General features: G+C 63.0%; 54 protein-coding genes, 1 tRNA gene, 2 rRNA genes and 1 pseudogene (2 of these 58 cut by a window edge). 25 read left to right on the forward strand and 33 right to left on the reverse strand.

What is annotated here, in order from left to right; translation table 11 throughout:
* The 3 genes from NKJ20_RS20240 to NKJ20_RS20250 all read left to right on the forward strand — a co-directional run.
* Window positions 1-679: ribosomal RNA gene (locus tag NKJ20_RS20240) — 23S ribosomal RNA — on the forward strand (it extends 2,120 nt beyond the left edge of the window).
* A gap of 96 nt (window positions 680-775) precedes the next feature.
* A 5S ribosomal RNA gene (gene rrf, locus NKJ20_RS20245) occupies window positions 776-890 on the forward strand.
* A gap of 130 nt (window positions 891-1,020) precedes the next feature.
* A tRNA-Met gene (locus NKJ20_RS20250) sits at window positions 1,021-1,097 on the forward strand.
* 274 nt (window positions 1,098-1,371) lie between these two features.
* On the opposite strand, the gene NKJ20_RS20255 is transcribed toward NKJ20_RS20250, so the two are convergent.
* From NKJ20_RS20255 to NKJ20_RS20280, 6 genes and pseudogenes are all read right to left on the reverse strand, one after another.
* Window positions 1,372-1,878 carry an L-2-amino-thiazoline-4-carboxylic acid hydrolase gene (locus NKJ20_RS20255; protein WP_352577383.1) on the reverse strand — a complete coding sequence of 169 codons (507 nt, stop codon included), beginning with the start codon at window positions 1,876-1,878 and terminating at the stop codon, window positions 1,372-1,374.
* The gene (locus tag NKJ20_RS20260) at window positions 1,875-2,666 is read right to left on the reverse strand and encodes an ATP-binding cassette domain-containing protein (RefSeq protein ID WP_352743062.1); all 792 of its coding nucleotides are present in this window, start codon (window positions 2,664-2,666) and stop codon (window positions 1,875-1,877) included. The genes NKJ20_RS20255 and NKJ20_RS20260 overlap by 4 nt, the downstream gene beginning before the upstream one ends.
* A pseudogene (locus tag NKJ20_RS20265) lies at window positions 2,663-3,663 on the reverse strand (ABC transporter ATP-binding protein). The gene NKJ20_RS20260 and the pseudogene NKJ20_RS20265 overlap by 4 nt, the downstream one beginning before the upstream one ends.
* Entirely contained in the window at window positions 3,660-4,490 is an 831-nt protein-coding gene (locus NKJ20_RS20270; protein WP_352746342.1) for an ABC transporter permease, read from the reverse strand. The pseudogene NKJ20_RS20265 and the gene NKJ20_RS20270 overlap by 4 nt, the downstream one beginning before the upstream one ends.
* Window positions 4,487-5,473, reverse strand: coding sequence for an ABC transporter permease (locus tag NKJ20_RS20275; RefSeq protein WP_352746345.1), 987 nt, complete (start codon window positions 5,471-5,473; stop codon window positions 4,487-4,489). The genes NKJ20_RS20270 and NKJ20_RS20275 overlap by 4 nt, the downstream gene beginning before the upstream one ends.
* Before the next feature lie 287 nt (window positions 5,474-5,760).
* Window positions 5,761-7,371, reverse strand: a complete 1,611-nt coding sequence (locus NKJ20_RS20280; protein WP_352746347.1) for an ABC transporter substrate-binding protein — start codon at window positions 7,369-7,371, stop codon at window positions 5,761-5,763.
* Window positions 7,372-7,737: 366 nt separating this feature from the next.
* Between NKJ20_RS20280 and NKJ20_RS20285 the strand changes: the two genes are divergently transcribed.
* Entirely contained in the window at window positions 7,738-8,943 is a 1,206-nt protein-coding gene (locus NKJ20_RS20285) for a M24 family metallopeptidase (protein ID WP_352746350.1), read from the forward strand.
* Window positions 8,944-9,316: 373 nt separating this feature from the next.
* On the opposite strand, the gene NKJ20_RS20290 is transcribed toward NKJ20_RS20285, so the two are convergent.
* Genes NKJ20_RS20290 through NKJ20_RS20300 form a run of 3 tightly spaced genes read right to left on the reverse strand, consistent with a single transcriptional unit; the run spans window position 9,317 to window position 11,807 of the window.
* Entirely contained in the window at window positions 9,317-9,733 is a 417-nt protein-coding gene (locus NKJ20_RS20290; RefSeq protein WP_352746352.1) for a cupin domain-containing protein, read from the reverse strand.
* Window positions 9,734-9,759: 26 nt separating this feature from the next.
* Window positions 9,760-10,599, reverse strand: coding sequence for a phosphoenolpyruvate hydrolase family protein (locus NKJ20_RS20295; RefSeq protein WP_352746355.1), 840 nt, complete (start codon window positions 10,597-10,599; stop codon window positions 9,760-9,762).
* Between the two features lie 11 nt (window positions 10,600-10,610).
* Window positions 10,611-11,807: a Tm-1-like ATP-binding domain-containing protein gene (locus NKJ20_RS20300; RefSeq protein ID WP_352685844.1), complete on the reverse strand. Its 1,197-nt coding sequence runs from the start codon at window positions 11,805-11,807 to the stop codon at window positions 10,611-10,613.
* A gap of 109 nt (window positions 11,808-11,916) precedes the next feature.
* On the opposite strand from NKJ20_RS20300, the gene NKJ20_RS20305 reads away from it, so the two are divergent.
* The 8 genes from NKJ20_RS20305 (at window position 11,917) to NKJ20_RS20340 (ending at window position 19,194) form a co-directional block, all read left to right on the forward strand.
* Window positions 11,917-12,612 (forward strand): TetR/AcrR family transcriptional regulator, encoded by a 696-nt coding sequence (locus tag NKJ20_RS20305; RefSeq protein WP_502894974.1) that lies wholly within the window; start codon window positions 11,917-11,919, stop codon window positions 12,610-12,612.
* 357 nt (window positions 12,613-12,969) lie between these two features.
* On the forward strand, window positions 12,970-14,286 hold the full coding sequence (locus tag NKJ20_RS20310) for an ABC transporter substrate-binding protein (RefSeq protein WP_352448404.1): 1,317 nt from the start codon (window positions 12,970-12,972) through the stop codon (window positions 14,284-14,286).
* Window positions 14,287-14,378: 92 nt separating this feature from the next.
* On the forward strand, window positions 14,379-15,284 hold the full coding sequence (locus NKJ20_RS20315; protein WP_254816733.1) for a carbohydrate ABC transporter permease: 906 nt from the start codon (window positions 14,379-14,381) through the stop codon (window positions 15,282-15,284).
* Window position 15,285: 1 nt separating this feature from the next.
* Window positions 15,286-16,245, forward strand: a complete 960-nt coding sequence (locus NKJ20_RS20320; protein ID WP_292661213.1) for a carbohydrate ABC transporter permease — start codon at window positions 15,286-15,288, stop codon at window positions 16,243-16,245.
* The gene (locus NKJ20_RS20325) at window positions 16,242-16,463 is read left to right on the forward strand and encodes a hypothetical protein (protein WP_023675179.1); all 222 of its coding nucleotides are present in this window, start codon (window positions 16,242-16,244) and stop codon (window positions 16,461-16,463) included. Before NKJ20_RS20320 ends, NKJ20_RS20325 begins: the two co-directional genes overlap by 4 nt.
* A complete protein-coding gene (locus NKJ20_RS20330) occupies window positions 16,460-17,563 on the forward strand; it encodes an ABC transporter ATP-binding protein (protein WP_352456825.1) in 1,104 nt (367 codons plus the stop codon). Before NKJ20_RS20325 ends, NKJ20_RS20330 begins: the two co-directional genes overlap by 4 nt.
* Window positions 17,563-18,666: an ABC transporter ATP-binding protein gene (locus NKJ20_RS20335; protein WP_352746356.1), complete on the forward strand. Its 1,104-nt coding sequence runs from the start codon at window positions 17,563-17,565 to the stop codon at window positions 18,664-18,666. The genes NKJ20_RS20330 and NKJ20_RS20335 overlap by 1 nt, the downstream gene beginning before the upstream one ends.
* Window positions 18,667-18,912: 246 nt before the next feature.
* Window positions 18,913-19,194 carry a hypothetical protein gene (locus NKJ20_RS20340; RefSeq protein ID WP_352448400.1) on the forward strand — a complete coding sequence of 94 codons (282 nt, stop codon included), beginning with the start codon at window positions 18,913-18,915 and terminating at the stop codon, window positions 19,192-19,194.
* A gap of 12 nt (window positions 19,195-19,206) precedes the next feature.
* Here the strand turns inward: NKJ20_RS20340 and NKJ20_RS20345 are convergent, their stop codons facing one another.
* Window positions 19,207-20,187 carry an AraC family transcriptional regulator gene (locus NKJ20_RS20345; protein ID WP_352448399.1) on the reverse strand — a complete coding sequence of 327 codons (981 nt, stop codon included), beginning with the start codon at window positions 20,185-20,187 and terminating at the stop codon, window positions 19,207-19,209.
* A gap of 91 nt (window positions 20,188-20,278) precedes the next feature.
* Here NKJ20_RS20345 and NKJ20_RS20350 point away from each other — a divergent pair, with 91 nt between their 5' ends.
* A complete protein-coding gene (locus NKJ20_RS20350) occupies window positions 20,279-21,502 on the forward strand; it encodes an MFS transporter (protein ID WP_352448398.1) in 1,224 nt (407 codons plus the stop codon).
* Here NKJ20_RS20350 and NKJ20_RS20355 read toward each other — a convergent pair.
* Window positions 21,499-21,846 (reverse strand): GFA family protein, encoded by a 348-nt coding sequence (locus NKJ20_RS20355; protein WP_023675184.1) that lies wholly within the window; start codon window positions 21,844-21,846, stop codon window positions 21,499-21,501. The genes NKJ20_RS20350 and NKJ20_RS20355 overlap by 4 nt on opposite strands.
* 120 nt (window positions 21,847-21,966) lie before the next feature.
* Between NKJ20_RS20355 and NKJ20_RS20360 the strand changes: the two genes are divergently transcribed.
* Window positions 21,967-23,262, forward strand: a complete 1,296-nt coding sequence (locus tag NKJ20_RS20360) for an amidase (RefSeq protein ID WP_352448397.1) — start codon at window positions 21,967-21,969, stop codon at window positions 23,260-23,262.
* 14 nt (window positions 23,263-23,276) lie between these two features.
* On the opposite strand, the gene NKJ20_RS20365 is transcribed toward NKJ20_RS20360, so the two are convergent.
* Genes NKJ20_RS20365 through NKJ20_RS20385 form a run of 5 tightly spaced genes read right to left on the reverse strand, consistent with a single transcriptional unit; the run spans window position 23,277 to window position 27,513 of the window.
* Window positions 23,277-23,660 (reverse strand): DUF6748 domain-containing protein, encoded by a 384-nt coding sequence (locus tag NKJ20_RS20365; protein ID WP_023675186.1) that lies wholly within the window; start codon window positions 23,658-23,660, stop codon window positions 23,277-23,279.
* Between the two features lie 42 nt (window positions 23,661-23,702).
* Window positions 23,703-24,683 (reverse strand): hydroxyacid dehydrogenase, encoded by a 981-nt coding sequence (locus NKJ20_RS20370; protein WP_352746358.1) that lies wholly within the window; start codon window positions 24,681-24,683, stop codon window positions 23,703-23,705.
* A gap of 1 nt (window position 24,684) precedes the next feature.
* Window positions 24,685-25,401, reverse strand: a complete 717-nt coding sequence (locus NKJ20_RS20375) for a FadR/GntR family transcriptional regulator (protein ID WP_352448394.1) — start codon at window positions 25,399-25,401, stop codon at window positions 24,685-24,687.
* A 1-nt stretch (window position 25,402) separates the two neighbouring features.
* Window positions 25,403-26,572: a mandelate racemase/muconate lactonizing enzyme family protein gene (locus NKJ20_RS20380; protein WP_023675189.1), complete on the reverse strand. Its 1,170-nt coding sequence runs from the start codon at window positions 26,570-26,572 to the stop codon at window positions 25,403-25,405.
* 53 nt (window positions 26,573-26,625) lie between these two features.
* Window positions 26,626-27,513 carry a sugar phosphate isomerase/epimerase family protein gene (locus tag NKJ20_RS20385; RefSeq protein ID WP_352448392.1) on the reverse strand — a complete coding sequence of 296 codons (888 nt, stop codon included), beginning with the start codon at window positions 27,511-27,513 and terminating at the stop codon, window positions 26,626-26,628.
* Window positions 27,514-27,907: 394 nt separating this feature from the next.
* On the opposite strand from NKJ20_RS20385, the gene NKJ20_RS20390 reads away from it, so the two are divergent.
* The 4 genes from NKJ20_RS20390 to NKJ20_RS20405 all read left to right on the forward strand — a co-directional run bounded on the left by NKJ20_RS20390 (window position 27,908) and on the right by NKJ20_RS20405 (window position 31,743).
* Window positions 27,908-28,963, forward strand: a complete 1,056-nt coding sequence (locus NKJ20_RS20390) for a sugar phosphate isomerase/epimerase family protein (RefSeq protein ID WP_292661180.1) — start codon at window positions 27,908-27,910, stop codon at window positions 28,961-28,963.
* A gap of 149 nt (window positions 28,964-29,112) precedes the next feature.
* Entirely contained in the window at window positions 29,113-30,300 is a 1,188-nt protein-coding gene (locus NKJ20_RS20395) for a Gfo/Idh/MocA family protein (protein ID WP_352746362.1), read from the forward strand.
* A 27-nt stretch (window positions 30,301-30,327) separates the two neighbouring features.
* Complete coding sequence (locus tag NKJ20_RS20400) at window positions 30,328-30,801, forward strand: DUF4279 domain-containing protein (RefSeq protein ID WP_352746364.1); 474 nt, start codon at window positions 30,328-30,330, stop codon at window positions 30,799-30,801.
* A 90-nt stretch (window positions 30,802-30,891) separates the two neighbouring features.
* Window positions 30,892-31,743, forward strand: a complete 852-nt coding sequence (locus NKJ20_RS20405) for a sugar phosphate isomerase/epimerase family protein (RefSeq protein WP_352746366.1) — start codon at window positions 30,892-30,894, stop codon at window positions 31,741-31,743.
* 24 nt (window positions 31,744-31,767) lie between these two features.
* Here the strand turns inward: NKJ20_RS20405 and phnE (NKJ20_RS20410) are convergent, their stop codons facing one another.
* From phnE (NKJ20_RS20410) to phnG, 12 genes are all read right to left on the reverse strand, one after another.
* Complete coding sequence (gene phnE / locus NKJ20_RS20410) at window positions 31,768-33,135, reverse strand: phosphonate ABC transporter, permease protein PhnE (protein WP_352746368.1); 1,368 nt, start codon at window positions 33,133-33,135, stop codon at window positions 31,768-31,770.
* A 67-nt stretch (window positions 33,136-33,202) separates the two neighbouring features.
* Complete coding sequence (gene phnE, locus NKJ20_RS20415) at window positions 33,203-34,159, reverse strand: phosphonate ABC transporter, permease protein PhnE (RefSeq protein ID WP_352746371.1); 957 nt, start codon at window positions 34,157-34,159, stop codon at window positions 33,203-33,205.
* A 159-nt stretch (window positions 34,160-34,318) separates the two neighbouring features.
* Window positions 34,319-35,227, reverse strand: a complete 909-nt coding sequence (gene phnD / locus NKJ20_RS20420) for a phosphonate ABC transporter substrate-binding protein (RefSeq protein WP_352746373.1) — start codon at window positions 35,225-35,227, stop codon at window positions 34,319-34,321.
* Window positions 35,228-35,317: 90 nt separating this feature from the next.
* Window positions 35,318-36,184, reverse strand: coding sequence for a phosphonate ABC transporter ATP-binding protein (phnC, locus tag NKJ20_RS20425; protein ID WP_352746376.1), 867 nt, complete (start codon window positions 36,182-36,184; stop codon window positions 35,318-35,320).
* 166 nt (window positions 36,185-36,350) lie between these two features.
* Complete coding sequence (locus tag NKJ20_RS20430) at window positions 36,351-37,061, reverse strand: DUF1868 domain-containing protein (protein ID WP_352539452.1); 711 nt, start codon at window positions 37,059-37,061, stop codon at window positions 36,351-36,353.
* A gap of 551 nt (window positions 37,062-37,612) precedes the next feature.
* Window positions 37,613-38,230: a DapH/DapD/GlmU-related protein gene (locus tag NKJ20_RS20435; protein WP_352746378.1), complete on the reverse strand. Its 618-nt coding sequence runs from the start codon at window positions 38,228-38,230 to the stop codon at window positions 37,613-37,615.
* The gene (phnL, locus tag NKJ20_RS20440; RefSeq protein WP_352746381.1) at window positions 38,227-38,934 is read right to left on the reverse strand and encodes a phosphonate C-P lyase system protein PhnL; all 708 of its coding nucleotides are present in this window, start codon (window positions 38,932-38,934) and stop codon (window positions 38,227-38,229) included. The genes NKJ20_RS20435 and phnL overlap by 4 nt, the downstream gene beginning before the upstream one ends.
* A 2-nt stretch (window positions 38,935-38,936) precedes the next feature.
* Complete coding sequence (gene phnK / locus NKJ20_RS20445) at window positions 38,937-39,713, reverse strand: phosphonate C-P lyase system protein PhnK (RefSeq protein WP_352746383.1); 777 nt, start codon at window positions 39,711-39,713, stop codon at window positions 38,937-38,939.
* Window positions 39,710-40,621, reverse strand: coding sequence for an alpha-D-ribose 1-methylphosphonate 5-phosphate C-P-lyase PhnJ (locus NKJ20_RS20450; protein ID WP_352746386.1), 912 nt, complete (start codon window positions 40,619-40,621; stop codon window positions 39,710-39,712). Before NKJ20_RS20450 ends, phnK begins: the two co-directional genes overlap by 4 nt.
* A complete protein-coding gene (locus tag NKJ20_RS20455) occupies window positions 40,618-41,730 on the reverse strand; it encodes a carbon-phosphorus lyase complex subunit (protein WP_352746388.1) in 1,113 nt (370 codons plus the stop codon). Before NKJ20_RS20455 ends, NKJ20_RS20450 begins: the two co-directional genes overlap by 4 nt.
* Before the next feature lies 1 nt (window position 41,731).
* Entirely contained in the window at window positions 41,732-42,343 is a 612-nt protein-coding gene (gene phnH, locus NKJ20_RS20460) for a phosphonate C-P lyase system protein PhnH (protein ID WP_352746390.1), read from the reverse strand.
* Window positions 42,343-42,804 carry a phosphonate C-P lyase system protein PhnG gene (gene phnG, locus NKJ20_RS20465; protein ID WP_352746392.1) on the reverse strand — a complete coding sequence of 154 codons (462 nt, stop codon included), beginning with the start codon at window positions 42,802-42,804 and terminating at the stop codon, window positions 42,343-42,345. The genes phnH and phnG overlap by 1 nt, the downstream gene beginning before the upstream one ends.
* 134 nt (window positions 42,805-42,938) lie before the next feature.
* Between phnG and phnF the strand changes: the two genes are divergently transcribed.
* Window positions 42,939-43,682 carry a phosphonate metabolism transcriptional regulator PhnF gene (gene phnF, locus NKJ20_RS20470; RefSeq protein ID WP_352448378.1) on the forward strand — a complete coding sequence of 248 codons (744 nt, stop codon included), beginning with the start codon at window positions 42,939-42,941 and terminating at the stop codon, window positions 43,680-43,682.
* A gap of 18 nt (window positions 43,683-43,700) precedes the next feature.
* Here the strand turns inward: phnF and NKJ20_RS20475 are convergent, their stop codons facing one another.
* The 5 genes from NKJ20_RS20475 to NKJ20_RS20495 all read right to left on the reverse strand — a co-directional run bounded on the left by NKJ20_RS20475 (window position 43,701) and on the right by NKJ20_RS20495 (window position 50,238).
* On the reverse strand, window positions 43,701-44,717 hold the full coding sequence (locus NKJ20_RS20475) for a zinc-binding alcohol dehydrogenase family protein (protein ID WP_352746395.1): 1,017 nt from the start codon (window positions 44,715-44,717) through the stop codon (window positions 43,701-43,703).
* 70 nt (window positions 44,718-44,787) lie between these two features.
* Complete coding sequence (locus NKJ20_RS20480; protein ID WP_352448376.1) at window positions 44,788-45,753, reverse strand: ABC transporter permease; 966 nt, start codon at window positions 45,751-45,753, stop codon at window positions 44,788-44,790.
* Window positions 45,750-47,303, reverse strand: a complete 1,554-nt coding sequence (locus NKJ20_RS20485) for a sugar ABC transporter ATP-binding protein (protein WP_352746398.1) — start codon at window positions 47,301-47,303, stop codon at window positions 45,750-45,752. The genes NKJ20_RS20480 and NKJ20_RS20485 overlap by 4 nt, the downstream gene beginning before the upstream one ends.
* A gap of 104 nt (window positions 47,304-47,407) precedes the next feature.
* Complete coding sequence (locus NKJ20_RS20490) at window positions 47,408-48,403, reverse strand: ABC transporter substrate-binding protein (protein ID WP_352746401.1); 996 nt, start codon at window positions 48,401-48,403, stop codon at window positions 47,408-47,410.
* Between the two features lie 329 nt (window positions 48,404-48,732).
* Window positions 48,733-50,238 carry a UxaA family hydrolase gene (locus tag NKJ20_RS20495; RefSeq protein ID WP_352577423.1) on the reverse strand — a complete coding sequence of 502 codons (1,506 nt, stop codon included), beginning with the start codon at window positions 50,236-50,238 and terminating at the stop codon, window positions 48,733-48,735.
* A 255-nt stretch (window positions 50,239-50,493) separates the two neighbouring features.
* On the opposite strand from NKJ20_RS20495, the gene NKJ20_RS20500 reads away from it, so the two are divergent.
* From NKJ20_RS20500 to gnd, 6 genes are all read left to right on the forward strand, one after another.
* Window positions 50,494-51,396, forward strand: a complete 903-nt coding sequence (locus tag NKJ20_RS20500; protein ID WP_352746403.1) for a GntR family transcriptional regulator — start codon at window positions 50,494-50,496, stop codon at window positions 51,394-51,396.
* Between the two features lie 119 nt (window positions 51,397-51,515).
* Window positions 51,516-51,872 carry a DUF2946 family protein gene (locus NKJ20_RS20505; RefSeq protein WP_352746405.1) on the forward strand — a complete coding sequence of 119 codons (357 nt, stop codon included), beginning with the start codon at window positions 51,516-51,518 and terminating at the stop codon, window positions 51,870-51,872.
* A 101-nt stretch (window positions 51,873-51,973) separates the two neighbouring features.
* Window positions 51,974-52,510, forward strand: a complete 537-nt coding sequence (locus tag NKJ20_RS20510; protein WP_352746407.1) for a copper chaperone PCu(A)C — start codon at window positions 51,974-51,976, stop codon at window positions 52,508-52,510.
* Between the two features lie 25 nt (window positions 52,511-52,535).
* Window positions 52,536-53,054, forward strand: a complete 519-nt coding sequence (locus NKJ20_RS20515) for a YcnI family copper-binding membrane protein (protein ID WP_352746410.1) — start codon at window positions 52,536-52,538, stop codon at window positions 53,052-53,054.
* Window positions 53,055-53,110: 56 nt separating this feature from the next.
* A complete protein-coding gene (locus NKJ20_RS20520) occupies window positions 53,111-54,736 on the forward strand; it encodes a copper resistance CopC/CopD family protein (RefSeq protein ID WP_352746412.1) in 1,626 nt (541 codons plus the stop codon).
* Between the two features lie 140 nt (window positions 54,737-54,876).
* On the forward strand, window positions 54,877-55,203 hold the 5' end (the start) of the coding sequence (gene gnd, locus NKJ20_RS20525; RefSeq protein WP_352746415.1) for an NADP-dependent phosphogluconate dehydrogenase. 1,098 nt of this gene lie beyond the right edge of the window; only the first 327 of its 1,425 coding nucleotides appear in the window; it begins with the start codon at window positions 54,877-54,879; its stop codon lies off the right edge, out of view.

Consider the following 55,203-nt stretch of genomic DNA (forward strand, 5'->3'; position numbering starts at 1 on the left):
CGTTATCCGGGTCCGGGACAATGTATGGTGGGTAGTTTGACTGGGGCGGTCGCCTCCTAAAGAGTAACGGAGGCGCGCGATGGTGGGCTCAGAACGGTCGGAAATCGTTCGCTGAGTGCAATGGCATAAGCCTGCCTGACTGCGAGACTGACAAGTCGAGCAGAGACGAAAGTCGGTCATAGTGATCCGGTGGTCCCGCGTGGAAGGGCCATCGCTCAACGGATAAAAGGTACGCCGGGGATAACAGGCTGATGACCCCCAAGAGTCCATATCGACGGGGTTGTTTGGCACCTCGATGTCGACTCATCGCATCCTGGGGCTGGAGCAGGTCCCAAGGGTATGGCTGTTCGCCATTTAAAGCGGTACGTGAGTTGGGTTCAGAACGTCGTGAGACAGTTCGGTCCCTATCTGCCGTGGGTGTAGGAATATTGAAAGGATCTGTCCCTAGTACGAGAGGACCGGGATGGACGGATCTCTGGTGGACCTGTTGTGGCGCCAGCCGCATAGCAGGGTAGCTATATCCGGACGGGATAACCGCTGAAGGCATCTAAGCGGGAAACCCACCTTAAAACGAGTATTCCCTGAGAACCGTGGAAGACGACCACGTTGATAGGCCGGGTGTGGAAGAGCGGCAACGCTTGAAGCTTACCGGTACTAATAGTTCGATCGGCTTGATCGTTCTCATTCCTAATGCCCATTTCTGGTGACAATCCTTGGATTGCGCCGAGATGGATGGCACAGAAAACAGCTTCTCGAGCAACGTGCGTTTTGCCGACCTGGTGGTTATGGCGGAGCGGCTGCACCCGATCCCATTCCGAACTCGGCCGTGAAACGCTCCAGCGCTGATGGTACTTCGTCTCAAGACGCGGGAGAGTAGGTCGCTGCCAGGTCTGCCAAGCGCACGTTGTTTAATCTTCTCCTTACGAAAAGGCCCGCCAACGGGATATCGGGCCGCGCAAGCGGCCCTTTCATTTGGCGGAAGCTTGAATCCGGTGAGCCAAGGCTTACCTTTTGGGTTGACGCGGGGTGGAGCAGCCCGGTAGCTCGTCAGGCTCATAACCTGAAGGTCACAGGTTCAAATCCTGTCCCCGCAACCAAATTCGAAAACGGCCCGCCTTGTGCGGGCCGTTTTCGTTTTGCTGGCCGATTGGTTCGATCCCCGTCAGGCCTCGCACGAAGCAGGCACAGCGAGACACCAAGGAAGGTCCAGCCCCCGCAACCAAATTCCTTGCATGCGAGCATCAAAAACCCCGGTAGCCTTACGGCGCCGGGTTTCTTTGTTTTGGGGCGTGCTGCCAAACACCGAAGCTCGCGCGCCGCGACGGAGTTCCACGTCCTGCCGGCACCTAACTGTGCTGCATGGATGCAGCTCTAACCGGCATCCCGGTTGGTCAAGGCGATGTGGCAGCAGCCGGAACCGTGGCCCGGCGTCCAGGTGACGTTGTCGAAGCGCACTCCGGTGGCCTCGAACAGGCCGCGGTCGAAGGCGCCGGCGATACGGCAGAGTGTGGCGAGCTTCTCGTCGCCGACGCCGGCCTCGACCCAGGCGTCCTTCAGCGGACAGCGCCTGACCTTGAAGGCGATGCGGTCCGGACCGCGTTCGACGTCGGTCGGATACATGCGACCGCCATCCGGGCTGACGGCGAGGAACGCCTCGCCGATCGCCGGTGCGTCGTTTGGGCCGAAATCGGCAAAGGCCGCCGCCGCAACCTCCTTGCCGCGTTGTTCGATGATACGGATCATGATCGCCTCGGCTTTTTCCGCGCCCAACTCCGCGGTTAGCTCGTCGAGGAATAGACGATAGAGATCGGCGCGGTTGCGGAAGGCGGAATCGAGTTCGCGCGACAGTTTTTCGGCTCGGGCTTCGGCGTCGGTCATGATGCGTCCCGTTCGATCCTTGACAGTCTTGGCGCTGCCGCCACCAGCGCCTTGCCGATCGCGGATTGCGGCGCGTCGATGACGCTGCGCGCATCGCCGCTCTCGGCAATGCGCCCGGCTTCCAGAATAGTGACCCGGTGGGCGATGGCACGGACGACGCCGAGATCGTGCGAAATGAACAGATAGGCGATGCGTTCCTCGCGTTGAAGGTCAAGCAGCAGCTGCAGGATCTGCGCGCGCACCGAAACATCGAGCGCCGACACGGCCTCGTCGAGCACGACCAGCGACGGTTTCGTGGCGATGGCGCGGGCGATTGCAACGCGCTGGCGTTGGCCGCCGGAAATTTCGTGAATGGCGCGGCCGGCGAGACCGGGGCTGAGGCCGACGCGTTCCAGCAGAGCTGCAATATGGCGCGCGCGCTCGGGGCCAGAGGCAATGTGATGGATGCGCAAGGGGTCGTCAAGCACACGCGCGACTGTGGCGCGTGGGTTCAAGGCGGCGAGCGGATCCTGAAACACCATCTGAAGACGGGCGCGCCGGCCGCGCAAGGCAGCGCCGTTCAGCGACAGGAAATCGCTGCCTTCAAATTCAATACGGCCGGTATCGACTTCGATGAGCCGGAGCACTAGACGAGCTATCGTCGACTTGCCGCTGCCGGAAGGTCCGGCCAGCGCCAGCGTCTCGCCGGGGTCGATGTGGAAGGAAACGTTGTCGACCGCGGCGATGATCTTGCCGCCGCGACTGTATCGTTTGGTCAGGCCGGAAACGGCGAGCAGCGGGTCGGTCATGTTCGCCGCAACAGCGGCTCGGCGTCGAGGCCGAGATGAGCGTCAAGCAGCACACGAGTGTATGCGTGACGCGGCGCATTGACGATTTGGGCTGTCGAACCGAGCTCGAGCAGCTCGCCATGCCGGAACACCGCGATGCGCTCCGCCAGCTCAGCGGCCAGCGCAATGTCGTGGCTGATGAACAGCAGCGTCATACCGTCCTCGGCCACCAGTCGCCGGATCAGCCCGACGATCTCGGCCTGCACGATCGTATCCAGCGCGCTGGTCGCCTCGTCGGCGATCAGCAATCTCGGACCGGCAGCAATCGCCGCGGCGATCGCCACACGCTGCTTCTGGCCGCCGGAGAGCTGGTGCGGGAAGGCGCAGAGGGCAGCGTCCGGATCGGGCAGGCGGACGCGCTCGAGCAGGGTTTTTGCCTTGGCATAGGCGTCTCGCCAACTGAGGCCGAGATGAGTGCACGCGACTTCCGCGATCTGCTTGCCGATTGGCATCACCGGGTCGAGACTGGCGGATGGGTCCTGGAAAACGAGCCGATATCGCGGCCGCCGATGGGGGTGTGGCTTGTCGCAATGACGAATGGTCGGCGTCCCGTCGCACCCCCCTCTGTCCTGCCGGACATCTCCCCCTCAAGGCGGGAGATTGCACTTTCATCTGTGCCTTCGCCAATCACCGAAGCTGGCGGAAAGGAACCGGCTGCGAAACTACCGATCTCCCCCCTTGAGGGGGAGATGTCCGGCAGGACAGAGGGGGGTGCCTTGGCACCAAACATTGGCGGCGGACGCAAGAGCCAATCGATGCGGCCTTCGATCCTGGCGGTGGCCGGCAGCAGCCCGGCAATGGCCAGCGCCAGCGTGCTCTTGCCCGAACCGCTTTCACCGATGATGGCAAAGCGCTCGCCGGCGGTGATGTCGAAGCCGACATTCTTCAGCGCCGCTACCTCGGCGCCGTCGCGGCGATAGGTCACCGTCAGATTGCGGATCGAAGCAAGCGCCGTCACGACAGGCTCCTCCTCATCGCCGTGGTCTCGACGACGCCTTCGCCGGCGAGATAGACGCCGAGCACGGTGAGCACGAGCGCTACGCCCGGAATAATCGACAGGAAGGGCGCGGTGCGCAGCACGGCGCGGCCTTCGGCGATCATGCCGCCCCAGGTAACCCGGTTGGGATCGCCGAGGCCGAGAAAGGACAATGCCGCTTCGGTGAGAATCGCCGCGGCGACGATCACCGACGACAAAGCCATTACCGGCGGCAGCGCATTGGGGAGCACCTCGCGAAAGGCGATCTCCAACGGATGCATGCCGATGACGCGGGCGCCGGCAACAAAATCGCGCTCGCGGATCGACAGCACTTCGGCCCGCGCGACGCGTGCCGGTCCGGTCCAGGCGCCAAGCGCGATCGCCGCGACGACGACGCCGAGCGACGGCCCGACGATGCTGACGAAAGCCAAAGCCAGCAGAAAGGCTGGCACGGTCTGGAACGCGTCGGCGATGCGCATCAGCATCTCGTCGACAACGCCGCCAGCAAAACCGGCCAACGTGCCGATCACGGCGCCGACGGCAAGGGCGACGGCTGCTGCTGCCAGCCCGACCGCCAGCGAGGTGCGGGCGCCGTGGAGAAGCTCGGCTAGCACGTCGCGGCCGAGGCGGTCGGTGCCGAGTGGCAACGACCAGTCCTGGAACGGCGGTAGCAACGCCGGCCCGGCAATGGCCTGCGGATCGCCGGGAAAGAACAAAGGTGCGGCAAGCGCCACGGCAAACAGCGCCGCCAGGATGACCGCGCCGGCGATCGCTTCCGGGGTCCGGAGAAAGCGGCGAAGCGGGCTCACGCGCCGGCCTCACTGGCGCCGACGCGCGGATCGAGGAAGGCGTAGGCGATGTCGACGAGAAGGTTGATGATGACGACCAGGACAGCGCTGGTGAGAATAATGCCGAGCAGTAGTGGGGTATCCCGCGCGGCCACCGCTTCCTGCGCCAGTCGGCCAAGGCCGGGCACGGAAAAGACGCTCTCGATCACGACGCTGCCGCCCAGCATTTGCGCCGACTGCAGGCCGAGCATGGTGACCAGCGGCAACAGTGCGTTGCGTGCGACATGGGCGAGCACGATGCGACGGCGGGAAAGTCCCCTGGCACGGGCGGCCAGCACAAAGTCCTGTCGCCACACCTCGGCCATGCCGGCGCGCATCATGCGCAGATAGAGCGCGAGATAAATGAAGCCGAGCGCCGAAACCGGCAGGACGAGATGGCGGGCGATATCGGCGGCGCGATCGAGGCCGGTCCTGGCCGAGACGATACTCTCGATGCCGCTGATCGGAAACCAGTGCAGGTCGACGGCGAAGACAATGATCAGCACAAGCCCGAGCCAGAAGCCCGGCACGGCATAGAGCGCCAGCGAACCGATGGAGAGGAAGCGATCGCGGAAGCTGCCGGGTCTGGCGCCGGCATAGATGCCGAGCGCCGAGCCGAGGCCGAAGGAGAGCGCGGTGGCGCTGCCCATCAACAGCAGCGTGTTGGGCAGGCGCCCGAGGATGACATCGCGGATCGGCCGCGAAAAGCTGACCGATTGGCCGAGATCGAGATGCAGCAGCGCCCAAAGATAATTGGCGAGCCGTGTCAGTTCCGACTGGTCGAGCCCCCAGCGGTGACGCAACAACTCGATCATGCCGGCGTCGCCGCCGGTCGAGACGATGTAGGCATCGACCGCGTCGCCGGGAGCGGCTTCGAGCAACAGGAACGTGCCGATGACGACAATCAGCAGCACGAAGATGCTGCCGACGAGACGGCGGCGAAGGAGGATGACGGCGCGGGTCATGGCGCAACGCCAATAGGAGAGCCAAGTCTTCGGTGCCGCCCTCTACGGCGCCCCCCTCTGTCCTGCCGGACATCTCCCCCATAAGCAGGGAGATTGGCAGTTTCGGCGTTGCCGGCCGTCTTGCAACGCCGGAGATTGGCGAAAGCGACAATGACAGCCGATCTCCCCCCTCGTGGGGGAGATGCCAAGTGGTGGCAAAGAGGGCAGGACAGAGGGGGGCGCGAAAAAGCTCTCATCGCTGAAGCTGAGCACCCACACAAGCGGCGCGCAAGTCTGGAGAGACTTCCTTACCCCTCCAGCCAAGTGTCCGCCCAGTTCGATACCGCCCAGCGCGGGTTGTTGGCGATGTTGTTGACCGTATCGCGGGCGACGCTGATGAAACCCCATTCGGCGACGTTGATCAGCGGCAGGTCGGCGGCAACTTTTCTCTGGAACTCCTTGTAGAGTTCAGTGCGGGCGGCGGTGTCGAGCGTCTCCGATGCCTTGGCGATCAGGGCGTCGAGATCGGCATTCTTGTAGCCACCCTGGTTGGAGAAGGGCACGCCGTCGGGAATGCCGCTCTGCACCAGGATGGTGGTCGAGATCGCCGGATCGCCACGGAACACCGGCGGCCCGACCGCAAGGTCGAAGGCGTGGTCGGTGTAAACCGCCTTGATGTGCGCGGCAGAGTCGTTGTTGACCAGCTGGGCGTCGATGCCGATGGCGGCGAGCGCCTGGCGCAGATAGTCGCCGAACTGCTTGGTTTCGTTGAAGTAGGGCGCCGGCAGCAACCTCAGTGAAAAGCGCTTGCCGTCATCACCTCGGCTGTAGCCGGCCTCGTCAAGCAAGGCGTTGGCCTTGGCGACGTCGAAGGCGTAGGTCGGCACGTCGGCGGTGTAGAATTGCGGGTCGTTTTTCGGCACCGGGCCAGTGGCGGTGGCGGCATAGCCAAGGAATACCGTCTTGACGACGAAATCCTTGTCGATGGCGTGAGCGATCGCCTGGCGTACTTTCAGGTCGGCCAGCTCCTTGCGGCGATGATTGATCTCGACGACGAGCTGGTAGGTCAGCCCTTCATAACCCTTGGTGATCACCTTGAGACCGGGCACTTTGGAGATGCGGTCGAGATCGGCCAGGGGCACGGCGGAGAAGGCGGCGAGCTGGATCTCTTCGGCTTCCAGGGCGCTGGCCGCCGACGTGCGGTCCGGCAGCACCTGATAGATGATCTCGTCGAGATAGGGCTCGTCCTTGCCCCAATAGTCGGTGTTCTTCTCCAGCCGGTAATATTCGCCGGGCTTGTGTTCGGCAAATTTGAACGGTCCGGTGCCGACCGGGGCGTTGTTGGCCGGGTTGTCCTCGATCTTTCCGGTCTCGTAGATGTGCTTGGGCACCACGCTGCTCAGCGCCGGCAAGGCGTTGCGGATCAGCTGGAACGGTGTCGGCTTGGCGAATTTGAACACGGCGGTGGTTTCGTCCGGCGTGTCGACCGCCTTCAGATCCTTGAACACGGTGCGGCCGAGGTTCTGCAGCGGCTTCCAGACCTGCAGCGCCGAGAAGGCGACATCGGCTGAGGTGAATGGCTTCCCATCATGCCATTTGACGCCCTCGCGCAGTTTGAACGTCACCGCCATGCCGTCGGCGGCACCTTCCCAGCTGAGCGCCAGGCGCGGATCGAGCCCGTCCTTGCCGCCGAAGGAGGCCTCGGCCAAGGTTTCCACGATCTTGCTCGAAATGAAGAAGACGCCGTTCGAGGCGACAATCGCCGGATTGAGATTGCGCGGCTCGGAATCGGCGGCGACAACCAGTCGTCCGCCCTTTCTCGGCGTCTGCGCCGAGCCGATCGTCGGCATGGCGGTGGAGGCCAACAGCAATGCCGAACCGGCCAGCATTGTACGTCTGGAAATGGTGAACTCTGGCATGATCGAACTCCGTCCTCTCCTCGGACCCGGCCGGGTCCGCCGTACCCCTCGGACGCTCGTAAGCATCCTGCAAAGCTGATTATGGGCCTTGTGCGGGGTTTCGCCAAAGACGGAATTGGCGCATCTCTATGTGGCTTTGAAATTTCCGTCCGCTGGACCACTTGTACAGAAAACGGTTCGACGCGCGGCTCTAGCAGGACCAGACTGGAGTAAAGTGCAGCAGGTGGAGCAGCTTTTGGGGCTGGTTCGCCCGTTCTGGCTGGACCAGATCGGGCAAAATGATGCAGATTTAAGCATAGCCGAGGTTCAGAGCCGGAAAAGCCGGTGCCGGCGAGCGGCCGGCTAAGGGATTTCAGGGAGAGAGACATGAACATTGCCCGAGGCAAGAATGCCGTCGGCAGCGTGCCGTTCGACCAGGCCAGGGTGGACGGGCTGATGGAGGAGGCCGGCATCGACGTGCTGCTCGCCACCTCCAAGCACAACACGCAATATCTGCTTGGCGGCTACAAGTTCATCTTCTTCGCCGCCATGGATGCAATCGGCCACAGCCGTTATCTGCCTGTCGTCGTCTATGAGAAAGGTGGGCCGGAGCATGCCGCCTACATCGGCAACCGCATGGAAGGCGGCGAGCACCAGAATCATCCATTCTGGACGCCGACACTGCATGCCGCCTGCTGGGGTACGCTCGATGCCGCCAATCTGGCAGTCGAGCATTTGCGAAAGATCGGCAAGGGCAATGCCCGCATCGGCATCGAGCCCGCCTTCCTGCCGTCCGACGCCTATATGCTGATCCGCAACGCGCTGCCGGATGCCAAGCTGATCGATGCGACTGATATGCTGGAGCGCATGCGGACAATCAAAACCGAGGCGGAGCTGGAAAAGCTGCGCATCGCCTCCGAACTGATCACCGATTCTATGCTGGCGACCATCGGCTGGGCACGCGAAGGCACGACCAAGAGCGAGATCATCGAACAGCTCAGGCGCGAGGAGACCAATCGCGGCGCGCATTTCGAATATTGCCTGTTGACGCTAGGCTCCAGCCACAACCGCGCCGCCTCGCAGCAGGCGTGGAGGAAGGGCGAGGTGATGTCGATCGATTCCGGCGGCAACTACCACGGCTATATCGGCGATCTTTGCCGCATGGGCGTGCTGGGCGACCCTGACGCCGAACTCGAGGATCTGCTGGCCGAGATCGAGACAGTGCAGCAGGCGGCCTTCTCCAAGGTCAAGGCGGGCACGCTGGGCGGTGACATGATTTCTCATGCCGAAGGCGTTCTGAAGAAATCCAAGGTTGCGGCCTATACTGATTTTTTCGCGCATGGCATGGGGCTGATCACGCATGAAGCGCCGTTCCTGATGACCAACCATCCGGTGACATATGAAGGCACCTATGCCGCAAAGCCGCTGGAGAAGAACATGGTGCTTTCGGTCGAGACGACCATGCTCCACCCGACGCGCGGCTTCATCAAGCTGGAGGACACGGTGGCGGTGACCGATGCCGGCTACGTCATGTTCGGCGATCGGGGCCGGGGCTGGAACAGGGGCGGGGGCGGCTTAGGCGCTGGTACCTAGCCCGTTCTTGAGATTACCTCGTCCGAGCAAACAATTGGTCACACCAGCGAGCATTTGCCGATATGGAACGCGAACTGCCCAAGCAGGTCTTTATCGACGGGTGCGAGCAGATCTCCATGGAGTTCGAACCGATTGGGTTCCGCTTTGCGAAAAGCGGTCCTCATGCGAGTCGTCGGGCCGGCGACTGAGCATTCAAAATCTCCTTTCAATCAAACTATCTGAACGTCGGCGGCGAGTACGTCGAACTCGTCGTGCATGCTTTCCGATCAGAGCGCGATGTCCCCACTTTGCCGGATAGGCTCGCTCTGGGAAGCGATACTAACAACCTAGCAAGGGTCGCTCGTGCGATGAAGATTGGCCTCAGCCTGTGACATTATCTGCCCGGCGGGATCAACCTGAAATCCGGCAACTCCCGCAACGCCAGTTCCGGCCCGGCCGGCGAATAGACGACGAAAAGCTGCATCGGCCCGTCGCCGGTATTGAGCGTCGAGTGGAAGCGGCTTTCCGGCACATAGATGGTGCAGCCGGGGCCGACTTTCTCGACGACCGGGTTGCCTTTCTCGTCCTCGACCATCTGCTCGCCATCGCCTGAGATGACAAAGATGATCTCCTCCGCACCCGGATGGTTATGACGCGTATGGCCTTTGCCTGACGGTAGGTCGACGACACCACCGGAAAATCGCTTTGCGCCGTTCACTTCGGGAGCGACCGTCAGCGACAGCCTGCCCCAGTCGAAGCCGAAGGCGCTGACGTCTTTTCGATATACGAATACCTTGCTGTTGTCGGTCATCGTCCCACCCTTCTTTTTGCTGGTCTCTACGCAGCGCCGAACGTGACGGCCTTGAAATCCGCCGTCTGCCTGGCGATCGAGGCTTCCGCCGGCAGCCGCTCCATCGAACTGGCGCCATAGAACCCGTGCAGGCCCTTGCAGCGCTCGAGAATATATCTGGCGTCGTCCGGCATCGAGATCGGCCCGCCATGGCAAAGCAGGATCATATCGTCGCGCACTGAGCGTGCCGCTTTGGCGATGGCGTCGATCTCGCTCACACAGTCGTCCAGCGATTTAGCCGATGTCGCGCCAATCGAGCCGCCGGTGGTCACCCCCATATGGGCGACGACGATGTCAGCGCCAGCTGTCGTCATGGCGCGCGCCTCGTCTGGGTTGAAGACATAGGGCGTGGTCAACAGGTCGAGTTTGTGAGCCTCGGCGATCATGTCGACCTCGAGCCCGAAGCCCATGCCGGTTTCTTCAAAACTCTGCCGCATCTGGCCGTCGAACAGGCCGATGGTCGGAAAGTTCTGCACACCGGAAAAGCCCATCGTCTTCAACTCGGCCAAAAGCAGCGGCATGATGACGAAGGGATCGGTGCCGTTGACGCCGGCCAGCACCGGCGTCTTCTTCACTACCGGCAGCACTTCGTAGGCCATTTCCCTGACGATCTCGTTGGCGTTGCCATAGGCGAGCAGGCCGGCGGCCGAGCCGCGCCCGGCCATGCGGTAGCGGCCGGAATTGTAGATGATGATCAGGTCGATGCCGCCGGCTTCCTCTGCCTTGGCCGACAGGCCGGTGCCGGCACCGCCGCCGACGATCGGCACGCCGTCCGCGATCATCTTGCGGAATTTCTCCAGGATTTTCTTGCGCGGTATGGCGGCCATGTCTTGGTGTCTCACTGTCTGGCGATGTCGAGGAAGGCCGTTGTGGCAGCCCAGGCGAATTCGGGGTCGTTGATATGAAGCGGCAGGCGCAGCACGCGCCGCGTTTTGGCGGGTTTGATGGTACGCTCGATCGCCTCGAACAAAGCGGCATCGGCTTCAGGGTCGAAGAAGGCGCCGCCTTCAATGTCGAGCGCCGACACGCCTTTCTCCGGAATGAGGAAACGAACCGGACCCTGGCAGAGGCTCAGCCTTGTACCGATCCATTCGCCGATCGTTCTGCTTTCGTCGGCAGTGGTGCGCATCAGTGTGACGTTTGGATTGTGCTCATAGAACAGCCGGCCGCGATAGCGTTCCGGAATTGTCGGCGGCGCCCAGAAATTGACCATGTCGAGCGCGCCGACCGAGCCGACATAAGGCAGCCCGGTGCGGGCGATGGCGCCAAAGCGATCTTCGGTCGCCGGCAGCACGCCGCCAAGCAGCAAGTCGCAGACTTCGGTCGTTGTGATGTCGATGACGCCTGACAACAGGCCGCTGTCAGCCAATTTTTCCATGGTGCGGCCGCCGGTGCCGGTGGCATGAAAGACCATGCAGTCATAAGTCGAACGAAGCTCATCGGCGATCGCGGTCACGCATGGCGTGGTGACGCCGAACATGGTGAGGCCGAGCGACGGTTTGCCCTCGGGCGGCGGCGCCGGCTTTGTCGCCATGCCTGATATCGCCTGGGCGGCATTGTGCAGCACGACACGCGAAAGCCGGTTGAGGCCGGCCATGTCCGTCACCGACGGCATCATGACGATGTCGGAGACGTCGACGTAAGGCGCGGTGTCACCCGAGGCCAACGTCGAAACCATGATCTTGGGCAGACCGAGCGGCAGCGTGCGCATGCCTGCGGTGATGATCGAGGTGCCGCCACCGCCGCCAATGCCGATAATCCCGGCAATATCGCTGCGCGACTGGACAAACCGGGCAAAGGCGGCAGCCATCGCCGCCACCGCGGTGCCGCGATCGTCGACGCCGAGCACGGCATTGCGACCCTCGGAATGGTGGCTGGCGACCTCGTCTGCCGAAACATCAACCGGCACGGTCGCGCCGCGTGTTCCGATGTCGACACGGGCAATCGAAGCGCCGGTAGCCGCGACCGCATCGGCCAGAAATGCGAGTTCCTCGCCCTTGGTGTCGGCGGTGCCCACCACATAGATGCGCTTCATCGCGTTTCCCCGGTCTTGGGCGTGCTCGGCGCTGCCGCCCCTTTTTGCCCGGCCGTTCGACGGCGCGAAGGGCCATTGCAATTTTTTGAGACACGCGTATCGTATTGACATGAATGTCTCACGTCAACAAGCGGCAATGGACGACGATGCCAGCCAAGGGCCGAACCCCCAAGTAGAGCGCGGGGCCCGCGTGCGCACCAGGCGTCTCATGCTGGAGACGGCGACAAAGCTGATGCAGGCAGGCGCCACGCCCTCCGTCAGCGAGGTGGCGGAGGCAGCGGAGGTCTCGCGCGCCACCGCCTATCGGTATTTTCCGAGCCAGGCGGCGTTGGTGCAGGCGGTGGTCGATGAGGGGCTTGGGCCGATCCTTACGTGGAAATCGAGCTCTGCCGATCCCGAGCGCCGGGTCGCCGAGCTGTTCGAGACCGCCATGCCGCGCATCGAGGTCTTCGAAGCGACGTTCAAGGCGGCGCTGAAACTGTCGCTCGACCAGTGGGCGCAGCGACAGGCAGGCACGCTTGACGGCGAACCTGCCTTCACGCGCGGCCATCGCGTCGATCTTTTGAAAGATGCGATCGCGCCACTCAAAGGCCGGTTGCCGCCGCGCGAATTCAAGCGGCTCGCGCAGGCGCTGTCATTGATCTTCGGTGTTGAGATGCTGATCGTATTGAAGGATATATGGGGATTGGATAGCCGCAGTATGATGTCGGTTGCGCAATGGGCGGCCGGCGCTCTTGTGCGCGCGGCTATGACCGAATCGATGATTGAAGGAGATGGGATCGCGCCGACGACCGCCGTGAGATGACGCCAATCTGGTTCGACCAGATTTTCAACCTGGCTATTCATGCTACTAGCGATGCAGCGACCCAAGTACGGCATTCATGTATCAAGGAGTAGGAAAATTCAGGGAAAACAGGCAGATATCGCAGAAGCCAACTTGTCTGCGTGTCCGCCATCGTCCAAGAAAGGGCTTGACGTTCCTCTTAAATTGGTAATACCAGATCAGGACAAATAAAGCGGATCAAAGGTGAAGGCTGAGATCCGTTACGGTCGAGCGAGGAGGCTCACAGACCGAAGCGGTGCCGTCACGGGAGGACTACCAGGGCCGGCCTCGATGCCGGTTCTCATGAGCGGTAGAATGCGCACAAGGGAGGAAATCATTATGCGCAAGACAATGACCAGCTTGCTTGCTGGTATCGGCCTAGTGCTCGCCTGCGGAACGTCCGTCTACGCGCAGGAAAAGGAACTTACAATCTTCTGGGCGGAATGGGATCCGGCCAATTACCTGCAGGAACTCGGCAACGAGTACGAGAAGGAAACCGGCGTCAAGATCACGGTGGAAACCACACCGTGGCCCGACTTTCAGACCAAGGCCTTCACCGAGTTCAACGCCCATGGCGACGCCTACGATATGGTCGTCGGCGACTCGCAATGGCTCGGTGCCGGCTCGACCGGTGGCCACTATGTCGACCTGACCGACTTCTTCAACAAGCACAAGGTCGGTGAAGTGATGGCACCGGCCACGGTGAAATACTATGCCGAATATCCGGGCGGCAGCAGCAAGTACTGGGCCATTCCGCTCGAAGGCGACGCCGTCGGCTGGTCCTATCGCAAGGACTGGTTCGAAGACCCCAAGGAAAAGGAAGCCTTCAAGGCCAAGTATGGCTACGATCTCGACGTGCCGAAGGATTTCAAGGCGCTACGCGACATCGCCGAATTCTTCTACCGGCCGGACCAGAAAAAATACGGCATCGCCATCTACACCGACAATTCCTATGACGCGATGGCGATGGGCTTCGAAAACGCGCTGTTTTCCTTCGGCGGCGAGCTGGGTGACTATAAGACCTACAAGGTCGATGGCTTCATCAACTCCGACAAGGCGATCGCGGCGCTCGACGCCTACAAGGAACTCTACAAGTTCACGCCTCCGGGCTGGGCCAAGTCGTTCTTCGTCGAGGACAACCAGGCGATCACTGAAAACCTGGCCGCGATGAGCATGAACTACTTCGCGTTCTTCCCCTCGTTGATCAACGAGGCGTCGAACCCGAACGCCAAGAACACCGGCTTCTTCGCCAATCCAGCCGGACCTGGCGGCGACCAGTTCGCCGCACTCGGCGGTCAGGGCATCTCCATCGTTTCCTACTCGCAGAAGCAGGAAGAGGCGACGAAGTTCCTGGAATGGTTCATCAAGGACGAGACCCAGAAGAAATGGGCAGCGCTTGGCGGCTACACCTGCAGTGCCGCCGTGCTCAAGTCGCCCGAATTCCAGAACGCCACGCCCTACAACAAGGCGTTCTACGAGACCATGTTCAAGGTCAAGGACTTCTGGGCGGTTCCGGAATACGCGGAACTGCTGCAGCAGCTTAACCAGCGCATCTATCCTTACATGATCGGCGGCGAAGGCACCGCCAAGGAGACGCTGGACGCACTGGCAGCCGACTGGAACGCGACCTTCAAGAAATACGGCCGCGGCCAATAAGTATGAAGTTTCACGGAGGGGGCGTTCGTGCCTCCTCCGTTTCTTTTTCTGATTTTTGAAATCTTTCTGATTTCTGAACTGGGAGCAGGGTCTTGGCGACCACAATGATCACCACGCTGGACAGGTCCTCGCGGGCCGCCGCTCGCGGTCTAAGCGACATTTCGATCCGCAATCTCTTCATCATCCCGACGATCCTGTTTCTAATCGTCTTCAACATCTTCCCGCTGATCTATTCGCTGGGCTATTCGTTCACCGATTTCCGCGCCTCGACCAGCGCGGCGGCGAATTTCGTCGGGCTGCAAAACTACCGCGACCTGCTCAGCGATCCCTATGTCTGGTCCAACTTCGCCATCACCGCAAAATACGTCATCATCTCGGTCGCCGGCCAGCTGCTCGTCGGCTTCGGCGTGGCCATGCTGCTCAACCGCGACATTCCGCTCAAGGGCCTGCTGACGACGCTCCTGTTGTTGCCGATGATGCTGTCGATGGCCGTCGTCGGCCTGTTCTGGAAGCTGCTCTACGATCCGTCCTTCGGCATCATCAATTATGCGCTGGGCCTCGGCACCTTCGAATGGCTGTCGAATCCGAAAATGGCGCTCTATGCGGTCGCGCTGACCGACATCTGGATGTGGTCGCCCTTCGTCATGCTGTTGTCGCTGGCCGGCCTGTCGGCCGTGCCCAAGCATCTCTACGAGGCAGCCGCGATCGACAGGGCCGGGCCATTCTACACCTTCTTCCGCATAACGCTGCCGCTGGTTGCGCCGATCCTGATGATCGCGGTCATCTTCCGCACCATGGAGGCGTTCAAGACCTTCGACCTCGCCTACATCCTGACCAGCCAGCCGACGGCCGAGCTGATCTCGATCCGGCTCTACAAGATGGCGTTCCAGGAATGGCAGACCGGGCGTTCCTGCGCGCTCGCCTACATCGTGCTGATCATGGTGCTGGCGATCACCAACATCTATGTCAAATACCTCAACAAGGTGAAGGAGCGCTGAGATGGCCGCAGTCCGCACTTCTTCCGAAATCACCTTCAACCGGGTCGCCATCGTCGCAGTCCTGCTGGTGACGATCATCTTCCTGGCGCCGATCTACTGGATCGCCTCGACGGCGTTCAAGCCGCGCAACCTCGCCACCACCATTCCGCCGACGGTGGTTTTCCAGCCGGAGATATCGCCCTTCGTCAAGTTGTTCACCAAGCGTTCGCAGCTGCGCAGCCCGCCGTCGCCGGAGGAGTACGCGGCTGCGCCGTGGTGGGAGCGCGTCGTCTTCAATGGGGGCGAAAAGATCGTGCGCGACGGCAAGGGCCAGGTGCAGTGGTCGGGCTATCCGAGCCGTTTCATGAACTCACTGATCGTTGCCATAACCTCGACCGTCCTGGCCGTCGGCATGGGCACCTTCACCGCCTATGGGTTCTCGCGCTTCAAGGTAAAAGGCGAGGCGGACCTACTGTTCTTCATCCTGTCGACACGCATGCTGCCGCCGGTGGTCGTCGCCATTCCGATGTTCCTGATGTACCGGGCGGTCGGCCTCAACGATTCCCATATCGGCCTGATCATCCTTTACACCGCCTTCAACCTGTCCTTCTCGGTGTGGCTGATGAAAGGCTTCATGGACGAGATCCCCAAGGAGTATGAGGAGGCGGCCCTCGTCGACGGCTATACGCGCATGGAGGCCTTCTTCAAGATCGTGCTGCCCGAGGCCGCCACCGGCATCGCCGCCACCGCCGTGTTCTGCTTTATCACGGCGTGGAACGAATATGCCTTCGCACTGATCATGACCAGCCGCCGTGCCCAGACAGCACCGCCCTTCATCCCCAGCCAAGTCGGTTCCGGCCTGCCGGACTGGACGGTGATTGCCGCCGGAACCTTCCTGTTCCTGCTGCCGGTCGCGATCTTCACCTTCCTGCTCCGCAACCACCTGTTGCGCGGCATGTCGTTTGGAGCGATCCGCAAATGAGCTTTCGCGACATCAACCAGAAATATCTCGAACCGGGCAGCCAGGTGCTGATGGTGCTCGGTATCATCGCGCTCTGCCAGCCGTGGAACATGCTGCTGCACAGCTATGGCGTGACCATCATCCTGATCGGCCTGATCGGCTTCAACATCACCTCCAAGATCGCGCCGGAGGAGAAGGCCGGCACCGGGCAAGGGGCAAATCCGGGGGCACAGCATTGACCCAGATCGAGCTTCGAGGCGTCCAGAAATATTTCGGCGCCGTCCAGGTCATCAAGGACCTCAACCTGAAGATCGACGACAACGAGTTCATCGTGCTGCTCGGCCAGTCGGGCTGCGGGAAGACGACGACGCTCAGGGCGATTGCAGGGCTGGAGACGATCGACGGCGGCGACATCCTCATCGACGGCAAACCGGTCCAGCACCTCAAGGCCGCCGATCGCGATATCGCCATGGTCTTCCAGTCGTTCTCGCTCTATCCGCATATGAGCGTCTATGAGAACATCGCCTTTCCGCTCAGGGCGACGCGCAAGAGCAAGGCCGAGATCGACAGCGAGGTGCGCTCGGTCGCCAAGACGCTGCAGATCAGCGATCTCCTCGCCAAGAAACCGTCGGCGCTGTCGGGCGGCGACATGCAGCGCGTGGCGATCGGCCGAGCCTTGGTGCGGCGGCCGAAGGCGATGCTGATGGACGAGCCGATCGGGGCGCTCGATGCCAAGCTGCGCGAGGAGATGCGGGCCGAGATCAAGCGGCTGCACATCAAGCAGGGCTCGACCAGCATCTACGTCACCCACGACCAGATCGAGGCGATGAGCCTCGCCGACCGCATCGTCATCATGCATGAAGGTGTGCTGCAGCAGGTCGGCTCGCCGGACGAGGTCTATTCGCATCCGGCGAATCTTTTCGTCGCGCAATTTGTAGGCAGCCCGGTGATGAACGTCGCCGACACTTCGGTGACCGAGAAAGCCTCATCGGCCTCGGTCACGGTCGGCGATGCGGCCGCCGGTTTCGAATTCCCGCGCGCCTTGCTGTCGAAGCTCAACGGCCATGCCGGCAGCCAACTCGCGCTCGGCATCCGGCCGGAAGGCGTCCTCGTCCGCCGCGAAGCCGCCGAGGGATTCTTGCCGGTGGAGACGCAGATCGTCGAGCCGCTCGGGTCCTTCGACATCGTCGACCTCAAGGTCGGCTCCAAGATGCTGCGTGCGCGCACCAAGAGCGGCTTCATCGGCGGCCCCGGCGAAAGAGTCTTCGTCAGAATCGATCCCAGCCAGGCGCATTTCTTCGACACGGCGAGCGGCAAATCGCTGGGAGTGAGACTCTGATGGCCCACATCCAGCTCAAGAACATCTCGAAGAAATTCGGCAACCACACCGCCTTGACCGGGCTCGATCTCGACATCGCCGATGGCGAGTTCTTCGTCCTGCTTGGCGAGACCGGCGCCGGCAAGACGACGACGCTGCGCATGATTGCCGGCCTGGAAAAACCGAGCGAAGGCCAGGTCTTCATCGACGGCGTCGATGTCGCCGACTGGGGCGCGGCCGAGCGTGACGTGGCGCTGGTGCTGCAGCAATATTCGCTGTACCCGCGCTATACGGTGCGCCTGAACCTCGAATTTCCGCTGAAGCCGAAGATCCGCCGGCTGCCCGATGCCGAGATCAAGGATCGTGTCGACCGCGCGGCCAGGACGCTGAGGATCGAGCATCTGCTCGACCGCAAGACCGACAGGCTTTCAGGCGGCGAGATGCAGCGTGTCTCGATCGGTCGCGCCATCGTGCGCAAGCCGCGGGTGTTCCTGATGGACGAGCCGTTGTCGGCGCTCGACGCCAAATTGCGCGAGGCGCTGCGCACCGAATTGAAGAACCTGCAGATGCAGCTTGGCGCCACCTTCCTGTTCGTGACGCATGATCAGATCGAGGCGATGTCGATGGGTGACAAGGTCGGCGTGCTCAACCATGGCCGCATCGTCCAGACCGGCACGCCGTACGAGATCTATAACAATCCGCGCGACACCTACGTGGCAAGCTTCGTCGGCTCGCCGCCGATGAATCTCATCGACGGCAAGCTCGTCAACGGACGTGCGGTGATGGCGCCGCTCAATTTCGAATTGCCGTTTGCGGGGGGTGCCAAGACTTCGTGGGGGCTAAAGACGGGCGCGGCGACCGACGGTCGCCCGCTCGTCTTCGGTATTCGTCCCGAGGACGTCTATCTCGAGACCGGCGCGCCGGTCGAGGCGCGGGTCCATGACGTCGAGAACCATGGCGTCGAGAAGATCCTGACGCTGCGGGTCGGCGACGCCATGCTGCGCGCCACCGTGCCTGCGAGGACCGACGTCCAGATAGAGCAGCCGGTGCGCTTTGCCTGGAACCCGGACAAGGTGGTGCTGTTCGACAAGGGCAGCGGAATAAGCCTGCGTCACGCCGGCTAAGTACAAGCGTCTTTACTGCGCTAGAGCGGGATACGTTCAAAGTGAACCGTGCATGCCGCTCTATCCATGTGTTTTAGCCGCATTTGTGCGACGCCACGTGATTCCGCTTGGCTGCGAAATGCTCGAGTCTTCCCGTCATCCCCCGTACGGGGGATGCGGATGCTCCGATTTGTCGAATAGGCTGATCCTTTGGTCCCAAACGGGCTTTGCAAGCCCAATTTGGAGGCCCAAAATGGAGGGTTGGCTATGGGAAATCTGTTCCGCAGTTTTGCGACGATCCTGCTCGTCGCCGGTATGGGATTGTCGGCGGCGCATCTGGGCGAGGCGCAGGCAGCCAAGAAAGTTGTCGCCGGCGCGAAGGTCGACGCCAAGAAGATCAAGGACCTCAACGGCACGGTCAATCTGTCCACCAGCGACTGCAAGCTGTTGTTGAGCGGCACCGTCGTGGAAGTCTCGGATGGCAGGTGCGGGGCCTCCGGCAAATATTGCAAGAGCAGCGCCGGCTCGGCCTGCATCACCGAGCAATAAGCCGGCCAACGTTTAGCCGGCCTGGCGGATCTCCGCCTGTTCCTCGGCCCGGAAATGGCTGGGCGGCGATCCGATGACCCGTTTGAAGGCGCGGCTGAAGGAGGCGTCGGATTCGTAGCCGAGGCGCGCCGCGACGACGGAAATCTTGAGCCGGTCGCGGACCAGCCATTGCCTCGCCTGGTGCATCCGCACCTGCGTGACGTACTTTGCCGGTGTTTCGCCGACAATGGTTGCGAAGCGCTCGGCGAAACCTGATCGCGAGGCACCCATCATCTTCGCCAGAGCCTCCACCGTCCAGTCGCGGTTCGGTTCCAGATGGATCGCGGCCAGCACCCGGCCGATCTCGCGGTCCCTGACCGCCGCAATCCAACCGGAAGAGTCGCCGCAGCCGCGCTCGACCCATGAGCGGATGACGGTCGCGGCGAGCACATCGGCCAGCCGCGCCAGGATGCCGCCAGAGCCGACGCGCTCCATCGTCACCTCGCGGGCCATCGCTTCCAGCAAATGCGGGATACCTGGCTCATAGGCCTCCAACTCATGTGCGCGCATCACGTCCGGCATCATGCCGAGCAAGGGGTGCAAGCCATCGAGATTGAAATACATGCTGCCGAAAAACAGCAAGGTCCCCGGACGGCAGCCGGGCATGCCGTCATTCGACATGCAATAGACACCCTTGCAGATTTCCTCGACATCATAGCCGTGGATCGGCGCCGCCTCGATACCCGGCTCGCTCGCCAGCGTGTGGGCTGAGCCGCGCGGCAACAAGGCAGCGTCGCCCGCCTTGAGCTCGACCCATTCACCGGACGGCTGCAGCAACCAGCAGCCTTGGCGGCCGATGAAATGAAACCGTGCCGCCGCCTGGGCCGGAAAATGGATGCCCCAGGGTTCCTTCATCTCGCAACGGCCGTAATCGACGCCTTCGAGGCGCAATCCGCGCAATATGTCTGTCAGCGGATCACCGGTGATTGGAATTTTGGACGAACGGTCAAGCATAATGGTGTTTCTAGCATGGAAACTCCAGACAGTCACTCCCTATGTTGCATTGCAGCCAAATGCTGCGCTGCAACCAGATCGGAGATCCCTCATGACCGAACCCGCGACAGGCGTCATGGACGCCGTTCTCGACCCATCGGAAACCGGCGAACGATCCGAGCCCGCATGGGGGGCGGTGGTCTCCCTGGCGCTCGGAGTCTTTGGCCTGGTGACCGCGGAATTTCTGCCTGCCAGCCTGCTGACGCCGCTTGCACAGGATCTCGGCATCACCGAAGGCGCCGCCGGGCAGGCGGTAACGGCCACCGCCGTCATTGGCGCGATTGCGGCGCCGACCATGGCTATTGTCACCAAGCGGCTGGACCGCAGGCTGGTCATGTGGGCGCTGACGGTGCTGCTTGTGCTGTCAAACCTGGTGGCCGCGTTTGCGTCCTCGCTTCCCGTTCTTCTGATTGCCCGCATCATGCTCGGGATCAGTCTTGGCGGCTTCTGGTCGATGTCGGCAGCCATGGCGATGCGGCTCGTTCCGATGCGGCTGATGCCGCGTGCCATGTCGATCATTCTCACCGGCGTTTCGGTGGCGACGGTCTGCGCGGCTCCGGTCGGCGCCTATGTCGGCGACATCTGGGGCTGGCGGACGGCGTTCATGATCGCCGCCGTGGTTGGTGCGCTGGCGCTGCTGGTGCAGGTGGCTACCATCCCGAAGCTGCCGCCTGCAGGTACGGCAGGTTTTCGTACGCTGCTGGAGGTGATGAAGCGGCCGATGATCAGGGTGGCGCTGCTGGTGGTGCTGCTGGTCGCCTCGGGACATTTTGCCGGCTTCACCTATGTCCGCCCGTTTCTCGAGAAGGTGCCCGCGCTGGACATCGAGACGATCTCGCTTGTGCTGCTCGCCTACGGCATTGGTGGCTTCTTCGGCAATTTTGCCGGCGGCTTCATTGCCGAACGCAGCCTCAAGGCAGCCGTCAGCCTGGCGCCCCTGCTGATCGCGTTTTCGGCGCTCCTGCTGCTGGTGGTCGGAGGTTCACCCGTCGTGGCTGCAATAGCAGTGGCCAGCTGGGGCTTTGCCTTCGGCGCCGTCCCAGTCGGGCTGCAGACCTGGCTGGTGCGGGCCGCCCCCGATCAGGCGGAAAGCGCCGGTGGGCTCATGGTTATGACGTTCCAGGTCGCCATCGCGTTGGGCGCCGTCTTCGGCGGCCTGCTGGTCGACAATACCGGCGTTGCCACCGCCTTCGCCTATTGCGCGGCGGCGACGTTGCTTGCGGCACTGGCGGCGTTCTTCCTTGGCCCCAAGCCGATCGACGACCCCAAGGCCTAAACGGAACGGCCGTCGAAGTCGAAGACCGGCACGGCGGCGACGTCCAACGCCTCGATGCAATTGATATTGATATAGGCACTTCGCCCGCTCCCTTCGCCGACATCCTCGGCGAAGGGGTGAATGCCGCAGCTGCGGCAGAAGCGGTGGGCGATGACATGGTTGCCGAAGCTGTAGCGGCCGAGATCATCGCCCCAGGCAAGCACCCGCATGCTCTCATGCGGAACTGCCCATAGCAGTGCACCCTTGCGCGAGCAGATCGAGCAATTGCACCGAACGGCTCCGGTCAGCTCGCCTTCGACCTCGAACGCGACCTTGCCGCAGTGGCAGCTGCCTTGGTAGAGCATCGGGCCTTCCTCCTTCGGTTCGACAGGTGCAAATCCGACCGTGCCGGGCTATGTCTCCTGCGGCCAGTTTCTGGCTACTACCTTAAGACGTTGCAAGCGCGCGGAGTCCGACACCGAAAAATGCAATCAGCCCGCGATCACCTCGAAGCAATTCTTTCGCCTCTTGCCGCTCGCGTCGACGATGAGAGGGTTTTCGTAAAGCTCTACCCGGAAGCCGCACGGGCGGCGGCGGACGCCACCGATGCGCGGCGAAAAGCCGGCGTCACGCTCGGGCCGCTCGATGGGGCGATCGTCTCGATCAAGGATCTGTTCGATGTCGCCGGCGAGCCGACCACGGCGGGCTCTCTGCTGCTCGCCAACGCAGCGCCGGCGCTGCGGGATGCCATTGTCGTGCAACAGTTGCGCCAGGCCGGCGCAATCATCCTCGGCAAGACCAACATGACCGAGTTCGCCTTTACTGCGATCGGCGTCAATCCACATTATGGCACGCCCGGCAATGCTAGCGATGCCAGCCGTATTCCGGGCGGCTCCTCCTCAGGCGCCGGCGTTTCGGTGGGCGAAGGCACCAGCGAAATCTCCATCGGTTCCGATACCGGTGGTTCGGTGCGCATTCCGGCATCGCTGAATGGCGTCGTCGGTTTCAAGCCGACTGCGCGGCGCGTGCCGCTTGCGGGTGCGTTTCCGCTGTCAGCCACGCTGGACTCGATCGGTCCGCTGGCCCGCACCGTCGCCGAATGTGCGGCGGCCGATGCAGTGATGTCGGGCGAAAACCTGGCGGCACTGTTGCCGCTGCCGCTGGACGGCCTGCGCATCGGTATTGCGCGCGGCGTGCTGTTCGATGATACGCAGGAAGAGGTCGCGACGACGTTCGACCGGTGTCTGCGCAAGATAGAGCTTAGCGGCGCACGGCTTGTGGAGCTGTCGATCGACGACCTGCTTGCCGATCTGCGCGTGGCAACCCAACGCGCGTCGATCGCGGCGATGGAAGGGGCGGAGATCCATGCCGACTGGCTGGCGACGGGAGCGACGAGGCCGGTCGACCCGCGGGTAAGCGGGCCATTGTCGCGCGCCGCCGCCATTCCGGCCACGGTCTATATCAGGGCAATGCGCCGCCGCACGGCGCTGGCCGCCGCGATGGATGACCGGCTGGCGTCGGTCGACGTGCTGGCCCTGCCGACCACACCGGTGACGGCGCCGACGATCGTGTCGATGACCAGCGACGAGGCTCTGTGCAACAGGACGGAAGGCCTTCTGCTGCGCAACACGCAGGTCGCCAACCAGTTCGATCTATCAGCCATCTCGCTGCCGATGCCGGGAATGACGCGTCCGGCCGGGCTGATGCTGGTGGCGCGCAATGGCCATGACCACCACCTACTGCGCATCGCAGCCGGCGTGGAGGGGCTGCTTGCAAATTGATCGGATAGCGCGTGTCAGCGCGACGAGCAGTGGCCGCGTTCGCTGTCCTTGGCGGCGCGTTCGATGCTGGTGGCGACCAGCCAAGGCAGGGTGTACCGCTTGCCGTTGAAGGTCCGGGTGCGGTTCTCGATCGAGCCGACAACAACGACCTTGCCGGCATAGAGCTTGTCTGAAAGATCGAGCGCCTTGTCTTGCTGCGGCAGGCGATCGATGTCGATTGAAACGCCTTTGATGAGCTTCCCAGCAGCGAGGTCGAGTGCGCTGTTCGATGGACAGGGTGCCGCCACGCAGCGTATGCCGTTGTCGCAGAACACGTAGCTACCCTGTCCGTTGGCGAAGGCTTGCGCCGTCGCCACGCAGAAGCCGGCGGTCAGTAGGAATTTTGTGACGCTTGCCATGCTGGCACCATCGCCGGCGAATTCGGGAAAATTGGGGCGCTTTCAGAAATCGGCAGGGAACCGCCGCCGGTAGTGCTCGACCACTTCGGGGTTGCGCAGATTGACCGGCAATCTGTTGGCCAGCACCAGCAAGGCTTCGCCAGCCGCGCCGACGCCCATGCGCATCATCGACTGCTCGGTAATCCCAGCCATGTGCGGGGTGACGATGACGTTGTCGAAGCCGAAATAAGGATGGTTGGGCGGTAGCGGTTGTGTAGCAAAAACATCGAGCGCAGCGCCGCCGATGCGGCCCTTCTTCAAGGCCTCGATCAGCGCGTCGTCATCGATCACCGGCCCGCGCGAAACATTGATCAGCAGCGCATCCGGCTTCATCCGCTCAATGCGCTCGCGGCTGATCAGCCCCCGTGTTTCGGGCGTCAGCGGGCAGCACAGAACGATGATGTCGCTCTGCTCGATGAGTGCATCGATCGACAGGAAGCCGACCCTGTCCGGCGCCGGCCGCATGCCGCGCGTCGTCGCCACCACATTCAGATCGAACCCATGGGCGGCGATGTGGCCAACCGCCTGACCGATCGCGCCGAGGCCGACAATGCCGATCGTCTTGCCCGCTAGCTCGCTGGCCACCACCGTGTGTTCGCGGCCCGCCAGCCAGCCCTTCGCACGCAAGTCGCGGTCCAACACACGGAAGCGCCTAAGCAGCGCCAGCGCCGCGAACATCACATATTCGGCGACAGATCGCGCGTTCACCCCCGGCACATTCGCCACCAGCACGCCGGCCGCATTGGCCGCTTCCATCGGTACCATGTCCAGCCCGGCGCCGTGGCGGATCGCGGCCCTGAGCTTCTTCGCGCCTTCGAAAAGCGCCGCAGGCAAGGGAGCGCGAACGATGATGACATCGGCGTTCCTCGCCTCGGCGGCCAGCGTGGCCGCATCGAGGGCGGAAGCAACGACGAGTTCGCCGGCCCCGGTCAGCATGGAAGCGGCACGAGGGTGCAGTCTGTGTGTTGACAGGATCTTGGGCATTTCAGGCCTTTTCGAGCGCAGGGCTTTCCGGTTCCGCCCCACGCCCCTCGATCAGCCCCTTCCAGTAGCTTTCCGCGCCTTGCAGGTGGGCGCTCATCAGCGCCTGGGCGAGATTGCCATCGCGGCGCAGCAGCGCCTCGTAAATCTGGATATGCTCGGCATGGGAGCGCACGCTGCGTTCGGGATCGTTGAAATAGATCGGCAGGCGCAGTTCACCCATCATGTAGTAGACGCTGCAGATATTGTGGAAGACGCTGTTCTTGGTCGCCCGCACGATCTCGAGGTGGAACTCGCGGTCTTCCCGGGCAAGCCCTTCACCGGCGGCGATGCGATCCTCGGAGGCCTTCAGGATCTCGCGCAGCCGCTCGAAATTCTCCTCGGTGGCGCGTGAACAGGCAAGTTCGGCGGCCTTGATCTCGTGGATCTTGCGCAACTCGACCGTCTCGTAGATCTGGACGGGATCGAGCGGCAGGCCGGCGCGGGCGAACAGCGCCATCGCCTCGACGCTCGCCTGCTTCGTATCGATGTAGATGCCGGATTTCGCCCGTCGCTCGACGATGCGCATGGCCTCGAGAATGGCCAGCGCCTCGCGGATCTGGCCGCGGCTGACGCCGAAATGCTCTGCCAGTTCGCGCTCCGACGGCGTGCGGCCCGTCTCCTTGTCCGAATGGGAGAACAGATAGGCGGCGAGTTCCGCGAGAAGGTTCTTTTCTTTCATGTCAGCCGTGTTGCGCGTGCGCCTCCAGGAACCGCTCCGAAATGGTGAATCCCAGCCCGGGTCTATCAGGGATCGCTACCATACCGTCCTTTGCTTCGACAGTCTCTTCGATCAGATCGTGGATCATCGGGTTGGCGCCGAGCGAATATTCGACGGTGAAGCTCGCCGGTGAAGCAGCGCAGACATGCAGCCCGGCAAAGAAGCAGGGCGCGCCGGCCCAAAGATGCGGCGCAAAGCGCAGATTGAAGGCGCTGGCGATGGTGCCGATCTTCATCGCCTCGCTGATGCCACCGCAAAAGGCCGGATCCGGCTGGAATATATCGGCGGATTTGAGCACGGCGAGGTCGCGGAAGGCATAGCGCGTCGCCTCACTTTCGCCGGTGGCGATCGGGATCGAACCGCAGGCGCGCACCTCGGCCATGCCGGGCTTGTCGTCGGCGATCACCGGCTCCTCGAACCAGGCGAGATCGAGGTCGCCGGCGAGATGGATAAAGCGCTTGGCTTCGGCCACCGTGTAGGTGCCGTGCGCGTCGACCATCAGGTCGATATCGGGACCGAGCGCCTGTCTGGCGGCACGGACGCGAGCGGCCGAGATATGTGGGGCGCCGTCCATGGCGCCGACGCGCATCTTCAGCGCCTTGAAACCGCCCTTGGTGATGTAGGACTGCAGCTGGTCGCCGATGGCTTCCGCAGTAGCCCAGCCGCCGGAAGCATAGGCCGGCATGCGGTCCAGCTTGCGGCCGCCGAGCAGCCGCCAGACCGGAACGCCGAGCGATTTGCCAAGAATGTCCCACAATGCGATGTCGACGGCGCTGATAGCGGCGATGCTCATGCCGCGTCGTGCCAATTGCGGCATGGCGTGGCCAGCGCGAGCGGCGCTGTCGTGGCGCGTGCCATTATAGAGCATCTCCCATATGACGCCGATGTCAGCCGGGTCGCGGCCGACCAGCTGCGGGCCGACCTCGTAGTTCAGCAAATGGACAAGGGCGCCGTAGCTGCCGGCGCTGCCGGCGGCATTCTTGCCCTCGCCCCAGCCGACCAGCCCGTCGTCGGTCTCGATGCGCAGGATGGCGGCGTCGAACGTCGCCACCTGACCGAAGTCGCTGCGGTGCTGCTTCGCGGCTTCGATCGGTATGCGGACCCACCAGGCTTGGACCGTCTTGATGCGCATGTTCATCCTCGGCCCGGCCGCGGTGAGGCGGAAGGGCTTTCCAAACGGCTCGGCTACTTGATCAGCGGCAGCAGCGTTTCCGCGTTGATGCGCATCTGGTCGGTGTAGAATTTCTCCGTGAGCACGCTGGAGCCGTGGTCCTGAATGAATTTCAGCTGCTCCGGCGAGATGTCGACGGGGTTGCGTTCGACCATGTCGGGATAGGGGGCAGCCGGCGTGCGGTCGACGGGGGCGACGAATTCATTGGTCAGCGCGCCGTCATAGCCGATCTCCTTCAGCGTGCCGACGATCTTCGGCCAGTCGATCTGCCCGAGGCCGGCGGCGAAGCGGTTGTTGTCGGCGACATGGAAATCGTACAGGCGCTTGCCGACCTGCCGGATGGCGTCATAGACGTTAAATTCTTCCATGTGGATGTGGTAGGCGTCGAGGCAGACGCCGCATTCGGGGCTGACCGCATCGGCCAGCGCCAGTGCCTGGGCGCCGCGGTTGAACAGATAGGTCTCGAAGCGGTTGAGCGGCTCGACCGCGATCTTTACGCCGACCTTCTTGGCGTGGGTGAAGCATTCCCGGGTGGCGTCGACCACCCATTTCCACTCCTCTTCCTCGGTGCCGTCCGGCACCACCTTGCCGACGGTGGCGGGAACCAGCGTGATGATCTCGCCATCAAGTTCGCTGACCATGGTCAGCACGTCCTTGACATACTGCACCGAGCGCTCGCGCTGGCCCTGGTCCTTGGCGGCGAGATTGCGCTCGCCCAGCATCAGCGTCACCGCTCCCCAGCAGCGAATGCCGTACTCGTTCAACAGTGCGCGCGTCTCCTTGGGCTTGTACTGATCGGGTTCGCCGGAGATCTCGATCGACTCGTAGCCGAATTTCTTGATGCGCTTGAGCGTCGTTTCCAGCGGCTCCGCCCGCATCCAATTGTGCGTCGAAAGATGCATGGTCTATCCTTCCCAGAATCGCCTGTACCAGTTCGCCTGCGGCGCACTCTGCCGAAGCGTGCCGCATGATTCCTCCCCAAGGCGTCCCAGCATTTTTTGGCAAACTGGTTCGACCAATTGGGCCTGATGGGAGGTCTACAGTAATTTTATCTGGACGGCAAGAACTGCTATCATCAAGCGTTGGGTTCCTAGCTAGACCATTGATTATGCTTAAACATGTGGCCTAACTCGGCATGGTTGCAGGACCGTCGCAGCGCGTCAAATGGCTTGACCAGATTTCGGCATTTGGTAATACCAGAATAGCAGCGCTGAGCGCGCTGTGCAAAGAGACCAAAGACGCTGGCCCTGTTTTCAATCGGCGCTATGCTTGGTCGTGAAACATAGGGAGATGCCGATGCCGACGACGATGAAGGGGCCTGGTCTGTTCCTGGCGCAGTTTGCGGGCGACGCCGCGCCGTTCAATTCGCTGGCCTCGATCACCAAATGGGCGGCTGGTCTGGGCTACAAGGGCGTGCAGATCCCGACATGGGACGCCCGATTGTTCGATCTCGAGAAGGCAGCCTCCTCCAAGGCCTATTGCGACGAGGTGAAGGGCATCTGCGCCGATGCCGGCGTCGAAATCACCGAACTGTCGACGCATCTGCAGGGGCAACTGGTGGCGGTGCATCCCGCCTATGACGCGCAGTTCGACGGCTTTGCGCCGGCTGCGGTGCACAACAATCCAAAAGCCAGGCAGCAATGGGCGGTCGAACAGATGAAGTTCGCCGCCAAGGCGTCGAAGAATCTCGGGCTCAAGGCGTCGGTGTCGTTTTGCGGCGCGTTGGCCTTCCCATACCTCTACCCATGGCCGCAGCGGCCGGCGGGACTGATCGAGGAAGCATTTGCTGAGCTGGGCAAGCGCTGGAAGCCGATCCTCGACGTCTATGACGAGAACGGCGTCGATGTCGGCTACGAAATCCATCCAGGCGAGGACGTGTTCGACGGCGCGACATTCGAGATGTTCCTCGATGCGGTCGGCGGCCACAAGCGCTGCAACATCAACTACGACCCGTCGCACTTCCTGCTGCAGCAGCTCGATTATCTCGAATTCATCGACATCTACCACGAGCGGATCAAGGCGTTCCACGTCAAGGACGCCGAATTCAATCCGACCGGGCGGCAAGGCGTCTATTCCGGCTACCAGAGCTGGACCAACCGCGCCGGGCGTTTCCGCTCGCTCGGCGACGGGCAGGTGGATTTCGGCGGCATCTTCTCCAAGCTCACCCAATACAATTACGATTCATGGGCGGTGCTGGAATGGGAATGCTGCCTCAAGCACCCGGAGGATGGTGCTGCCGAAGGCGCCCCCTTCATCCAGCACCACATCATCAGGGTGACGGAAAAAGCATTCGACGATTTCGCCGGCGGCACGACCGATAAAAAGGTGCTGCGCGGCATGATGGGGATCTAGCACAGATATCCCTCCCGAGGGGAGGGTGGCCCGGAGGGCCGGGTGGGGTCGGTCCATGCCGAGCTTCATGCCCGGCGACCCCACCCCGCGCTGCGCGTCGACCCTCCCCTCAAGGGGGAGGGGTATCTCAGATAACGAGGGAGAAAGTCATGGTTGGCGCATCGAAGACGGAAACGGGAGGCGGTCCGATCCGCTACGGCATGGTTGGCGGCGGACAAGGCGCCTTTATCGGCGCGGTGCATCGCATCGCGGCGCGCATTGATAACGAGTTCGTGCTGGTTGCCGGCGCCTTGTCGTCGAATCCGGAGCGCGCCAAGGCCTCGGCGGCCGAGCTTGGGCTCGATCCGGCGCGCAGCTACGGCTCCTATGCCGAGATGGCCAAGGCCGAGGCCGAGCGGCCGGACGGCATCGAGGCGGTGGCCATCGTCACGCCGAACAATGTGCACGTGCCGGCAGCCAAGGCTTTTCTCGAGGCCGGCATCCATGTCATCTGCGACAAGCCGCTGGCGACGTCGCTGGCCGAGGCGAAGAGGTTGGCCGCGCTGGTCGAGAAGACCGGCAAAGTTTTTGTGCTGACGCACAACTACACCGCCTATCCGATGGTGCGGCAGGCACGCGAGATGGTGGCCAAGGGGCAGCTCGGCGACGTCCGCATCGTGCAGTCGGAATATCCGCAGGACTGGCTGACCGAAGACCTGGCCGCCACCGGCCAGAAGCAGGCAGCGTGGCGCTCAGACCCCAAGCAGGCGGGTGCGGGCGGTGCGCTGGGCGATATCGGCACGCATGCCTACAACCTGGCCCGTTTCGTCTCCGGATTGGAGCTCGATTCGCTGGCGGCCGATCTCGACGCCTTCGTGCCGGGGCGGCTGCTCGACGACAACATCAATGTGCTGCTGCGCTTCAAGCCGGTCGGCAAATCGCACCCGGCCAAGGGCATGATCTGGGCAAGCCAGGTGGCGCCCGGCCATGAGAACGGGCTGAAATTGCGCATCTACGGCTCGAAGGGCGGGCTCGAATGGGTGCAGGCCGACCCGAACTATCTCTGGTACACGCCGTTCGGCCAGCCGAAGCAATTGATCACCCGCAATGGCGCCGGCGCGCTGCCCGTCGCCAGTCGCGTCAGCCGCGTTCCGCCAGGCCATCCGGAAGGCTATCTCGAAGGCTTCGCCAACATCTACCAGGAGGCAGCGCGGGCCATTCGCGCGGCACGGAGGAAGGGCGGCAAGCCGGCTAAGGATGTCGTCTTCCCGACCGTGCAGGACGGCGTCGAGGGAATGGCTTTCATCGAGGCCTGCGTGAAGTCGTCAAAGAAGAACGGGGCTTGGACGAAGCTCTGAAAACGTCACCATAGAACGGACTGCTGAATGTCTTCACCACCCGAAACCGATCGACAATACGCATACTTTCGCGCAATCGGCGAAGATGACCCTGCAGAGATCACAAGTCTGCTTGGGTTTGAGCCTAACCGATGCTGGCGGGTTGGTGACGTTTTCGAACGACGCGGGCATACCTTTCGTCGCAGATCATTGTCTTGGAAACTTGATAGCCGTTTGGACGACACTGAAGCACTTGATCTTCATATCGACGCTCTGCTGGCAAGGCTGAGTCCACGCAGAGACGAACTTCTGAAAATACGCGTGAAGTTCAAAACGCAAATTGTTTGCGTGGGTCATTCATATCAAAGCTTCAGTTGGGAGCTCGACTTCGATGCGCAACGGAGCGCCACGGCACTCGGGATCGGGTTTTATATTGATGCCTATAGTTTCGGCGATCACCACGAGGAAATGGTCGCATTGAGAGAGCAGTTGGGGGTGCGCGCCGAGGGTGAGACAACATGATGGCGGTGTCGAGAGCGTCGCTTTCATCATAGCTCGCGTGACGTCGCGGAAGAACGGAATCTGGGAGGATCAAAGAGGGAGGGGGCGTCGATGAAGATCGGCATGTGCATGCTGTTGTGGACGACGGCCGTCTCGAAAAAACACGAGCCGTTGTTGAGGGATATCAAGGCGACCGGCTTCGACGGCGTCGAAATACCGGTCTTCTCCGGCACGCCGGACAACTACAGGAAACTCGGCGAGCTGCTCGACCGTATCGGGCTGCAACGCACCGCCGTCTCGGCGATGGGCGATCCGGCGATGAACCTGATCTCGCCGGATGCCTCGACGCGCAAGGCCGGTATCGACTACATGAAATCGGCGATCGACTGCGCTCAGGCGCTTGGCGCGAAAACGTTGAGCGGCCCGCTCCATTCGACACTCGGGGCCTTCTCCGGCAGCGGGCCGACGGCGACCGAGAAAAGACGTTCGATCGCTTCGCAGCGCGCCATCGGTGACCATGCCGGCAACAAGGGTGTCACCGTCGGGCTGGAGGCGCTCAACCGCTTCGAATGCTATCTGCTCAACACGATGGACGATTTGTCGGCGCATATCGACGCGATCGACCGGCCGCACATCAAGGCGATGTACGACACGTTCCATGCCAACATCGAAGAGGCTGACCCGATCGGGGCCTATACGCGCAACCGCAAGAACATCGTCCATATCCACATTTCGGAGAACGATCGCGGCGTGCCGGGCCGCGGCCACGTCCCTTGGAAAGAGACGTTCTCTGCCATCCGCAAGAGCGGTTATGACGATTGGCTGACGATCGAGGCGTTCGGCCGCTCGCTGAAGGATCTGGCCGCGGCCACCAAGGTGTGGCGCGACTTTTCCGAAGGCCCGGAAGCCGTCTACCGCGACGGCTACAAGCATATCAGGAATGGATGGAGGAAGGCGCCCTAACCGCACGCCTGCGCAACGCCCCCGTCAGCCCCGGCTGGCCTGGATCCTGTTGTAGTCGTGGATCGTCCTGCTCAGCCGGCGGCGCAGGAAATTGGAAATGTTGTCGAAGATGAAAACGACGAGCAGGACCAAGAGCACCATGTAGAAGACATTGGCCCAGTTGGAATTGGTGCGCATGGCCTCCCAGAGCTTCAGGCCGATGCCACCGGCACCGACGGCGCCGATGATCGTCGCGCCCCTGGTGTTGGATTCCCACTGATAGAGTGTCTGGCTGATGAAGACCGGGATCACTTCCGGCAGCACGCCATAGCGCTGCACCAGCAAGCCGTTGGCGCCGGTCGACTGGATGCCCTCGCGTGGCTTGTCGTCGATGTTCTCGAGGCCCTCCGAATAGACTTTGCCCAGCGTGCCGATCTCGGTGAAGAAAATCGCGGCGCTGCCGGCAAGCGGGCCCGGGCCGAAGGCGCGGGTGAAGAACAGCGCCCAGATCAGCATGTCGACCGAACGCATGAAATCGAAGAACCGCTTTAGCACCTGGCTAAGCAGGCCGCTCGGGGTGATGTTGCGGGCGGCGAAGAAGGCGAGCGGGAAGGCAACGATGCCGCCGAGCAAGGTGCCGAGAAACGCCATGGCGATGGTCTGGAACAGCTTCGTCCAGACGTCGCCATGCTGCCATTGGGCGTTGTTCCAGATATTGTCGGCGGCCAGCGCAATGTTTGATGTGCCCGGCTTGAGCTGGGGTCCGGACATCAGCAACGAGACCACCTCGCCGGGCGACTTGCCGAAGAAGGGCGAGCGTGTGTCGAAGACGAAATTCGCCCAGCCGAGGAAACGTTTGCGGACCTTGACGCGATCGACGGTTATGCGGACCTCGCCGGCAAAGCCCATCCTGGCGACGATCTCATCGTCATGCGCGGTGATCCACTCCGGCACCGGGCCGGATATTACCGGTTTGCCGCTGGCCAAGGACACCGGCACCGTCTGGCCATTGGCGACCAGCGTCGCCTCGGTCTTGTCGAAGATGACCGATTTGGCCCGGCCGTCGATCAGGATGGTGTAGGAGCCGTTGGCGTTGGTGATGACCCAATCGGGATGCGGATCTTCGCCGAGCGCCGAAAAACGCGGGTATCTGGGTGTGATCTGAGGCTGGTCGAGACGGAATTCCGGCTGCAGATCGTAGCTGATCCATTGCGTCAGGAAGAGCGGCAGGCGCTCCCAGTGCGATTCCCTCAGCACTTGCGGCAGGCTGAAGAACCACAAGGCGTAGAGGAGATAGAGTAGGATGCCGGTGAACAGGACCAGCGGGCCGAAGCGTTTGTACAAGGGCCGCCGGAACACTTGGGGAAAGCGCTCCTCGATCGACCGCATCTCATCGGCGGTCATTGCGGCCATGGGCAGTCTTCTTGTTGATTTGCCATGATCTTTTCCAAAAACCGGAATCCACTTTTTGGGATCATGGTCAGGCACCCATCATGAATGCCTGCTCGCCGACGAGCTTGCGGCGTAGCCAGGCGGAAAACTGGTCGACGAGGAAGATCGTCGTGAACAGCAGCAGCACCAATGCCAGCGTCTTGGCGCCGAAGCCGCGCGAGATGGAGAGCTTCAGTTCCTCGCCGATGCCGCCACCGCCGACCGCGCCGATAATGGTCGAGATACGCACATTGATCTCGATCCTGAGCAGCGTGTAGGACATGAAATTGGGCAGCACTTGCGGCAGGCCGGCAAAGCGCACGCGCTCGAACCAGTTGGCGCCGACCGCGCGCAGGCCTTCTTCGGCGCGCATGTCGATGTTTTCGTTGATCTCGTAGAAGAGCTTGCCGAGAGCGCCGATGGAATGCAGGCCGATGGCGATGATGGCTGCGACCGGGCCGGTCGAGAGGATGGCTGCGAACAGGCCGGCAATGACGATCTCGGGGAAGGCGCGAAGCAGTTCCATGAAGCGCTTGACGACGAGCCTGAGCACCGGACTGGGCGTCAAGTTGCGCGCGGCGATGAAGGAAAAGGGCACCGCAAAGACAAAGCCGATGAAAGTGGAAACCAGCGCCACGTTAAGCGTGGTGAGCATCAGCTCGAAATATTCGGGTAGATAAAAGCCGCCCCAGAGATAGACGCGGCCAAGCGGGAAGTTGAACTCTTGGCTGCCCTTGTCGTGCGGCGATGCGATGTCGAACAGCGCCCGCCAGACGTCGTTCCAGTCCTTGGGAACAAGCCAACTAAGGAAATCCAGTATGTGCGGCAGCCGATCGAAGAAATGTCCGGCATTGGCCTCGTCGGCGAACCACATGGCTGTGCACATGGCGACAAGCAGTGAGCCGATGCCGAGCGCCGTGTAGAACCGGCGCAAGGACGTCTGGCGTCGCCAGGCGTCTGCTGCCTGCCAGACCGCGTCTGAACGAATTGTAGCGGCGAAGGTCATACGGGGTCACGAGCGGACACGCAAAAAGGGCGGCGACCGCATCGGCCCGAAAGTCGACTTTCGGAAAGCACGATGCGGCATCTAAGTGTTAGAGCGTACTTTGTGCGTCCAAGTGGACGCACGTCGCTCTAATGGACGCCGCCCTTTCCGCAATTGTCGTCAGCCGCCGATCGCGGCTTTGCGGGCTTCGACGATGACGCTGTAGAAGTCCGGCTTCACCGGAACATAGCCGGTGAAATCGCCCCCTTCGATGGCCTCGAAGCAAGGCTTGTCCTTGGCCGGCAGGCTGGTGAAGAAGTTGGCGAGCTTGGCGCTCATATCGCCGCCGAGTGCGGTGCGCACGACCAGCGGGCCGTTCGGGATCAAGCCGGAGCGCCAGACTTCGACGAAATCGTTGGGGTCCACGGCGCCCTTGGCGACTTCCTTGTGGAAGGTGCCGGAGGTGTAGCCGTTCTTGAAGTCGCCGATGCCAGAGGAATCGTCAACCGCAACATCGACCTTGCCGTCGCGAACGGCGAGGAGGTTGTTCTCGTGGCCACCATTGAACTGTGTCGAGGCGAAGAAGGTTTCGTTCGAAGCGCCGGTGTCTTTCGGGATCTGGGTCAGCGGGATCAGGTAGCCGGAGGTCGAATCCGGGTCGGCATAGCCGAGCTTCTTGCCCTTGGCCGACTTGATGTCGGTGATGCCGGACGACTTCAGCGCAAGGCCGATCGAATAATAGCCGGTCGCGCCGTCGGTCTGCTGGGTGGTGAGGATCGGGGTCACGGCGGTCGGATCCTTGAGGTAGACGCTGGCATAGCCCGACGCGCCAAGCTCTGCGAAATCGAGCGTGCCGCCGAGCAGGCCCTGGATAACGCCGTCATAGTCGGCGGCCGGGAACAGCGAGACCTTCTCGAAGCCGAATTCGGACTTCATGTGATCGGCGAGGCACTGAAAGTTGCGCAGCCGGTCCGCTTCGTTTTCACCGCCAAGGATGCCGATGCGGAATTCCTTGATATCCTGGGCGTGAGCGGCGCTTGCCGCGATGGCGAGCAATGAAACGGCGCCAAAAACCATCTTCCTGAACATTATCTCTCTCCTGTTGGTCCCGGCCTCGCGCCGGTAGCGTTCGAATTTTTTGACAGGTGCCTTTGACGCGGGCGGGCGATCAGGCCGTTCTCAATATCCCGGGAATGCGGGCTCGAGCGGTCCGGCGGATGCAGCGATTTTCTGTTTGATGGCGACACTGGTGGAGGTGATGGCCTCGGAGATTTCGCCGCCATTGCTGTCGGCGCCGTAGACCATGCGCACGGCCTCGCGGTTGAGGGCTTCGGGCGGGCCGTCGAAGACGACCTTGCCGGCGGCCATGCCGATGATGCGGTTGCAGTAGGTGCGGGCCGTATCCAGCGTATGCAGATTTGTGATGACGGTGATGCCCTCGCGCAAATTGATGTCCTGCAGCGAATCCATCACCACCTTGGCGTTGAGCGGATCGAGCGAGGCAATCGGCTCATCCGCCAGCAACACCTTCGGCTGCTGCATCATGGCGCGCGCAATCGCAACGCGCTGCTGCTGGCCGCCGGAAAGTGTGCCGGCCGGCTGCAGGGCGGTGCGGGCGATGTCGAGGCGCTCGAGGGCTGCAACCGCCTCGGCGCATTCACCGCGGGAGAACATGCCAAATAGGTTGGACAGCGTCGAGCGGTGGTTGAGCCGGCCGAGCAGCACATTGGTCAGCACATCGAGGCGCGGCACGAGATTGAACTGCTGGAAGATCATGGCGCAGTCGCGCTGCCATCGCCGGAGCGGCGAGCCGCGCAACCGGGAAATTTCGGCGCCGTCAAAAAAAATCGATCCTTGGCTCGGATCGATGAGGCGGTTGATCATGCGCAGAAGCGTCGATTTGCCGGCGCCGGAGCGACCGATGATGCCGACCATCTGACCGTGCGGAATCGAGATGTCGACATTGCTGACAGCGGTGTTCTTGCCGAACCGGCGGGTGACGCCGCGAATTTCGAGCGTTGCTGACATTTCTGGCGTTGCTGACATGGGTAAGTTCCAGTCCAGTCGCGGTTGAAGGTCTGTTAACCCTCGCTAGCGCAACGGCATGAACCTGCGGTGTCGGATTGATGTCAGTTTTGTTACTGCCCACAGGCGCGTTTGGCGCAGAGGCGAGTTGACCCAAACCGCTGCCGTCCGGGCGGCTTGGATGGGATCAGCCGAGGATCAGCAACTCCTCGAAATGCTCCATGTCCCTGAAGCGGCAAAAGGCAGGTGGCCGCAGCTCGATCACCGGAGCCTGGCGGGCAAACAGCGAGAGGCAATCGTCGAACAGATCTTGCCACTCGGACGCCCCTTCGTCCGCCAGACGCCGGATCTGGTAGGCGAACGTGATGTGGAAGACGTAAGTGTCGTGGTCGGGATGCCGGTATCCGAAAGGCGCCGACAAGGCATCGCGCCATGCGCGCAGGATATGCACGTCCTCATCGGTTGCGCCGGCAACGGTCAAGCCCGTCGGCACGACATCGACGACCTTGATCTTGAAGGCGCCGTAGCCTTCGAAGCCGTTCAGGCGTTCCTGATAGAGGCGGGTCATGTCGTCGATGCTGGTGTCGAGCGGCACATCCTCCGGCCAATAGGGAAGCCGGCGGCGGTATTCGATGATGCCCTGGAACAGCGTCATGTGCAGGCTGGAGACGGGCGTGAAGGCCAGCCCGTCGGCATCAGGCATGGCGCGCATGCGCTCACGCACGTCGATGATCACCGCTTCCGAAGCCGAGCCGTTGACGAGATGGCAGACGACCGTGTTGCCGGGCTCGTTGAGAAAATTACCAGAGGTGTCGTAGCGCCTGCCGAGATGCACCGGAGGGGTCGGGTTCGAGCCGGCAAAGAATCCGGCGAGCGAAGGTCTGACTGAAACAGGCATTGCGATCTCCAAAGGAAGGCCGCGTCCTGCCCCGACGATGTGTCAGGGACATGAAAACCGTGCCAAGAAGTAGAATATCAAAGGCATGATTCGCCAAGTGATGCTGCCGGGGTTTCCACATCATCAAGATTGAAATAAAGATTCAAACTCGTATCAAAGAGAGGCTTCCTAATTGCTACGTTGGCGCCAGTGGTTGCGACTGTATGCTGCAGGGGTAGTCGCTGCGATGAGTTTCACAGTGGCCCTGGTTTTGACGTCCATTATATCGGGTTGTTAGCTTGAACCATCCAATATCTGGATACTTGTACAATTATGGAAATGGGCGTGACGCGGCCATTATTCTAATGATTCTCATTTTTTTAATCGTTCTAGTTACGATAAATTTTGCAAATAAAGTTGAGGAAAAACCAAATCGCTTATAGATATTGGTTGTGACAAAAAATTTATAGAACTTATCAGGTTAAATCAGACTGGTGTTGCTATTCTTATTACGTTAGGATTTCTTTCTATTATTTTGGACATTTGCCTGAGCGGCTGACTTATTCAGGGCGTCAACCCCCATGCTTCTCCAAAAACTGATTGGCCTCCAGCTCGCGGAAATCGTCGAGCGCGGCGCGCAGCCTTGCATGGTCCCAGTCCCACCAGCCGAGCGCCTGGTAGCGCTCCGCGGTGCGGCGGTCGAAGCGTTCGCGGATCGGCTTGGCCGGTACGCCGGCGACGACGGTGTAGGGCGCGACGTCCTTCGACACCACCGCGCCGGCACCGACCGCCGCGCCATGGCCGACGGTGACGCCGGGCAGGATGGTCGAGCCGTGGCCGAGCCAGGTGTCGTGGCCGATGGTGACGCGTTTGGCGCGGCGCTTGGCGAAGAATTCGCTCTCGTGCTCGGCGTCGTCCCAATAATCCGAGGCGCGATAGGTGAAATGGTGCAGCGTCGGCCGCCAGGTCGGATGGTTGGTGGCGTTGATGCGCACGCTGGCGGCGATGTTGGCGAATTTGCCGATCGTCACGCACCAGACGCCACAGTCCTGCATCATGTAGGAATAGTCGCCGAGCGTGCTTTCCGACACCCGGCAGCGCTCGGCGATCTCGGTCCAGCGGCCGAGCGTCGAGTTCTCGACTTGCGCCGTCTCGTGGACCAGCGGCGTTTCCGACAGCTTTCTTGTCATGCGGCAATTTTCCCGGCGGCAAAAGCTGTCACGTCGATGACGCGGTCGGCCACCGCCTCGCGCACGTCGCGGTCGTGGAAGATACCAAGCAGGGCAACGCCGGCCGCCTTCTTGGCCGCGATCAGCGCAATCACCACGTCGCGGTTCCTGGCATCGAGCGAAGCGGTCGGCTCGTCGAGCAGCAGGATCGGATGCTCGGTGATGAAGCCGCGCGCGATGTTGACGCGCTGCTGTTCACCGCCGGAGAACGTCGCCGGCGGCAGCGCCCAGAGCTTCTCCGGCAGGTTGAGCTGCGCCAGCAAGGCACGTGCCTTGCCGTGCGCGACCTCGCGCTCCTCGCCGCGCTCGACCAGCGGTTCGGCGACGACATCGAGGGCGGAGACGCGCGGTACGGTGCGCAGGAACTGGCTGACATAGCCGATCGTGAGCCGGCGCACGGCAAGCACGGTGCGAGGGCTGGCCGTCGCGAGATCGATGAGCCCGTCCTCGTGCTGGACGATGATCTGGCCTTCGTCGACCGCATAGTTGCCGTAGAGCATCTTCAGGATCGAGCTCTTGCCGGCGCCGGACGGGCCGCCGAGCACTGCACATTCGCCGCTCCTGATCGAAAACGACACGCCGGCGACGACAGGCAGTTTGATGCCATCGCGCAGATGCATGGTGAAGCTCTTGGCGACATCGGAGACGACGAGCGGGGTTGCCATGGTTACACCTGAAGTATCGAGGAAACGAGAAGCTGGGTGTAGGGCGCGCGCGGATCGTCGAGCACGCGGTCGGTCAGGCCGCTTTCGACGACACGCCCGTCCTTCATCACCATCATGCGCTGCGATAGCAGCCGCGCCACCGCAAGGTCGTGGGTGACGACGATGGCCGCCAGGCCGAGATCGGTGACTAGTCCGCGCAGCAGGTCGAGCAGGCGCGCCTGCACCGAGACATCGAGGCCGCCGGTCGGCTCGTCCATGAACACCAGCCGCGGCCCGGTGACGAAGTTGCGGGCGATCTGCAGGCGCTGGCGCATGCCGCCGGAAAAGGCGCGCGGCTCGTCGTCGATGCGGTCCTCGTCGATCTCGACGCGCGACAGCCAGTCGACGGCAGTGGCGCGGATGTTGCCGTAGTGGCGGTCGCCCACCGCCATCAGCCGTTCGCCGACATTGGCGCCGGCCGATACAGTCATACGCAGCCCGTCGGCCGGATTCTGGTGGACGAAGCCCCAGTCGGTGCGCATCAGGAACCGGCGTTCCGCCTCGCTCATGCGGTAGAGCTCGCGGAACTGGCCGTCGCGCATGCGGTAGCTGGCGGTGCCGGAGCTCGGCAGCAGCCGGGTCGACAGGCAGTTGAGCAATGTGGTCTTGCCGGAACCGGATTCGCCGACGACAGCCAGCACTTCCCCCGGCCACAGGTCGAAGCTGACGTTCTCGCAGCCGACACGCGAGCCGTAGAATTTGGACAGTGCCGAGACGCGCAGCAGCGGTTCGTCGGTCATTGCGCCGGCTCCGTTTTTTCTGGGGCAAGATGAGTTTCAGGCGCGAGATGGCCGCGATGGCCCTCTTCGCGGCGCTTCTCGCAGTGGTCGGTGTCGGAGCAGACGAACATGTGGCCGCCATGGTCGTCGAGGATGACCTCGTCGAGATAGACGTTCTCGGCCGCGCACAGCGCGCAGGGCTGGTCGAAGGTCTGCACCTCGAAGGGATGATCCTCGAAGTCGAGGCTGACCACCTCGGTGAAGGGCGGCAGCGCATAGATGCGCTTCTCGCGGCCGGCGCCGAACAATTGCAAAGCCGGCGAACGATGCATCTTCGGATTGTCGAATTTCGGCGTCGGCGACGGGTCCATGACATAGCGGCCCTCGACCTTGACCGGGTAGGCGTAGGTGGTGGCGATGCGGCCGTGCTTGGCAATGTCCTCGTAAAGCTTCACATGCATGAGGCCGTATTCCTCCAGCGCATGCATCTTGCGCGTTTCGGTTTCGCGCGGTTCGAGGAAGCGCAGCGGCTCGGGGATCGGCACCTGATAGACCAGCACCTGGCCCGCCGTCAGCGGGTGCTCGGGGATGCGGTGGCGGGTCTGGATGATGGTCGCCTTCGCCGTCTCGGTGGTGACGGCGACATCGGCGACTTTCTTGAAGAAGGCGCGGATCGAAACGGCATTGGTGGTGTCGTCGGCGCCCTGGTCGATGACCTTCAGCACATCGTCGGGGCCGATGATCGAGGCGGTGACCTGGACGCCGCCGGTGCCCCAGCCATAGGGCATCGGCATTTCGCGCGAGGCGAACGGCACCTGATAGCCTGGGATAGCGATGCCCTTGAGGATTGCGCGGCGGATCATGCGCTTGGTCTGCTCGTCGAGATAGGCGAAGTTGTAGGTGGCGATGTCGGCTGCTTGCGCGGTCATTCGGCGGCCTCTCTCTTCTCTTCCACCTTGCCGGTATTCTCGCGGGCGTCATGCTCTGCGCGCATGCGACGCACCAGGTCGAGCTCGGCCTGGAAGTCGACATAGTGCGGCAGTTTCAGATGCTCGACGAAACCGGTCGCCCGGACATTGTCGGAATGCGAGATGACGAACTCCTCGTCCTGGGCTGCGGCGACGACATCCTCGGCGAATTCGCTCGCCCGCAAGGCACGGTCGCAAAGCGCCATGGCCATCGCCTTGCGCTCGCTCTGGCCGAAGACGAGGCCGTAACCGCGGGTGAACTGCGGCGGCGCCTTGGCCGAACCCTTGAACTGGTTGACCATCTGGCACTCGGTGACGCGCACGCTGCCGAGCGGTACCGCGAAGGGCAGTTCGGGCACGTCGAGTTCCAGCTCGACCTCACCGATGCGGACCTCGCCGACGAAGGGATGGTTGCGGGCATAGCCGCGCTGGGTGGAATAGCCGAGGGCCAGCAGAAAACCCTCGTCGCCGCGCGACAGCGCCTGCAGCCGGACGTCACGCGCCATCGGGAATTCCAGCGGTTCGCGGGTGATGTCGCCAGGAACGTGGTCCCCAGGCATTTCGCCATCCGGCTCGATCAGGCCTTCACGGGCAAGGATCGCCGAGACGCGCGGCATGGCCTGCGCTTCGCCTGCACGCTGTTCCGGCTCGGCGACATCGCCGCCGGTAGCAAGTTCGGGATCGAGCAGCCGGTGGGTGTAGTCGAAAGTCGGGCCGAGCAACTGGCCGCCGGGCAGATCCTTGTAGGTCGCCGACACCCGCCGCTCGACCAGCATCGTGCCGGTGTCGATCGCCCTGGTGTAGCCGAAACGCGGCAGCGTGGTGCGATAGGCGCGAACCAGGAAGATCGCCTCGATCATGTCGCCGCGCGCCTGGACGATGGCGAGTGCCGCCAATTCCCTGTCGTAGAGCGAACCTTCGCTCATCACCCGGTCGACGCCGAGCGCCAGTTGCTCGACGATCTGGTCGAGACGAAGTGCGGGCACCGAACGGTCGCCGCGCCGGCGGTCGGCGAGCAGTTTGTGAGCATTGCGAATGGCCGTCTCGCCACCCTTTACCGCAACATACATGCTACGCCTCCATGATCTTGATGCGCGTCGTGCGCGGCAGGCAGGCAACGCCGTCAGGGGTGGCGAGGACGATGTCGACACCGCGGGGAAAGCGCTGGTTGTTCTGCTTCCATTGTTCGACGAAATGGCGTGGCATTTGCGCCGGCGCGATCGTCGCAGTCTTCTCGATGCCCGGGCCTTCGAGCAGCAGCGGAGCGCCGGAGACGAGATCGCCGACCTCGAGGATCAGCGTCGTCGAACGATCGGGATAATCCTGGGTGCCTTGCGAAAACCCGTCGAGCGCCATCATCTCGGCCGGCGTGGCGATCAGCGCGAAATGCGCGTCGGCCGGGGTGTTGGCCAGCGGCGCGCCGGTATGGAAGCCAAGCCAGGATTTCACCGCCGCCGACCCCTGCAAAGCCGGGTCGAGCCAGAGCGGCGTGTCGTTGTCGCACAGCGTCAGCGCAACGGCGCCGGCGGTGGCCGACAGCGGCACCGGGGGGTGGGCAAGGGCCGGCAAGGGCTGGACGCTGCCCGGCCGCGCCATCGCGTCCATCACGGCACGGAATACGGTCTGGGCATTGAATACCGGATCGGCGAAGCCGCCTTCAATGGATTGAGTGGCGATATCCATCAGTCTTCTCCGCGCACCATGGTGAAGAAATCGACCTTGGTCGCCGCCGTTTCGGCGCGGCGCTGTTCACGCGCCTTGGCCAGTGCCGCCTGCAAGGGCGCAACGATCCTGGTCTCGACCTCGTTGCGGTGGGCAGGATCCTGCCAGAGCGCGTCGGCGATTGCAGCCAGCCTTGCCTTCTGCTTGTCGCGACCAAGCGCGTAGCAGTGGCCGACATGGCCGGACGCAAGCCGCACCGTGGCACGGGTGACCGTCGCCTCGCCGACATTGAAGGGCGCGCCGCCGCCGCCGATGCGGCCGCGTACCGTAACCAAGCCGGTTTCGGGGCCACGCAGAAGTTCCGCTTCGCAAGGCAGGCCGGTTTCGTCCCACAGGCGGACGATGTCTTCGCCGGCCGATTGCGCCAGCGTCGCCATCACGGCCTTGCGCTCGGCTTGCTCTCGCGCTTCCCGTCCTCGCATGGCCGTACTCCTCGTTTGCGTGCATTTGTCTATTGATATAGACAACTATACAAATCATATCCATTATCTAGCGCGTGTCCATGACGGGCACGTGACACGGGCCAAAAGATCGGCGCAAGGAATTGGGGCGGGAGATGATCGGACAAGCCAACAGCATCGAGCGGCGCAGCGGTGTCGCGCTGTGGCGGCAGATCGCCGACCAGATACTGCATTCGATCGCCGCCGGCGATTTTCCCGAGAATGCCGCGCTGCCGCCGGAGATCGCGTTGGCCGGACGCTATGGCGTCAACCGCCACACGGTGCGTAGCGCTATCGCAGCGCTGGTGCAGGAGGGTGTGCTCAGGGCGGAGCAGGGGCGCGGCACCTTCGTGCTGTCGCGCAAGCGGCTGTCTTATCCGATCGGCGCCCGCACCCGCTTTTCCGAGGGATTGCAAGGACAGGCGTCCGAGCGGCATATCACCTTGCTCGCGTCATCGATCGAGCCGGCCAACCGTCGTGTCGCAGAGGGCTTAGGCCTTGCGACGGGGGCCGATGTGATACGCCTGGAAACGCGCGGCGAAGCCGATGGAATGCCGGTGTCCCGCGCGGCCGGCTGGTTCGATGCCAGGCGCTTTGCCGGCATCGATGCCGCCATGGCGGAAACCGGTTCGATCACCGCATCGCTGGCACGTTTCGGCATCGACGACTATCTCAGGCAATCGACCGTGCTGTCGGCGCGCCATGCCGATGCCGCCGACCTTGCGGACCTCGAGCTGCAGCCCGGCGCCATCGTGCTGGTGACGGTCGCCGTCAACGTCACGCCCGACGGTCAGCCGATACAGTTTTCGGAGTCGCGCTTCCCGGCCGAGCGGATCGAGCTCAAATTGTCGGCGCTCTGAGATGCGGCAGCCCTGGCATCATCCGACTTGAATGACGGCCTTGATCAGGCCGGACTTCTCATGCGCCCAGCGGGCGAGGTCGTGCGGCGTCTCGCCAAGCGTGGTGCGGTGGGTGACCAGCTTTGCCAGCGGCAGCGCGCCGTTGCGGATCGAGGCGGCGACATGGTCGAAATCGGCACGCAGGGCGTTGCGGCTGCCGATCAGCATCATCTCGCGCTTGTGGAATTCGGGATCGGAAAAGGCGATGTCGTCCTTGACGACGCTGACCAGGACCAGCGCCCCGCCATGCGCGACATGGGCGAAGGCCGACTGCACCGACTGGGTGTTGCCGGTGGCATCGAAAACCACGTCGAAGCCGTCGCGGCCGGTTGCTTCCCGCACCAGGTCGGCAGCGGTACCTCGCGAGCCGTCGAGCGTCGCGAAGCCGAGTTCGCTTTCGGCAAAGCCAAGCCGTTCAGCGCTCATGTCGAGCAGCGTCACGTCGAGCCCGGCGATGCGGGCGAACAGCGCCGTGCCGAGCCCGATCGGGCCTGCACCGATGACCAGTGTGCGCGCACCTGGATCAGCGAGCGAGCGCCGCACGGCATGGGCGCCAATCGCCAGGAATTCGACGGCGGCGGCATCGGCCAGCGACAGGCCGTTTGCCGGATAAAGATTTTGCGCCGGCACCAGGATCTGCTCGCACATAGCGCCGTCGCGGTGGACGCCGAGCACCTCGATCCTGACGCAGCAATTCGGCTTGCCTTGCCGGCAGGCGATGCATTTGCCGCAGGCGAGATAGGGATTGACGATCACCGCTTCGCCGACGGCGAGATCGACGTCCTCGCCAACCTCGATCACGGTGCCGGAAACCTCGTGGCCCATGATGCGGGGATAGGCGAGGAACGGGTGCTTGCCTTCGAAGATGTGATAGTCGGTGCCGCAGATGCCGACATGGCTGACGGCGACCAGCGCCCAGCCGGCGGGGGGCGCGTCAGGCGCCGGACGATCTTCGAGGACAAGTTCGCCGGGCGAGCGGCAGACGACGGCTTTCATGCTTCAATCCAGTCGGTTCATGGCACCGCCGGCCCTGCTGTCGCGAGGCCGGCGGTTGTTGGGAGGCGGTCTATTTGCCGCGGCGGCGCAGTCCGTCGAAATAGACGATGACGATGATCAGCACGCCGGTGATGATGCGCTGCCAGAAGGCGTTGACGTTGAGCAGATTGGCGCCGTTGTTGATGGTGGCAAGGATGAAGGCGCCGAGCAGCGGTCCGTGCACGGAGCCGACAGCGCCGAACAGCGAGGTGCCGCCGATCACCGAGGAGGCGATCGCCTGCAATTCCCAGCCCTCGGCCTGCGTCGGATTGCCGATGCCGATGCGCGAGGCAAGCAGCACGCCGACGAAGGCCGCACACAGGCCCGACAGCGTGTAGGCCATGTAGATGGTGCGCTGGACGTTGACGCCTGACAGGCGCGACGCCTCGGCGTTGGAGCCGACCGAGAACAGATAGCGGCCCCAGCGGCTGTGGTGCAGGAAGATGTAGGCTGGGATGCCGACCAGGATCACCATCCAGAACAGATTGGGAACGCCGGCGAAGGAACTGCGCGAGAACGTCTGGAAGGCGTCGTTGTTGATCGAGATCGAGTTGCCATTGGTCATCAACAGACCGATGCCGCGCAGCGAGGTCAGCGTTGCCAGGGTGATGATGAAGGGCGGCAGGCCCATCTTGACGATGCCGAACCCATGGAACATGCCGATGGCGACGCCGACCAGCAAGGTGATCAGGATGGCGAGGAAAACCGGTGTGCCGGCGTTGATCAGCATCGCGACGATGACGGTGGCGAAGCCGACCACGGCGCCGACGGAAAGGTCGATGCCGCCGGTGATGATGACGAAGGTCTGGCCGACCGCCAGGATGGCGATCATCGACCCTTGCCGCAACAGGTTGGAGATGTTGTTGGCGGAGGCGAAGCTCGGCGTCGCCACCGACAGGATGATCCATAAAAGAACCAGCAGCGCCAGCAGTGTCAGCCCGAACAGGGCGTTGTAGTTGCGTTTCGGCCTTTCGGCAGCGATCGCCTCGGTGCTCATATCTTCCCTCCCGGTCTTTCTTGTTTCTCGGCCAGCGCCTGGGTGAGGATCTCCTCGTGATCAGCGGTACGAAAGCCGTGCGTGGCCACCAGCTTGCCGCGCCGGAACACGTGCAGCGTGTCGGCGAGTTCATAGACCTCGGGCAGGTAGGACGAGATCAGGATGATGCCGGCTCCCTTGGACAACAGCGCGCCGAACAGGCGGTAGATCTCGGCCTTGGTGCCGACGTCGACGCCGACAGTCGGCTCGTCGAAGATGAACAGCTTGGCGCCATGGGCGAGCCATTTGCCGATGACGATCTTCTGCTGGTTACCGCCGGACAGGCTGGAGGCCAGCGCGCCGCGCGTCGGCGTCTTGATGCGCAGGTCGGCGATCTGGCGATCGGCTTGCGCCTTTTCCTGCGCGCGGGAGATCAGCAGATTGCTCGAGATGCGCTTGTAGATCGGCAGATTGAGGTTGAGTCCGACCGGCAGGTTGAGGCAGAGGCCCTGGTCGCGGCGGCTTTCCGGGGCCAGCGCCATGCCGAGCCTGATCGCGTCATGTTCGGAATTGACCTTGACCTCCTTGCCCCCCCAGAGGATCTGGCCGGCCGATTTGCGGTGGCGGCCATAGAGCGTGGTGACGAACTCGCTGCGCCCGGCGCCGATCAGGCCGTAGAGGCCGACGATCTCGCCGGCGCGGACGGACATCGAGACATTTTCGAAACCCTTGCCGGACAGGTTCCTGGTTTCGACGATGGTCGCGCCGGGGGTGAAATGCTCCTTGTGGTAGACCTGCTCGATCGAGCGGTTGATCATCATCTTGACCAGCTCGGCGTCATTGGTCTCGGCAATGTTCCTGGTGCCGACCAGCGTGCCGTCGCGCAGCACCGAGACGCGGTCGGCGAGCTCGAACACTTCTTCCATGCGATGGCTGATGTAGATGATGGTGACGCCTTCGCCCTTCAGCCGGCGGATCAGCGTGAACAGCTGGTCGGCCTCCTTACGGGTAAGATAGGCGGTCGGCTCGTCGAAGATCAGGAATTTGGTGCCGCGCACCGTGGCGCGGGCGGCGGCGATCAACTGCTGCTGGCCGATGGTCAGGTCACCCAGCATGACATGCGCCGGCAGGTCGAAGCCGAGATCGTCGATGATCTTCTGCGCCTGCCTGACCATCGCCCGCTGCTGCAGGATGCCGAAGCGGGAATCCTCCTCGCCGAGGAACATGTTGGCGGCGACGGTGAGATGGCGGCACAGGACGACTTCCTGATGCACGGCATTGATGCCGAGCGCCATCGCCTCATGCGGCGTTGCCAATGCGGCAGGCTTGCCCTCCCAGATGACATCGCCGGAGGTGCGCGGCATGACGCCGGTAAGAAGCTTGATCAGGGTGGATTTGCCGGCGCCGTTCTCGCCGACGATGGCGTGGATCTCGCCGGCCTTAAAGGCGAGATCGACCGGCTTCAGCGCATGGGTGCCGGGATAGCGCTTTTCCAGCCCGCGGAGTTCGAGGATGGTCCTGCCCGGTTCCAGCGTTGGGGCCGGATGGAGTTCCTGCGCCGTCGACATCATGACAATCCTCCCAGATTGGCCACCAAAGATTGGCCTCGCGATTGGCACGAGTGGGATGTTTCCGGGGCGAAAAGGCCCCGGAAACAGTTCACTTGCGGCTATGCTCAGTCGAGCTTCGGGTTGAGCAGCGCGTCGATCTTCGGATCCTTCATGTTGGCCTTGGTAACCAAATTGGCGCCGGTATCGACATTGGCCTCGACCTTCTCGCCCTTCGAGGCGGCGAGCGCCGTCTTGATGCCGTCATAGCCCATCCGGTACGGATCCTGAACGACGAGAGCCGAAATGACGCCGTCGTTGAGGAACTTGATCAGCTTCTCGTCGCTGTCGAAACCGACCAGCCCGACCTTGCCGGCAAGACTGTTCTCGGCGATCGCCTGACCGACGCCCTGCGCCATGATCAGGTTGGAGGCGAAGATGCCCTTGAGGTTGGGGTTGGCGGTGATCAGGTCGGTGGCGATGTTGAGGCCGGTGGTGGCCTGGCCGTCGGCGTATTTGTCGGCGACCAGCTTGAGGCCCGGATATTTGGCAGCGAGCTGTTCCTTAAAACCCTGGGCCCGCTGTTCGAGCGAGCCGGCGCCCGGAAGAGCGGTGATCAGGGCGACGTCGCCCTCGACCTTGCCGCCATTGGCTTCGCCGATGGCTGCGGCAAGGCCGTCAGCGGCGACGCGGCCGCCCTGGATGTTGTCGGTGGTCAGGAACGAGGTGAAGGCTTTGGAGTCGGCGCCGGAGTCGATGCCGATGATCTTGACCTTGGTGGCGGCCTCGTCGATCGGCTTGCCGAGCGCCTTGGCTTCGGTCGGCGCGATGACGACGGCGGCCGGGTTACCGGCGACGGCATTTTCGAGGATCGAGATCTGGCCGTTGACGTCGGTCTCGGCCTGGGCGCCGAGTTCCGGCACGTTGACGCCGAGATCCTTGCCGGCCTTGCGGGCGCCGGCCAGAACGATCTGCCAGTAGAAGGACGTGGTGTCCTTGACGATGATCGGAATGGTCGCGTCGGCCGCGGATGCCGGGGCCGAGTGCATCACGCCGGCAATCATCGAGGCGGCTGCGAGTGCCACGAAGGCGCGGCGATTGAGAATGCTGGTCACGAATTTCATTAGGAGTCCTCCCTAAGTCGCCCGGTGAATGTTACGGAAGCTCCATTCGGATGGCGCGGCCCAAACGGAACTTTATCAATAAAAAACATTTACCGCATTTTGATAGTGCATCACCTCGGTCGGCGCAAGCGATGTTTGATGGCCGCTCGAATGGCTGGGCGGGAAAGCTTGCTCCCTCGGAACTCCGCTGCCAATCTCCTCCAATATGTCGCATGGAATATTAATTCCATCATCCAGTCAATATGGAATGTTCATTCTTTTTCGGGAGCGTTGGAACTGTGACGCCTGGCGATCACGTCCGGTGTTCGCGATTATTGCGCATGTCCGGCTTAGAGCGTCGCTCCGAGATGCCAAGGCACGAACTCGTTGTCGCCGTAGCCGAACTCTTCGCTCTTGGTCTTGCGGCCCGAAGCCGTCTCGACGATCAGTTCGAAGATCTCGCGGCCCATGCCGGCGATGGTCTTTTCGCCCGAGGCGATGACGCCGCAATTCACGTCCATGTCCTCCTCCATCGTGTGATACATGGTCGAGTTGCTGGCGACCTTGATCGACGGCGTCGGCCGGCAGCCGAAGCAGGAGCCGCGGCCTGTGGTGAAGACGATGACGTTGGCGCCGCCCGCCACCTGGCCGGTGGCCGAGACCGGGTCGTAGCCGGGCGTGTCCATGAACACCAGCCCGTGCCCGGTGACCTTTTCGGCATAGCCGAAGACGCCGTTGAGCGGCGTCTGGCCGCCCTTGGCGACCGCGCCGAGCGACTTTTCCAGGATGGTGGTCAGGCCGCCGCGCTTGTTACCCGGTGAGGGATTGTTGTCGATCGATGCGCCATGCTTGGCGACGTGGTCTTCCCACCATTTCACATAACCGTCGAGCTTGGCGGCGATCTCGGGGGTTGCGGCGCGATAAGCGAGCAGGTGCTCGGCGCCGTAGATCTCCGTCGTCTCGGAGAGGATGCCGACACCGCCGACGCCGGCCAAAATGTCGACCGCGGCACCCAGCGCCGGATTGGCGGTGATGCCGGACATGCCGTCGGAGCCGCCGCATTGCAGGCCGACGACGATCTCGCTGACCGGGATCGGCTCACGCTGAAGCTTGCCGACCTCCTCGGCGATCTCGGCCAGCACGACCAGCGCCTTCTCGACCGATTTGCGCGAGCCGCCGGCTTCCTGGATGTTGAAATGACGTTTTCCCGCGGCAACGCCCTTCTGGCCGTAGAGGGTGAGCTGGTTGACCTCGCAGCCGAGCCCGACCATCAGCACACCACCAAAATTCGGATGACGGGCGTAGCCGGCCAGCGTGCGGTGTAGCACCATCATGCCGTCGCCGGTGGCGCTCATGCCGCAGCCCTGGCCGTGGACGATCGGGACGAAGCCGTCAATGCCGGGATATTGCGGCAAAAGCGTGCGGTTCGCCGCGTCGGCGATGGCGTGGCAGACGGTGGCCGAGCAATTGACGCTGGCGAGAATGCCAATGAAGTTGCGCGTGCCGGCGCGGCCGTCGGCGCGGCGGTAGCCCATGAAGGTGCGGGCGCGGTCGGCCTCGGTCGCATGCACTGCCTCGCTCGGCGGCACCACCGGCAAACGCCCGCTTTCGAAGACCAGATTGTGCGAATGGACATGCTCGCCGGGCGCGATGTCTTGCGTGGCGCGGCCGATCGCCTGGGCGTATTTGACCACGGCCTCGCCGGCCGCAATCGGCTTGATCGCCACTTTGTGGCCCGGCTCGATCACTGCGGCGGCGACGGCGCCGCCCGGCAGCACGGTGCCGATCTCGATGCGGCCATTGGCGACCGCGACATTGTCGGCGGGAGACAGAAGAATGCTGTTTGCGGCGTTCACGGGAGCTTCCTGGGTGTGTTCCTGGGTGCGCGAGCGGATTGACACGCGGCTCTTAACATATAATGTCTTTTATCGTGAAAAAACATTTTTGCGTCAATTGTTTTTTCGCCAGAGCGCGACGCGTCTTTGGATGCGAGAAGTAGGCTCTACAACCAAAACTAGCGTTGCGCATGATGTTTTCCGAAAAGGTACCGGTTTCATGCGCGAGAAACGCTTCACACCGGCCGCAAACGCCGATGCGCCACGGGGCAGGGGATGTCGAAGAGCAACAACGTTTACAAGGACGCCTATAATCGCGGTCTGAGGCTGCTCGACGAAACCAGGAGCCTGCCTTCGGAGCCGGAGCTGGGTACGCTGCTCGGCGTCAGCCGCACGACGGTCCGCACTATCCTTGCGCGCATGGAAGAAACCGGGCTGATCGACTGGAACAAGCGCAGCAAGACGGTCCTGCGCGAACCGCGACCGGACGATTTCTTCCCCGAGGAAGAAACCGATACGCTGGCCGAGATCATCGAGCGCTCCTTCATGCGGCGGCTGCTTGCCAGCGGTGCCGAAGCCGGCATGCAGATCAACGAGCTCGAACTGGCGCGCGAGATCGGCGTCGGCACCACTAGCGTGCGCGAATTCCTGATCCGCTTCTCGCGCTTCGGGCTGATCGAGAAGCGCCGCAACAGCCACTGGGTGCTGAAAGGCTTTACCCGCGCCTTCGCGCTGGAGCTTACCGAAATCCGCGAGATGTTCGAACTGCGCTCGGCCGCAGCCTTTGCCGCTCTGCCCGAGGACAGCCCGGTGTGGGACGACCTCGACCGCCTGGAAGACGAGCATCACCGGCTGGCGCGCGAGATCGCCGTGCGCTTCAACGAATTCTCCGAGCTTGACGAGCGCTTTCACCGGCTGATCCATCGGGCATCGCACAACCGCTTCATCGTCGATTTCTACGACGTCATCGCCATGATCTTCCACTACCACTACCAGTGGAACAAGGCGCAGGAGCGCGAGCGCAACGAAGTCGCGGTCCAGGAGCATCTCGCCTATATCGCCGCACTCAAATCGCGCGATCTCGCCAAGGTCGACGCCGCCTGCCGCAAGCACCTGAAATCGGCCCGCCACACGCTGCTGACGTCCATTCCCGAGGGCAGGCAGCCGCAACGCGCGTGATTGTGTTGCGTTGCCGCAGCAACGTTTTGGCGATTTTCCGGCCGCCGGCTCCGTGGTAGAGAGCTGACGTTGCTGCGTGAAGAGGCTGGTTCTTGACCATACGCCGGAGACGATGGAGCATGCCGGTCGTGTTCGCCGCGGCGTGGCTTTTCGTGCTCCAGTCGATATTCGGCGCGGTTGCTTCCGGCGTCGAGCCGAACGCCTCGCAATTCGATGCTTTCGGCAACACGATCTGCACCCATGGCGGTGCGGCGCAACTCCCCGCCGGTGATCCGCATCAGCAGCACATGCCGGCTTGCTGCATGCTTGGCTGCAACCTCGTTTCGGCGGTCTACGCGCCGCCCGATGCCGCCGGGAGCCTGGCTCGCAGCCTTTCCATCGAAACCATCGCCTTTTTCCTGCCGGCCTTCCGGCATCGCGATTTCGCCCGCGCCCGCACTCCGTCCAATCCGCGTGCACCACCGGCGACGGCCTGATCCGTTCTGGTTCGCGCCGCGCAACGCTTTGCCGGCGCGTTTATCGACATCGTTCGCGATCGGCCATCGGCGCGATCCCCCTTAAAGTCCACGGAGCAATCATGTCTCACTGTTTTCGCGCTGCCGCATCCAGCCGCAGGCGCTTCGCACTGGGTAGTTTCGAGCAGCGTCTCGGCATCGCCCTTTGCGCTCTTGCCCTCCTGTTCGCCAGCGCCCAGACGGTGTTGGCACACGAGTTCAAGCTTGGCGATCTCGAGATCGGGCACGCCTGGTCGCGCGCCACGCCAGCCGGCGCCAAGGTGGCCGGCGGCTACTTCACCATCACCAACACAGGCAGTGCGGCGGATCGCCTGCTGTCGATCACCTCCGACATTTCGGCCAAGGCCGAACTGCACGAGATGGGCGTCAGCAATGGCGTGATGACCATGCGGCCGGTCACCGGCGGCCTCGAAGTCCCGGCTGGCGGCAAGGTCGCGCTGGCGCCCAACGGCTATCATTTGATGTTCATGGATTTGAAGCGGCAGCCCAAGGAGGGCGAAACGTTCTCCGCCACGCTGACCTTCGAGAAAGCCGGGCCCGTGCAGATTGAATTCGCCGTGCAAGGCATCGGCAGCGCGGCGCCCCAGGACGACGACTGACTTGGCCGCTTCGAGAGGTAGCCTCATGAAGAAATCTCTTTTGCCCGGCTGCGTGCTTCTTGTCCTCGGGACCAGCGCGGCCTTTGCCCACATCACGCTCGAAACGCCGGAGGCGGCGGTGGGCTCGACCTACAAGGCGGTTCTTCGGGTGCCGCATGGCTGCGAGGGCAAGGCGACGACCGCGCTGCGCGTGCAGATCCCGGAAGGGGTGCTCTCGGTCAAACCGATGCCGAAGCCGGGTTGGACACTGCAGGTCAAGAACGGCAAATACGAAAAGTCCTACCAGCTCTACGGCCAGGCAGTGACCAGCGGCGTCAAGGAGATCGACTGGAGCGCCGGCAGCCTGCCGGACGAGTTCTATGACGAATTCGTCTTTCGCGCGACGCTGGCGTCCGACCTGCCGGCAGGCCAGATGCTGCATTTCCCGGTGGTGCAGGAATGTGACGGCATTGCAGATCGCTGGATCGAGATTCCGGCGGCCGGGCAGGCTGAGGACGCGCTGGAATTTCCGGCGCCCGGCCTCAAGCTGCTGCCGAAGACGTGATCCTTACGCGGCGCGCTCTATCCGAAAGAGCGCGCCGCTGTCTTTGTGGCGGTGACATGAGCGCGACATCCATCCTGCGAACGGCCTGCACAACCGGCCGGCTTGCCATCGGCCTGCTGGCTGCGATTGTGCTGCTTGCCACCATTGCCGCGCCAAACGCAGCCTTCGCCCATGCGGCGCTGATCAAGGCCGAGCCGGCTGACGGTGCGGTGCTGGCGCAGAGCCCGTCGCAGATGTCGCTGACCTTCAGCGAGCCGGTTTCGCCGCTGGTGCTGACGCTGGTGCGGCCCGACGGTACGTCGATCCCGCTGAGCTCTTTCCGGCTCAGCGGCCAGACCGTCGAGATCGACAATCCGCAGGCGCTGACGTCGGGCACGCATGTGCTGAGCTGGCGGGTAATCTCCGCCGACGGGCATCCGGTCGGCGGCTCGGTGCTGTTCTCGGTCGGTGCGCCGAGTGCTGCGCCGGCCGCCTCCGAAGCTGTCGACCGGGAGCTTCGAACGGCGATCTGGATCGGCAAGGTTTTTCTATACATCGGCCTGTTTTTCGGTGTCGGCGGTGCCTTTGCGCTAGGCTGGCTGGCGCAAGGCGGCCGATCCGGCCAGAACATGATCGTCGCCGCGATCCTGTGCGGGCTGGCCGCCGCACTCTTGTCGCTCGGTTTCCAGGGGCTGGATGCACTCGGCGCGCCGCTTGCCCTGCTGGCGCAGCCGGTCATCTGGCAGACCGCGCTCGGTACCAGCTTCGGCTGGACGGTGCTGATCGCGCTGATGGCGCTCGCCCTTGGCCTGCTATCGCTGGTCGTGTCGCCCGCCGACGCAAGGCCGCTCGCCTTGGCCGGACTGGTCGGCGTCGGCGCTGCACTTGCCGCCAGCGGGCATGCCAGTGCCGCCGAGCCGCAATGGCTGACAAGGCCGATGGTGTTTCTGCACGGCGTCGGCATTGCTGTCTGGGCCGGAGCGCTGACGCCGCTCGGTCTAGCCTTGAAACGGCAGCCGGCCGAAGCCGGGCCGTTGCTGCGCCGGTTTTCACGAGCGATCCTGTTCGTCGTGGCGGTGCTTGCGGCAGCCGGCATCGTGCTCGCCGTCATCCAGGTGCAAACGCCGTCGGCGCTGGTCCATACCGCTTACGGCCGGCTGCTGCTGCTCAAGCTGGTGCTGCTCGTCTTTCTGTTCACGCTCGCCGCCATCAATCGCTTCAAGCTTACGGCTCCGGCTGGGGCGGGCGAAACGGAAGTCGAGCGGCGGCTGGCCCGCTCGATCTTTATCGAGCTGCTGATCGTGGTGGCGATCTTCGGCGTTGCCGCCGGCTGGCGCTTCACGCCGCCGCCGCGGGCGCTGGCGATCGCCGCGGCACAGCCGGCATCGGTGCATATCCACACGCTGCAAGCGATGGCCGATCTCAGCATTGCGCCCGGCCACACCGGACCTGCTGCCGCTTCGATCTTCATCATGACCGGCGATTTCGGCCCGCTTGACGCCAAGCAGCTAACGCTGGTCCTGTCAAAGCCCGATTCCGGCATCGAGCCCATCAAACGCCCGGCGACGAATCCCGGCGACGGCACCTGGCGCGTCGACGATCTCGTCATTCCGGTCGCCGGCCGGTGGACGGCGCGGCTCGATATCCTGGTCTCGGATTTCGAGATGGTGAAGATAGAGGCGCCGATCGACATCAGGCCGTGACGACAGCGCTGGTCCACGCAAGACAATTCGGCGAGGCGGTTGACGCGGCCGCGAACCCCCGTCAATCATCGCCATCAAGAATGGGCGTCCAACCCAATCGCGGGCTCAAACCAACAAGATCCGAAAGCAGGGAAGAAACGATGGAAAAAGCCGAAATCGGCCTGATCGGCCTTGGCACGATGGGCTCCAACCTGGCGCTCAATATCGCCGAGAAGGGGCACCGCATCGCCGTCTTCAACCGCACCGCGGCGCGCACCGATGCCTTTGTCGAAAATGCCGGCGCGCTCAGGGATAGGGTGGTGCCTTGCTACAGCCTCGAGGAACTGGCGGCCGCGATCCGGCCGCCGCGGCCGATCATCATCATGGTGCTGGCCGGCAAGCCGGTCGACGAGCAGATCACGGCATTGCGCGGCGTGCTGTCGGCCAACGACATCGTCATCGACGCTGGCAATGCCAATTTCCGCGAT

It is taken from the genome of Mesorhizobium sp. M0185 (assembly GCF_040322175.1).
In the GTDB taxonomy this organism is placed as follows: Bacteria; Pseudomonadota; Alphaproteobacteria; order Rhizobiales; family Rhizobiaceae; genus Mesorhizobium.

Excerpts from the sequence above, each read along its gene's own strand:
- NKJ20_RS20290 (WP_352746352.1), bottom strand. The coding sequence starts at position 9,733 with ATGACCGACAACAGCAAGGTATTCGTATATCGAAAAGACGTCAGCGCC.
- NKJ20_RS20435 (WP_352746378.1), bottom strand. The coding sequence starts at position 38,230 with ATGACAAGAAAGCTGTCGGAAACGCCGCTGGTCCACGAGACGGCGCAA.
- NKJ20_RS20350 (WP_352448398.1), top strand. The coding sequence starts at position 20,279 with ATGACCGAACCCGCGACAGGCGTCATGGACGCCGTTCTCGACCCATCG.
- NKJ20_RS20500 (WP_352746403.1), top strand. The coding sequence starts at position 50,494 with ATGTCGAAGAGCAACAACGTTTACAAGGACGCCTATAATCGCGGTCTG.
- phnC (WP_352746376.1), bottom strand. The coding sequence starts at position 36,184 with ATGTCAGCAACGCCAGAAATGTCAGCAACGCTCGAAATTCGCGGCGTC.
- phnL (WP_352746381.1), bottom strand. The coding sequence starts at position 38,934 with ATGGCAACCCCGCTCGTCGTCTCCGATGTCGCCAAGAGCTTCACCATG.
- NKJ20_RS20370 (WP_352746358.1), bottom strand. The coding sequence starts at position 24,683 with ATGCCCAAGATCCTGTCAACACACAGACTGCACCCTCGTGCCGCTTCC.
- NKJ20_RS20300 (WP_352685844.1), bottom strand. The coding sequence starts at position 11,807 with ATGAAGCGCATCTATGTGGTGGGCACCGCCGACACCAAGGGCGAGGAA.
- NKJ20_RS20340 (WP_352448400.1), top strand. The coding sequence starts at position 18,913 with ATGGGAAATCTGTTCCGCAGTTTTGCGACGATCCTGCTCGTCGCCGGT.
- NKJ20_RS20295 (WP_352746355.1), bottom strand. The coding sequence starts at position 10,599 with ATGGCCGCCATACCGCGCAAGAAAATCCTGGAGAAATTCCGCAAGATG.
- phnH (WP_352746390.1), bottom strand. The coding sequence starts at position 42,343 with ATGGATATCGCCACTCAATCCATTGAAGGCGGCTTCGCCGATCCGGTA.
- NKJ20_RS20385 (WP_352448392.1), bottom strand. The coding sequence starts at position 27,513 with ATGCATCTTTCGACGCACAATTGGATGCGGGCGGAGCCGCTGGAAACG.
- NKJ20_RS20505 (WP_352746405.1), top strand. The coding sequence starts at position 51,516 with ATGCCGGTCGTGTTCGCCGCGGCGTGGCTTTTCGTGCTCCAGTCGATA.
- NKJ20_RS20380 (WP_023675189.1), bottom strand. The coding sequence starts at position 26,572 with ATGCGCATCAAGACGGTCCAAGCCTGGTGGGTCCGCATACCGATCGAA.
- phnE (WP_352746368.1), bottom strand. The coding sequence starts at position 33,135 with ATGGCCGCAATGACCGCCGATGAGATGCGGTCGATCGAGGAGCGCTTT.
- NKJ20_RS20515 (WP_352746410.1), top strand. The coding sequence starts at position 52,536 with ATGAAGAAATCTCTTTTGCCCGGCTGCGTGCTTCTTGTCCTCGGGACC.
- NKJ20_RS20260 (WP_352743062.1), bottom strand. The coding sequence starts at position 2,666 with ATGACCGACCCGCTGCTCGCCGTTTCCGGCCTGACCAAACGATACAGT.
- phnK (WP_352746383.1), bottom strand. The coding sequence starts at position 39,713 with ATGACCGACGAACCGCTGCTGCGCGTCTCGGCACTGTCCAAATTCTAC.
- NKJ20_RS20390 (WP_292661180.1), top strand. The coding sequence starts at position 27,908 with ATGCCGACGACGATGAAGGGGCCTGGTCTGTTCCTGGCGCAGTTTGCG.
- NKJ20_RS20475 (WP_352746395.1), bottom strand. The coding sequence starts at position 44,717 with ATGAAAGCCGTCGTCTGCCGCTCGCCCGGCGAACTTGTCCTCGAAGAT.
- NKJ20_RS20255 (WP_352577383.1), bottom strand. The coding sequence starts at position 1,878 with ATGACCGACGCCGAAGCCCGAGCCGAAAAACTGTCGCGCGAACTCGAT.
- NKJ20_RS20405 (WP_352746366.1), top strand. The coding sequence starts at position 30,892 with ATGAAGATCGGCATGTGCATGCTGTTGTGGACGACGGCCGTCTCGAAA.
- phnE (WP_352746371.1), bottom strand. The coding sequence starts at position 34,159 with ATGACCTTCGCCGCTACAATTCGTTCAGACGCGGTCTGGCAGGCAGCA.
- NKJ20_RS20430 (WP_352539452.1), bottom strand. The coding sequence starts at position 37,061 with ATGCCTGTTTCAGTCAGACCTTCGCTCGCCGGATTCTTTGCCGGCTCG.
- NKJ20_RS20310 (WP_352448404.1), top strand. The coding sequence starts at position 12,970 with ATGCGCAAGACAATGACCAGCTTGCTTGCTGGTATCGGCCTAGTGCTC.
- NKJ20_RS20280 (WP_352746347.1), bottom strand. The coding sequence starts at position 7,371 with ATGCCAGAGTTCACCATTTCCAGACGTACAATGCTGGCCGGTTCGGCA.
- NKJ20_RS20275 (WP_352746345.1), bottom strand. The coding sequence starts at position 5,473 with ATGACCCGCGCCGTCATCCTCCTTCGCCGCCGTCTCGTCGGCAGCATC.
- NKJ20_RS20455 (WP_352746388.1), bottom strand. The coding sequence starts at position 41,730 with ATGTATGTTGCGGTAAAGGGTGGCGAGACGGCCATTCGCAATGCTCAC.
- phnF (WP_352448378.1), top strand. The coding sequence starts at position 42,939 with ATGATCGGACAAGCCAACAGCATCGAGCGGCGCAGCGGTGTCGCGCTG.
- NKJ20_RS20490 (WP_352746401.1), bottom strand. The coding sequence starts at position 48,403 with ATGAAATTCGTGACCAGCATTCTCAATCGCCGCGCCTTCGTGGCACTC.
- NKJ20_RS20325 (WP_023675179.1), top strand. The coding sequence starts at position 16,242 with ATGAGCTTTCGCGACATCAACCAGAAATATCTCGAACCGGGCAGCCAG.
- NKJ20_RS20320 (WP_292661213.1), top strand. The coding sequence starts at position 15,286 with ATGGCCGCAGTCCGCACTTCTTCCGAAATCACCTTCAACCGGGTCGCC.
- NKJ20_RS20450 (WP_352746386.1), bottom strand. The coding sequence starts at position 40,621 with ATGACCGCGCAAGCAGCCGACATCGCCACCTACAACTTCGCCTATCTC.
- NKJ20_RS20305 (WP_502894974.1), top strand. The coding sequence starts at position 11,917 with ATGAATGTCTCACGTCAACAAGCGGCAATGGACGACGATGCCAGCCAA.
- NKJ20_RS20485 (WP_352746398.1), bottom strand. The coding sequence starts at position 47,303 with ATGATGTCGACGGCGCAGGAACTCCATCCGGCCCCAACGCTGGAACCG.
- NKJ20_RS20510 (WP_352746407.1), top strand. The coding sequence starts at position 51,974 with ATGTCTCACTGTTTTCGCGCTGCCGCATCCAGCCGCAGGCGCTTCGCA.
- NKJ20_RS20395 (WP_352746362.1), top strand. The coding sequence starts at position 29,113 with ATGGTTGGCGCATCGAAGACGGAAACGGGAGGCGGTCCGATCCGCTAC.
- NKJ20_RS20400 (WP_352746364.1), top strand. The coding sequence starts at position 30,328 with ATGTCTTCACCACCCGAAACCGATCGACAATACGCATACTTTCGCGCA.
- NKJ20_RS20285 (WP_352746350.1), top strand. The coding sequence starts at position 7,738 with ATGAACATTGCCCGAGGCAAGAATGCCGTCGGCAGCGTGCCGTTCGAC.
- NKJ20_RS20520 (WP_352746412.1), top strand. The coding sequence starts at position 53,111 with ATGAGCGCGACATCCATCCTGCGAACGGCCTGCACAACCGGCCGGCTT.
- NKJ20_RS20360 (WP_352448397.1), top strand. The coding sequence starts at position 21,967 with ATGCAATCAGCCCGCGATCACCTCGAAGCAATTCTTTCGCCTCTTGCC.
- NKJ20_RS20355 (WP_023675184.1), bottom strand. The coding sequence starts at position 21,846 with ATGCTCTACCAAGGCAGCTGCCACTGCGGCAAGGTCGCGTTCGAGGTC.
- NKJ20_RS20480 (WP_352448376.1), bottom strand. The coding sequence starts at position 45,753 with ATGAGCACCGAGGCGATCGCTGCCGAAAGGCCGAAACGCAACTACAAC.
- NKJ20_RS20365 (WP_023675186.1), bottom strand. The coding sequence starts at position 23,660 with ATGGCAAGCGTCACAAAATTCCTACTGACCGCCGGCTTCTGCGTGGCG.
- NKJ20_RS20345 (WP_352448399.1), bottom strand. The coding sequence starts at position 20,187 with ATGCTTGACCGTTCGTCCAAAATTCCAATCACCGGTGATCCGCTGACA.
- NKJ20_RS20375 (WP_352448394.1), bottom strand. The coding sequence starts at position 25,401 with ATGAAAGAAAAGAACCTTCTCGCGGAACTCGCCGCCTATCTGTTCTCC.
- phnD (WP_352746373.1), bottom strand. The coding sequence starts at position 35,227 with ATGTTCAGGAAGATGGTTTTTGGCGCCGTTTCATTGCTCGCCATCGCG.
- NKJ20_RS20335 (WP_352746356.1), top strand. The coding sequence starts at position 17,563 with ATGGCCCACATCCAGCTCAAGAACATCTCGAAGAAATTCGGCAACCAC.
- phnG (WP_352746392.1), bottom strand. The coding sequence starts at position 42,804 with ATGCGAGGACGGGAAGCGCGAGAGCAAGCCGAGCGCAAGGCCGTGATG.